Consider the following 57671-nt stretch of genomic DNA (forward strand, 5'->3'; position numbering starts at 1 on the left):
GTGGCTGGTTCGTCGACGCCGTCGACGGAGACCCCTCGTCGGTGCTGGGGATCGGATTGCCCACCGTGCGAAGGTTGTTGGGCGACGTCGGAGTCGACGTCACCACCCTGTGGACGTGACGTGATCTGAGCGTTCCCGGCACCGCCGGTAAGAATCTCGTCCGAACACGATGTGCACGAGTGCAATTCGCCCGGCCGCGGTGACATATCTCACAGCAGCGGGCCCGATCGTCGGTGTGGATCAACTCCGTGCGGACGTGCGGCCCTCCCCGTCCCACCCGAACCCCGCCGTTGTTTCCTCCCCGGAGATGTTGCCGCATCCCGACTCTCGCCGTGTCACACCGGCCCGGACCCTGGTGCGGGCCGCACCCTCGATCGGAGAGGTCCAGACCGGCAAGGCATCGTCGACGGTTCGTCGCGACCGCGATCGACACCCGATCGCCGTCCGACAAGCCGATACCATGGCTGCTGAACCGTCGATGACGACCTGGTTCGCCACGCTGCGCCACGATCTGCGCACCACACCGACCGCGACCGCCGGGAGCCGCATGTGAAGGTCACCGCTGTCGATCTCGTCGATGTGTCGGGAACGCTCACCGAATTGACTCCCCGGTGGAACGGCGAACCACGCGTCACCGACCTCCCGGTGTCCTTCAATCAGGCAAATCATCTTCGCGCACACCATGACCGCCACTCGGCGTCCGGGTGGTTGGCGGGTGCGGTCGACCTCGGCGTCCGTGTCGCCGACCCGATGCGCGCAGCCTGCGCGGTGACCCGGCTGATCGCCGAGCAGCAGGTGCTGCGCACCCGATTCCGGGCGGTACCGTCCCCACGCCAGGACGTCTTCGACCCGCGGCAGGTCTCCGTGCGGCCGCACCTGATCGGCGACGTCGACCGCGGTCGGTTGGCGTCCTGGCTCGACAGCCGTTGCGTGGCCGGACCGGTCCCCGGGATCGCATTCGGACTCTTGGATGACTCGCTGGTGTGCGGCTTCGACCACGCCCACGCGGATGCGCTCACCATCGACCTCGTGCTGCGACGCCTCTCGGCGCTCTACGCCGATCCCGATGCGTTGCCCCGGCCGGGGAGAGATGTCGCCGCACGTTTTCACGCCGAGAGCCGACGGTCGACGCCGTCGGACGCCGACCTGCTGGCAGGCTGGCAGGAGTTCTTCGCCGCCACCGGCGGCCGGGTCCCGACCTTTCCCCTGCCGCTCGGGCCGGTCGCGCCGCGGACACCGGCTCGCACCCGGGTGGAGACGATCGTCGACGCCGAGCACGCCGAGCGCCTCGGCCGCCGTCCGTTCGCGACGATCCTCGCGACGCTCGCCGCCACCATCACCGAACTGGGTGGCCCGGATGAGCTGGCCGCCCTGATACCCGTCCACACCCGGGGGCGTCGCGACGCCGACGGCTGGCATGACACCGCCGGCTGGTTCGTCACCAACGCACCGGTGCGTGTCCGCGCCGCCGACATCGGGGGCGCCCGAGCCGCGCTGCGCCGCGCGGTGGACCTCGCCGACGTACCGCTGGACGAGGTCATCCGGACATGCGCGCCGACCCTGCCTGCCGGCGACATGTTCATGATCTCGTATCTGGACTACCGCAAACTCGGACCGCGACTGCCCGGCGCACACCACATCTCCGGCTGCCTCACGGCTGACGACGTCGCATTCTGGTTCTCCCGCACCGACGACGGGATCGACCTGCGGACCCGCCACCCGGCAACAGAGACCGCCGACGCACTCCTCGAACGGGTCGTCTCGACCCTGGCGCGTAGGCTTCGGCTCGTCACCGCCCGCGACAACCGGCCATACCGCGCACCGCACGACCCTGCGACTCGGTAGGCTCGCTATCGACACACAGCGGCTAGTCCATCGGGTGACCGATCGATTCGTCACCACTTCTGGAAGGGAACGCAGTTGAGCGTTGAGACCGATCCGAATCCGGCGTTCGCCGACTTTGCGCACCCGGAGCGTCTCGTCAGCACGCAGTGGCTGTCGGCGCATCTCGGCGCCAAGGGACTGAAGATCATCGAGTCCGACGAGGACGTCCTGCTGTTCGACATCGGCCACATCCCCACCGCGCAGAAGGTCGACTGGCACCTCCATCTCAACGACCCGGTGACCCGCGATTACATCGACGGCGAGCAGTTCGCCGAGCTGATGCGCAGCAAGGGCATCGAACGCGACGACACCATCGTCATCTACGGCGACAAGAGCAACTGGTGGGCGGCCTACGCCCTGTGGGTCTTCACCCTCTTCGGGCACGAGGACGTGCGGCTCCTCGACGGCGGCCGGGATGCGTGGATGTCCGAGGACCGCGACACCTCCTTCGACGTCCCCGAATATCCTCGTTCGGACTACCCGGTGGTGCAACGCGATGACACCCGGATCCGCGCCTTCGCCGCCGAGGTGCTCGGTGCGCTCGGCACCGAGCCGCTCGTCGATGTCCGGTCCCCGCAGGAGTACACCGGCGAGCGCACCCACATGCCGGACTACCCGGAAGAGGGCGCACTGCGCGGCGGGCACATCCCGACCGCGGTCTCCATCCCCTGGGCCAAGGCGGCCGCACCCGACAGCCGCTTCCGCAGCAAGCCCGAACTCGAGGAGATCTACGCCGACCTCGACCCGGCGACCCCGACGATCGCCTACTGCCGCATCGGGGAACGCTCGAGTCACACCTGGTTCGTGCTGACCCATCTCCTGGGCTACGAGAACGTCCGCAACTACGACGGCTCGTGGACCGAATGGGGCAATGCCGTTCGGGTTCCGATCGCGATCGGGCCCGAGCCCGGGCCCGCGCCGGCATCGAAATGACGCTGCCCGCAGCGCTCGCCGAGATCGTCGAGGACTTCGGCGCTCTCGGCGACTCGGACAAGGTCACCTTGCTCCTGGAGTTCTCCCGCGAGTTGCCGGAGCTGCCCGCCCACCTCGCCGAGGATGCGATGGAGCCGGTGCCCGAATGTCAGTCGCCGGTGTTCCTGTCCGTCGACGCGAGCGACGCCGGTGCCGTGCGGCTCTACTTCACCGCACCACCCGAGGCACCCACCACCCGCGGTTTCGCCTCGATCCTGCATCAGGGGCTCGATGGTGCCTCGGCGGCCGACATCCTCGCGGTGCCTGCCGACTTCTACCACGATCTCGGCCTGGACTCGGCGGTCAGTCCGCTGCGTCTGCGTGGCATGGCCGGCATGCTGGCACGCATCAAGACCCAGGTGGTCGCCCAGAGCGGCCACGTGTGACCGCCCACGACTGATGAAGTTCATCCAGATCCGCGACGAGCCGATCGAGCCGGGCGGTCTCGTCGAGTGGACCCCGTATGTGCCCGGCGGGCTGGGCACGTGGACTCGAGATTCGCGTCTGACCTCGCACAATCATGAGCAGCACCTGCGTGCGGCCTTCGAGTACCGGGTGCGGACCCGCCGCGAGGGCGGTCGCGAGTCGTGGCTGGGGTTGTCCATAGAGTTCGACGAACCACTGTCCATCCCGGCGATCCGCAAGACCCTCACCCGGTGGATCGACCGCCACGAGGTACTGCGGAGTCATGTGATCATCCGCGGTGACGGGCTGCAGCGGCTGAGCACGGCGCCCGGCTCGGTCAAGCTCAAGATGGGCCGGATCGGTTGGTACAACCAATCGGGCCCGCTGGTCGAACAGATCGCCGGCGCGTTCGACCGCGCGACCGCGCCGCTGCACTGGCCGGCATACATGTTCGCGACCGTGGGTCGCGAGGATTCGTTCACGCTCCTCTTCGCCGCCGACCACTCGCTGGTGGACGGCTACTCGCTGATCATGGCGCAGCACGAACTCGTGACCCTGTATCGGGCCGCACGGACCCTGACCGAGCCCGATCTGCCCGAGGTGGGCAGTTACGTCGACTTCAGCGCCGAGGAACGTCGCCAGGCCGACCAGACCGGCGCCGACCATCCGGCAGTCCGTACCTGGGCCGACTTCCTCCGGGCCGGGCACGGCGGCATGCCCGCCTTCGGCATCGATCGGGCCGACCCCGCCATCGAGCAGGCCGATCTCGATGCCCCGGCCCCCGACCCCAGCGACGAGTCCGCCGTCGCACAGCAATCGCTGTACGGGTTGGTCCTCGACAACGACGCCGCCAACCGGTTCACGGCCGTCTGCTCGCAGGCGGGCGGCACGGTGACCGCCGGGGTACTCGCGGCGTTCGCGCTGGTCTACCACCGGCGGACCGGCGATCCCGAGTTCCGGTGCGTCCTGCCGCGGCACACCCGCGACGACACCCGATGGCTCACCGCGCTGGGCTGGTTCGTGGCCGTCGCACCGTTCACCCTCGACGTCTCCGATTCACCGACCTTCGACCAGGCCGTGGTCCGCGCCACCGCCGAACTCAAGAGGTCCCGACAGGGAGCGGGTCTGCCGTTCCTCCGGGTCGCCGAACTGCTCGGGCACGGTGGTGAGCCGTTGTTCGTGATCTCGTTCATCGACACCCGCTACGCTCCCGGTGCCGCGGAGGCGGACGCGGGTCGCGCGAAGGTGCTGCGCAGCCACAGCTACGCACCCCACGAGGTGTACATCTGGATCAATCGCACCCCCGGCGGAATGCGTGTCTCCGCGCGCTTTCCACCCGAAGGCCCCGAAACGGACAACCCGGCCGACGATGTGAACCACGCCACTGGCGCCCATCAGTTCCCGGCCCCGATCGCCCGGGATCCTGGCCCCGCGCAGTCCTACCTGCACGATTTCACCCACTTCGTTCGAGAAGTCGGCGACACCAGCACATTTCGTACCCACGAGTAACCTGATGGGGTCCACCGAGCAATCGATCGGTGAGCTACTGTGTTTTCCGGAACGCGTGATGCTTAAACTCAAGTGTCGTGCCTCACTCGAGCGGGCAGACCGAAGGCCGCCGGGTGAACCCCAGACGCGTGATGTAAGTCATAACAGCCAGTGCCGCTCCACCGAGCGTCACGACGCCCAGGAGAACAAGTGCCAAGTCCCTCTGCGAACAGCATTTCCAAGGTCCTCATCGCCAACCGCGGCGAGATCGCGGTGCGTGTCATCCGGGCCGCTCGTGACGCCGGCCTCGCCAGCGTCGCCGTCTATGCCGAACCCGACGCCGACGCGCTGTTCGTCAAGCTCGCCGACGAAGCGTTCGCACTCGGTGGACAGACCTCCGCAGAGTCCTACCTGGTGTTCGACAAGATCCTCGACGCCGCGGCCAAGTCCGGTGCCGACGCGATCCACCCGGGCTATGGCTTCCTGTCCGAGAACGGCGACTTCGCCCAGGCCGTCATCGACGCGGGCCTGATCTGGATCGGACCGTCACCGCAGTCGATCCGCGACCTCGGCGACAAGGTCACCGCCCGACACATCGCACTCAAGGCCGACGCCCCGATGGCACCCGGCACCAAGGACCCGGTCAAGGACGCCGACGAGGTCGTCGCCTTCGCCGAGGAACACGGCGTGCCCGTCGCGATCAAGGCCGCGTTCGGCGGCGGCGGCCGCGGCATGAAGGTCGCCTACACCATCGATGAGATCCCCCACCTGTTCGAGTCGGCGACCCGCGAAGCCGTCTCCGCGTTCGGTCGTGGTGAGTGCTTCGTCGAGCGCTACCTCGACAAGGCCCGTCACGTGGAGGCCCAGGTGCTCGCGGACCAGCACGGCAACGTGATCGTCGCCGGCACCCGCGACTGCTCGCTGCAGCGCCGCTTCCAGAAGCTCGTCGAGGAGGCCCCGGCGCCGTTCCTGACCGACGAGCAGCGCACCAAGATCCACGAGTCCGCGAAGGCGATCTGCCGCGAGGCCGGTTACTACGGCGCAGGCACGGTCGAGTTCCTCGTGGGCAGCGACGGCCTCGTGTCGTTCCTCGAGGTCAACACCCGCCTGCAGGTGGAGCACCCGGTCACCGAGGAGACCTCGGGCATCGACCTGGTGCGTCAGCAGTTCCGCATCGCCAACGGCGAGAAGCTGGAGATCTCCGAGGATCCCACCCCGCGTGGTCACTCGTTCGAGTTCCGCATCAACGGCGAGGACGCCGGGCGCAACTTCCTGCCCGCCCCCGGTCCGGTCACCGTGTACAAGGAGCCGACCGGCCCCGGTGTGCGCGTCGACTCCGGTGTGGTCGCCGGTGACGTCATCGGCGGACAGTTCGACTCCATGCTGGCCAAGCTGATCGTCACCGGTGAGACCCGTGAGCAGGCACTCGAGCGCTCACGTCGCGCGCTGGCCGAGTTCGAGGTCGAGGGACTCGCCACCGTCATCCCGTTCCACCGCCACATCGTGGAGAACCCGGCCTTCCACGGCCACAAGGACGAGAATGGTGTCGAGAAGTTCGACATCTACACCAAGTGGATCGAGACCGACTGGGACAACCCGATCGAGCCCTACACCGGTGGCGAACCGATCGAGGAAGACGACTCGCTGCCGCGTCAGAACGTCATCGTCGAGGTCGGCGGCCGGCGCGTCGAGGTCTCCCTGCCCGGCGACCTCTCGCTCGGCGGCGGTGGTGGCGGCGCCAACGGTGTCGTGCGCAAGAAGCCCAAGGCACGCGCCCGCAAGAAGGGCGGCAACACCGCCGTCTCCGGTGACGCCGTGGCGGCCCCGATGCAGGGCACCGTCGTCAAGGTCGCCGTTGAGGAGGGCCAGGAGGTCTCCGCCGGGGATCTGGTGGTGGTGCTCGAGGCGATGAAGATGGAGAACCCGGTCACCGCCCACAAGGACGGCGTGGTCACCGGACTCGCCGTCGAGGCCGGTGCCGCGGTCACCCAGGGCACCATGCTCCTCGAGCTGAAGTAGGACTTGCAGCCAGTCGAGATCAACGCCGGAGCGTGGTATCTGCGCGCGTTGCGCGCTGACGACCGCATCTCCGACGTCCCCGCGCTGAACGACCTCGGTGTCCCCGATCCCGTCGGGTACACCGAGGTCGTTGCGCGTGGATGGGATGACGAGACCTTGTTCGTGTGGGCCGTCTGCATTCCGACGACCGGCGAACTCGTCGCCGTCATCGGCGTCACACCGACCGGCGAATCCGGTCGGTTGTGGGGACGCGCGCGCAGCGGCCATGCCGACGCGCTCGACGCCGCCGTGGGTCCGGTGACCCGCTTCGCGGCGGGCGCCTTGAACCTACCGACCGGCGACACCCTCGTCGACGACATCGGCGGCGCCTGAACGGTCGGTGGGAGCGGATTCGGGATCACCCGGAGCCGCCTCGAGGAAATCCCGGCTGCGGATCAGCGCGGCCGCCACGATGCCCCCGACCACTGCGACGATCGCCGCGATCAGCAGGATCTGGTCGAGGGCGTCCACGTAGCCGAATGCTGCTGTGCGAGCGACGTCGGCCCGCAACGGTCCCGGCACGCTGCCCAGCACTCCGGCCAGATTGCCGTCCGCGACCGCTTCGCCGATCTCGTGGGCGCGCCCAGCGAGCGCACCCCCCGACAACGCCGTCGCCACCCCGTCGGTGAGATGAGCGGCGAGCAGGCTGCCGAGCAGCGCCACACCGGTCGCGATACCGATCTGGCGGAACGTGGAGTTGATTCCCGACGCCATACCGGCGCGCGCCTGCTCCACCACGCCGACCGCGGTGGACGCCAGCGGCGGATTGATCAGGCCGGTGCCGACTCCGGCGACGACGAATCCCGGCGCGAGCTGGGTCCAGCTGCCCGTGGGATCGGTGCCGCGCATCAGCCAGAGACCCACGGCGACGAAGATGAATCCGGGTCCGATCAGCCATCGGATCGGCACGACGTCGGACAGCCGACCCGCGACCGCCGCGGCGACGAACACCACTGCCGAGAACGGCAGGAAGCGAATCCCGGCCTCGAGAGCGGAGAAGCCCATGATGTTCTGCAGGTAGATGACGATGTAGGTCAGCACCGAGAACATCGACGCCGAGATCGCCCACGCCGCGACGAGGCCACCGTTGAAGGTGGGCACACGGAGCAGCGACCCGTCGAACATCGGTTGCGCGACAACACGTTCGACGACGATGAACACGATCAGCAAGACCACCGATCCCACCAGCGAGCCGGCGACCGTCACCGACGTCCAGCCATCGGCATGGCTGCGGATCAGACCGAACACGAGCAACGCCAGGGCACCGCTGAAGGTCACACAGCCCAGCCAGTCGATCCGTCGGTGGCCGGGGGCCCGCGATTCGTCGACACCCACGAACGTGACCACGAGCGCCGCGAGGCCCACCGGGATGTTCACGAAGAAGATCCAATGCCACGACAACGCACTCGTCAGTACACCGCCCAGGACGGGACCGACGGCCACCGACACACCGGTCACCGCGCCGAAGACACCGAACGCGATGCCACGCTCGCGCGGGGCGAATGCCTGGGCGATCAGGGCCAGCGACGTGGCGAACATGATCGCGCCGCCGATTCCCTGTACGGCACGGGCACCGATGAGGAACCCGATCGACGGCGCGAGTCCGCAGGCGAGCGAACCTACCGTGAAAACCACGATCCCCCAGGCGAACACACGCTTTCGGCCGACGATGTCGGCGACGGTGCCCGAGGTCAGCAGCAGGGCGGCGAGGGTGAGCGCGTAGGCGTCGATCACCCACTGCAGTCCCGCCAGCGACGACCCCAGATCCCGCTGGATGTCCGGTAGTGCGACGTTCACGATCGTCACGTCGAGCAGCAACATGAACACCCCGGTACACACGGCGGCGAGGGTCAACCATTTCCGAGACATCTGCGACCTCCGATGGGAGTATTTATTGAGCTGTAACTCAATTAATGCTGACACATATTGAGTCGATACTCAATAACAATCTCGAGGTGCGTAGAGTGTCCGACGTGATGAGACGAGGACGGCCACCCAAGACCGGGCGCGACGAGATCGTCACGGCCACCCTCGCCGTCCTGCGCGAGCGCGGGATCGCCCGGGTGACGACGCGCGAGATCGCCACCCGCCTTGGCATCTCCGAGGGCAGCATCTTCTACCACTTCGGGGACCGCAAAGGCCTGGTGGGCGCCGTGTTCGCCGAATCGTTGCGGCCACTGTGGGAATTCGGTCCGACCATGCCCGAAGCCCCGCGGGATGCCGTGGAGCTACACAAGGTCCTCGATCAGTTCACCGCGCGTCTCGATGAGTTCCTCGAAGCCGGACTCGACGTACTGATGGCCGCCCAGGCCGACAACGAACTCCGGTCCGAGTTGGGCGCGGTCATCCTCGAGAACGACTACGGACCCCAGCGTGGGGTCACCGCGATCAGCGAGTACCTGCAGTCCGCGCAGCGGGCCGAGGTGACCCGCGGCGACGTCGACACCGACATCGCGGCCCATCTCCTCATCGCGTCGGTCTTCATGCGCCACGCGCAGCCGATGCTCCTCGGCCACTCGCGCGGTCTCCCCTCTCGCGCACAGGTCCTCGACACGCTCGTCGCGGACCTGACCCGCTGAGCACCTCAGTCCGGTGTGTCGTGGTCGACCCCGGTCGCGAGATCCCCGCACTCGACGAGTCGCAGCACGTCGCGGTGGGCGGTCAGGTAGTGACTCGCACCGATGTCACCGGCCAACGTCGCGATCAGACCGGCGAGATGATCGGCCCCGATGTAGACCGGATGGCCGGGACGTCCGTCGAACACCGCCCGGACCAATGCAGCACGCTCTCGCCCGGCGACGGCGAGTACCCGGGACGCCACAAGCGGACCGACGTCCGGTGTGTCAACAACGTGTAAAACCATCGCGGCCGCGCCGGCATCTGCGACCGCGGCCGCAGCCACCCGGACCGTCTCGGCGAGGCCCTGCCGCCATCCGGGAACGCGCAGAGCCGACGCACCCGCGGGTGGATCGACGACCCGGGCACCCATCGCCACGACCACCGAGTCGCAGCCCCCGCCGGCCAGTGCGACGACCGCGCGTCGCAACCATTCACCCTCGTAGGCAACGATTTTGGGCATGCCGAACCGGAGTCCGGCACCGGCGGCCAGCACCACGCCGACCACATCGCCCGACCCGATCGACACGGTTGACTCGCTACTCATGACAACCGCCGATACTAGTGCGGCGCAACCCCTTCTGTCCGTTTTACGCCAGCGAAATATACGATCGGGCGATCAGCGGGAATCGCCGTGCAGGTCCAAGATGATCAGGTCAGCGGTGAGACGGTAGAGGTGAACGAGATGGCAACGGATTCTCCAGCCCCCAGCGACACAGCCAAGCGGAAGAAGAGGGTCCACCCGGTCGATCAGGTTCCACCCGCCGGCAAGCTCGTCACCCTGGGCGCGCAGCATGTCGTCGCGTTCTACGCGGGCGCGGTGCTGGTGCCGCTGCTGATCGCGCGGGCGATCGACCTCGACTCCGAAGCGCTCACGATGCTCATCACCGCTGATCTCTTCACCTGCGGTATCGCCTCGCTGCTGCAGTCGGTGGGTGTGTGGAAGATCGGCGTCCGCCTGCCGCTGCTCCAGGGCATCACGTTCGCGACGTTGGCGCCGGTGATCCAGATCGCCAACAATCACGGCGGTGGCCGGGTCGGACTCCAGACCGTCTACGGCGCGGTCATCGCCGCGGGCGTGTTCACCTTCCTCATCGCCCCGTTCTTCGCCAAACTGATCCGTTTCCTCCCACCGGTCGTCACCGGCACGTTGATCACCATCATCGGCATCTGCCTCATCCCGGTCGGAGCCGGCGACGCGGTCAGCGATCCGGCCACCCACCTCCACGATTCGGCCAACTGGCGGTGGGTGCTCTACGTGCTGGGCACCATCATCCTGATCGTGTTGATGCAGCGGTTCTTCCGCGGGTTCATGGCGACGATCGCCATCTTGCTCGGCCTCGTCGTGGGCACGTTCGTGGCGTGGCTACTCGGCGACACCAGCTTCTCGATCGTCGGCGAGGCGAACTGGGTGGGCTTCACCCCGCCGTTCGCGTTCGGCTGGCCGCGCTTCGACATCGTGGCGATCGTGTCGCTCATCGTCGTGCTCATGGTCGTCGCGGTCGAATCCACCGGCTCGGTGTTCGCCACCGGTGAGATCGTCGGCAAGCGCATCAAGAAGGACGACATCGCGGCGACGGTCCGCGCCGATGGACTCGCGACCGTGATCGGCGGCTCCTTCAACTCGTTCCCCTACACCGCATTCTCCGAGAACGTCGGACTCGTGCGCCTCACCGGCGTCAAGAGCCGTTGGGTCGTCGCCGCGGCAGGCGTCATCATGATTCTTCTCGGGCTGCTCCCGAAGGTCGCGAAGATCGTCGAATGCATTCCGGCACCGGTACTCGGCGGAGCTGCCCTCATCATGTTCGCCACCGTGGCGATCGTCGGCATCCAGACGTTGACATCGGTCGATTTCACCGACCATCGCAACCTGATCATCTCGGCGACCTCGCTCGCCGTCGCCCTCTACGTGCAGTTCTCGCAGTCGGCGGCCCCCACGACCGTGATCGAGAAGTCCGGTCAGCAGGTCGACGTCCCCGCCCTACCCGGGGTCGACGAGTCGATGCCGAACATATTCCTGCAGATCCCGTTCTCGACCGGCATCACCATGGGCGCCATCACCGCGATCCTGTTGAACCTCTTGTTCTTCCATGTGGGCGCCAGGGGCCCGGCCGTCGCCGGCGGGGGCGCCATCACCCTCGACGAGGTCAACACGATGACCAAGGAGCAGTTCCGTGACACCTTCGGCGGTGTGGTCCAGAACGTCGACTGGGTCCTGGACCGGGCGTGGGATCAGAAACCGTTCGAGGATGTGCACGATCTGCGCAGCGCGTTCCAGGAGGCCATGCTCACCGGCAGCGACGACGAACAACTGGCGTTGATCCGCGCCTTCCCGGACCTCGGCGCCGAGGACGAGGAGACCGGGCAGCTGATCGCCGTCGACCACAAGGGCCTGTCCCATCTGGAGGAGACCGAGCACGACAACGTGGTGAACCTGGCCGCGGCCTATCAAGAACACTTCGGTTTCCCGCTCGTCATCTGCGCGCGCGAGACCGAGCGCTACGACCGCGTCCTGCGCAGCGGCTGGGCACGCATGGACAACTCGGGGACGAGCGAGAAGTCGTTCGCGCTGATCGAGATCGCCAAGATCGCAAATTATCGCTTCGATGACCTCGTGGCGGATGCGAATCCGTTCACCTCGGCCCGATTCACCCGTCAACCGGAACTCTCTTAGGCTGGGTGCATGCGGCGAGTCGATTGGCGAGGTTTGTCCAGTTTCAACGAACTCTCGGAGCGCCAGGCACTTCATCAACTCTTCGAGTGCTGTAGTTCATCGATCTGGGCGTTACGGGTGGCGAAGGCTCGGCCGTTCTCCGACGACGAGGCGATGCTGGAGTACGCGGATCTGATCCTGGCCGAGCTCACGGACAAGGATCTCGACGAGGCGCTCGCCGGGCATCCACGGATCGGCGACCGGCCCGACAACCCGTCATCGGAGCGTGAGCAGTCCGGTGTCGCCGGTGCGGACACCGCGGTGCTGGATGAGTTGAAGAAACTCAACGCGGCCTACGAGGAGAAGTTCGGTCACGTCTATCTCGTGTTCGCCAACGGTCGCCCCGCCGACGAGTTGCTCGACATCCTCAAACAACGCATGCACAACGACACCGAGGCCGAACGCCGCGTGATGAGGATGGAGTTGGCGAAGATCAACCGCAGTAGGCTCAGGAGGATGCTGACGCCCGCCAGCATCTACCTCGACGAGGAGGCACAGGCGTGACCGGGTTGTCGACCCACGTGCTCGATGCCGTGACCGGTTCTCCGGCAACAGGTGTCGCGATTTCCCTCCAGGACGCCAGTGGCACCGAGTTGGCCAACGGGGTCACCGACGCCGACGGCCGTATCGGCAAGGTCAACACCGACCCGCTGGTGCCCGGGATCCATCATCTCGTGTTCGACACCGGCAGTTGGTTCGCCGATCACGCGGTCACCGCCTTCTATCCCGAGGTCGACGTCTGCTTCGAGGTCGACGATCCCGAGCGCCACTACCACGTTCCCCTGCTGCTCAGCCCCTACTCGTATTCGACGTACCGGGGTAGCTGACACGTTGGCACGACAACCTGCCGCGGCCCGGGTCAATGCACCGTCGCAGCATCGGCAGGGAGTACAGTCGAGGTGAGCCGATTATTCACAGCGTCCACGCATTCGCGCGGAGCCGGTCGGCGGTGGATTCTCCTCTCGATGGGCAGCATCCGCCCCATCACTTGCGAACGGATACCTGATGGCCAACGATTCCACGCTCTTCTCCCACAGCACTGACACCACGCACGCCGCCGTGCAGACGACATCGGCCACCGCGGATCTCGAGTTCTCCGATGTGCCAGATGAACCTCTGAACGCAGGGCGGGATTGACCAGCGGCGTCCCGGTGACAATCACCCTGGGCCCGACACGGCTGCAACTCGCACCCGATCTCACCCTTCCGGTGGCGGGCGCCTGGTTGCCCTACACGTCGCAGATCTCCCAGGAACTGCCGGCATTGCAGTCGGCGGCACGCAGCAGGCTCGGCACGATCTCACGTATCGACGTGAATTGGCGTAATTTTGCGCGGTATCCGGGCTTCGACTCCGAGAATTCGCCCGACGCACTGCCCCTGATGTCGATCACGGCGGACCGGGCGTCGGTCACCCTTCTGGTGATCCCGCCGCGAACCTCGTCCACCCTCGCCGCCGCGCTTCTGCGCCAGGCCGGCCAGTGCGCCGGGGTGCCGGGTTCCGAACACAGTCATCTCTATCTCGACGCCCAGCGGATCCTGCGTCGCGCGGCCCTCCAGCAACGCGCCACGATCGGCACGTGATCGGTGGACTGATCCGCCTGCGGAGGCCTCGGACCGTTCGGGCTGACACGATCGACGTTGCGGCCCAACAACAGCGGCCCAACAACAGCGGCCCAACAACAGCGGCCCAACAACAAACGCCGCCCAGGAGACCTGGGCGGCGTTTGAGAGGTGTCTGGTCTACTACAGTGCGGTCACTGTGGTGGCCTGCGGACCCTTGGGGCCCTGCTCGACCTCGAACTGGACACGCTGCTGCTCTTCGAGGCTGCGGTATCCGCCACCCTGAATTGCCGAGTAGTGAACGAAAACGTCACCATCGGTGCTGTCGTCGGGAGCGATGAAGCCGAAGCCCTTTTCGCTGTTGAACCACTTGACGGTTCCTTGAGCCATGATGCTGTGTACTTCTCTCTTTATGCACACGAGAGCCATGCGGCCCTCGCTTGTCAATCATCTCACACTTCACACCACTTCGGTTAACCGCCGGTCTCACTCCCGCCTGACGGCCGACGGCGCGACACCGTATCTGGCGCGGAAAGCTGCGGCGAAACGCCCGGTGTGCGTGAAGCCCCACGCCATCGCGGACTCGGTGACAGAGGCCGAACGGCCGCTCGCGAGATCGTCGTACACCGCGGCCAGCCGGATGTCGGTCAGGCATTCCCGCGGTGTCTTGCCCACATACTCGCGGAATCCCTCTTGCAGGCGCCGCACACTCACCCCGGCCAGCTCGGCCATGTCGGCCGCCGTCCACGCCCGTGCCGGGTCCGCCCGCATCGCGTCGAGCACCCGCGTCACGATCCGCGGGCGCGGCGTGAGGTGATCGGACGGGTCATCGGAGATCGCCGCCAGCAGGAATGCGTCCGTCAGGGATGCGGCAAGCTGCTGCGCGACAAGCGGATTGGACAGCAGCGGATCGTCGGCCGGCTGGTTCGCGATCGAGCGGACCAACCGGAACCAGCTCGCCCCCTCGGACGATCGCAGATCCAGCTGATCCGGGATGGACGCGTTCGGGTCACCGGCCACCCGGACCACCTCGTGTTGCAGGAAATCGCGGTCGATCTTCACCCCGACGATCGTGCAGGTACTCGACCACCGCGTGATGTCGGCCGGGGTGTCCGGCGGGTTGATCGTCGCCAGACCGTTGGTCGACACCACCGTATGCCCGCCGACAGTCGTCTCCAGCACGCCACCGAGCGGCACATTGATGCCGTAGGCCCCCGGATGATCGGAATGGACCGCGACCTCGGCACCCCACCCGATCCGCGCGATCCGCAACGGCCCGACGACGGTCACCGACACGTCGACGTCGGTTGCCGTGCTCCGCGCCTCGCACGGACTCAACTCATGGGGGAAATATGCGTCGGAAACCGCATGTGAAGCCGCATCCCAGTCGCGCTCCCCGGGTATTCGCAGCCGCTCCAACCTGCTCATACGTCACTCCTCACGACCTGGTCGCGCTTTCCGGATCGCCATCGCGCTCAGCGGATCGTCAGGCGGCCGCGGTCGTCCTATGTTCTACATCACATTCTGCCCCATCGAAAGGAGGAAGCACATGGAACGCAAGGCACTACAGAACGTGTTCGGCCAATTCGCGAGCGGCGTCACGGTCATCACCTGCGCGAACAGTGAGGGTGAACCGCATGGTGCGACGGTCACCGCATTCACCGCGGTGTCGCTCGAACCGAGACTCTGCCAGGTGACCCTGACACGCAAGTCGAAGGCCTGTGGATTCCTGTCGGACGCGCCGTTCGCGGTCAACATCATGGCGGCCGATCAACTCGATATCGCAATGCATTTCGCCGGACGGCCGGCCCAGCCGGGTCCCGTGTGGGCCGACGGTCCCACCGCCCCGATCCTCTGCGGCTCGGCGGCCACCCTGAGTTGCATGCCCTGGCGCAGTTACGACGGCGGGGACCACATCATCTTCATCGGTGAGATCGTCGATGCCCAGGCCAGCGGAAAGGACCCGCTTCTCTACTACCGCAGTACATTTCACGACCTCGGCGAACCGTCGGTCAATTCGCTGTGGACACTGTCCGCCGATGACCCGCATTCCGGATGGTTCGACTCCACAACGACTTTCACGCCGTTCCACCTCGCCACGTCCGAACAGGCTGTCTGACCGGCCACCCATTGCGCACCAATTGCGATCAATCGATCAGAAAGAGGTATCAATCATGACCACCATCGAACGCCCCGAGACCGATGCACCCCAGGTGAATCCGGCTGCGGAGAGCGAGGTCAACAGGACCCGCAACTTCGCCTCCCGCCCGATGACAGGTGACGAGTACATCGAGTCGTTGCGGGACGGTCGCGAGATATGGCTGCACGGTGAGCGTGTCAAGGACGTCACCACCCACCCTGCGTTCCGCAACCCCGTCCGGATGACCGCCCGCCTCTACGACTCGATGCACTCCGGCCCGCACAAGGACAAGGTCACCGCCCCGACCGACACCGGCAACGGCGGCGTGACCATGCCGTTCTTCAAGGCGCCGACGAGCTCGGACGACCTGCTCAAAGAGCGCGACGCGATCGCCGAATGGGCACGGATGACCTATGGCTGGATGGGCCGCTCCCCCGACTACAAGGCCAGCTTCCTCGGCACGCTGCACGCCAACAAGGATCTGTACGCACCGTTCGAGGCGAACGCCGAGCGCTGGTACCGGGAGTCACAGGAGAAGGTCCTCTACTGGAATCACGCCATCATCAACCCGCCGGTCGACCGGCAGCTGCCGCCCGACGAGGTCGGCGACGTCTTCATGAAGGTCGAGAAGGAGACCGACGCCGGCCTGATCGTCTCCGGCGCCAAGGTGGTCGCGACCGGCTCGGCGATCACCAACTACAACTTCATCGCCCACTACGGACTGCCGATCCGCAAGAAGGAGTTCGCGCTCATCTGCACGGTTCCGATGGACGCCCCCGGCATCAAGTTGATCTGCCGCACGTCCTACACCCAGCAGGCCGCGGTGATGGGCAGCCCGTACGACTACCCGCTCTCGAGCCGGATGGACGAGAACGACACCATCTTCGTCTTCGACAAGGTGCTCGTTCCCTGGGAGAACGTCTTCATGTACGGCGACGTCGACCGGATCAACGCGTTCTTCCCACAGTCCGGCTTCCTGCCCCGGTTCACCTTCCAGGGCTGCACACGTCTGGCCGTGAAGCTCGACTTCATCGCCGGGCTGCTGATGAAGGCGCTCGACTGCACCGGCGCCGGGGATTTCCGCGGCGTGCAGTCGCGCGTCGGTGAGGTCATCGGCTGGCGGAACCTCTTCTGGACGTTGTCCGATGCCATGGCCCGCAATCCCGAACCGTGGATCGGCGACACCGTCATCCCGAAGTTGGAGTACGGGCTGACCTACCGGATGTTCATGATGCAGGGATACCCGCGCGTCAAGGAGATCATCGAACAGGATGTCGCGTCGGGTCTGATCTACCTGCCGTCGAGTGCCGCCGACTTCAAGAGCCCTGACGTACGCCCGTACCTGGACAAGTATGTCCGCGGATCGAACGGCATCACCGCCGTGGAACGCGTGAAGGTGATGAAGGCCCTGTGGGACTCGGTCGGCTCCGAGTTCGGCGGACGCCACGAACTGTACGAGCGCAACTACTCGGGCAATCACGAGAACGTGAAGGCCGAGCTGCTGTTCGCCGCGCAGAACCGTGGCGGCGTGGACCAGATGAAGGGTCTCGCCGAGCAGTGCCTGGCGGAGTACGACCTCGATGGGTGGACCGTGCCCGACCTCATCGGCAACGACGACGTGAGCTACTTCGGCCCGGCGAGCTGATCCTCCCGACCCCCGGACGTGGGTCGTTCGGGTTCACGCGGGTCGTTCGGGTTCACGCGGACCGTCGACGGTTCGCGTGAACCGGAGCGACCCGCGTTGTCTGCCACAACCCGCATTGCCTGCCACGGCCCGCGTTGTCTGCCACGACCCGCGTTGCTCGTGCGACTACCGTCGATCGCATGCCCCACGACGGTGAGACACCGGCCGAGGTCGTGGCCGACGAGCTGGACACCCTGGTGACCAAGCAGGCCCGCGTGCTCGTGGGAATCACCGGACCACCGGGAGGGGGCAAGAGCACGTTCGCCCGGTCGGTGGTCGATCTCCTCGCCCGGCGACGCGGCGACGACGCCGTTGCGCTCGTCCCCATGGACGGCTTCCACCTGTCCGACCGCGTCCTGTCCGACCTCGGCCGCGCGGACCGCAAAGGAGCACCGGACACCTTCGACACGGACGGGTTCGTCGCGCTGGTCGAACGGATCGTGCGGGACGCCGATCGACCGGTCTACTGCCCCGATTTCGACCATTCCATGGGTGAGCCGATCGCCGCCCGGATCGTGGTCGGTCCCGCGGCGCGGGTCGTCGTCGTGGAGGGCAACTATCTCGCCCTGGACGGCCGGTGGTCACCGATCGCCGGACTGCTCGCGCGACTTTATTACGTCGACGCTCCCGCCGACCTCCGGCGCACCCGCCTGCTCGAGCGCCACGTGGCCGCCGGCAAGACCCTCACCGAGGCGCAGGCGTGGGTCGACACCGTCGACGAACCGAACGCCGAACTCATCGCCACGACGCGCGATCGCGCCGACCTCGTCGTCGACGGCACCGCTGCGAGCTGAGACACGCAGAACACCCGGACACCCCCGTTGCGGCGGGGTATCCGGGCGTTCTCCGTGTCGGCTCAGCCGATCTCGATGAGCAGGTCGCCCGGAGCGACCTGGGTGACCTGTCCGACGGCGACACGGGCAACCTTGCCGCCGAGCGGTGCGGTGATGGTGGCTTCCATCTTCATCGCCTCGATCGTGCCGATCGCGGCGCCGGCGGCCACCTCGTCCCCGACATCGACCGACAGTGAGACGACACCGGCGAACGGCGCACCGATGTGATGAGGATTGGACCGGTCGGCCCGCTCGGCGGCCTCCACCGCCGAGTCGACCGAGCGGTCGCGCACCGACACCGGCCGCAACTGGCCGTTGAGCACACACATCACCGTGCGCATTCCGCGGTCGTCGGGTTCACTGATGGCCTCGAGCCCGATGAGCAGATCGACACCCGGTTCGAGCACCACCCGGTGCTCCTCGCCGTAGCGCAGCCCGTAGAAGAACTGGTTCGCCGACAGCCGTGACGTGTCGCCGTAGGCCTCGAAGTGTTTCTCGTACTCGTCCGTGGGCCCGGGGAACAGCAACCGGTTCAGTGTCTGCTGACGCTGTACGCCGGGTGTGTCGAGGGCCTCGGACTCGGCATCGGTCAACGTCTCCGGCGGCGGCGCCTCACCGCGGCCCTGCAATGCCACGCTGCGCAGCGGTTCGGGCCAGCCACCGGCCGGGTCACCCAGCTCGCCGCGCAGGAATCCGATCACCGAGTCGGGGATGTCGTAGCCGGACGGGTTGGTCGCGAACTCCTCGGCGGTGATGCCACGCCCCACCAGGGCCAGGGCGAGATCGCCGACGACCTTGGAGGACGGGGTGACCTTGATCAGGCGGCCGAGCATGCGGTCGGCGGCCGCGTAGGCCTCCTCGACCGCCTCGAACCGGTTGCCCAACCCCAGTGCGATGGCCTGTTGCCGCAGGTTCGACAACTGCCCGCCGGGGATCTCGTGGGTGTAGACCCGTCCGGTCGGGGCCGGTAGCCCCGATTCGAACGGCGCGTACACCTTGCGCAGTGCCTCCCAGTACGGCTCGAGATCACACACCGCGGCCAGATCCAGGCCGGTGTCGCGCTCAGTGTGCGCGGCCGCCGCGACGATCGCCGACAGAGCCGGCTGACTCGTGGTACCCGCCAGGGCCGCACTGGCCCCGTCCACGGCGCTCGCGCCGGCTTCCCATGCCGCCAGATAGGTGGCCAGCTGGCCGCCCGGGGTGTCGTGGGTGTGCACGTGTACCGGCAGATCGAACTCGCGACGCAGCGCCGACACCAGTTTCGTGGCCGCCGGGGCCCGCAGCAGACCGGCCATGTCCTTGATCGCCAGTACGTGCGCACCGGCGTCGACGATCTGCTCGGCCAGGCGCAGGTAGTAATCCAGCGTGTAGAGGTCCTCGGCCGGATTGGCCAGATCACCGGTGTAGGACATGGCGACCTCGGCCACGGCGGTACCGGTCTCGCGCACGGCATCGATGGCCGGGCGCATCTGCTCGATGTTGTTCAGGGCATCGAAGATCCGGAAGATGTCGATGCCCACCTCGGTGGCCTCGGCCACGAACGCGGTGGTCACCTTCGTCGGATACGGGGTGTAGCCGACCGTGTTCGCCCCGCGCAGCAGCATCTGCAGACAGATGTTGGGGATCGCCTCGCGCAACTGCGCCAACCGATCCCACGGATCCTCCTTGAGGAACCGCAACGCGACATCGTAGGTGGCCCCACCCCAGCATTCGACCGACAACAGCTGCGGGGTCAACGCCGCCACATACGGGGCGACCATCAACAACCCCGACGTACGCAACCGGGTGGCCAGCAACGACTGGTGCGCATCACGGAAGGTGGTGTCGGTGACGCCGAGCCGCTTGGAGTCACGCAGATCCGCCGCGAACCCTTCCGGCCCCAACGCCAGCAGCCGCTGGCGCGACCCGTCCGGCGGAGCAGACAGGGTTGCCTTGTCCAGAGTGGGCAGCTTGTCGCGCGGGTACACCGTCGTCGGACGTTCGCCGTGCGGCTTGTTGACGGTCACATCGGCCAGAAACGACAAGATCTTGGTGCCACGATCCGCCGAGGACCGCGACGTCAGCAGCCACGGCCGGTCCTCGATGAACGACGTCGTCACCCGACCCGCCCGGAAATCCGGATCGTCGAGCACCGCCTGCAGGAACGGGATGTTGGTGGCCACACCACGAATCCGGAACTCGGCCACCGCGCGGCGGGCGCGACGCGCCGCCGTCGCGAAATCGCGTCCCCGACAGGTCAGTTTGACCAGCATCGAATCGAAATGCCCACTGACCTCGGCACCCAACACCGCGCCGCCGTCCAGACGCACCCCGGCACCACCCGGGCTGCGGTAGGCGGTGATCCGCCCGACATCCGGGCGGAAATCATTGGCCGGGTCCTCGGTGGTGATGCGGCACTGCATCGCCGCACCCCGGATCTGCAGCTTCTCCTGGCTCAATCCCAGATCATCCAGCGACTCGCCCGAAGCGATCCGCAGCTGCGAGCCGACCAGATCCACATCGGTGATCTCCTCGGTCACCGTGTGCTCCACCTGAATCCGCGGATTCATCTCGATGAACACATACGGCTTGGACCCGTTGGGCCCGCTCCCGGCGGCCGACCCAGTGGCCCCGCTCGCTGCGCTCCCGGCGGCCGACCCAGTGGCCCCGCTCGCTGCGCTCCCGGCGGCCGACCCAGTGGCCCCGCTCGCTGCGCTCCCGGCGGCCGCCTGCTCATCGAGCAAGAACTCGACGGTGCCGGCGCACGTGTAACCGATGTGGCGGGCGAACGCCACCGCATCGGCACAGATCTGCTCGCGCAACTCCTCCGACAGATTCGGTGCCGGCGCCAGCTCGATCACCTTCTGGTGACGACGCTGCACGCTGCAGTCCCGCTCGAACAGGTGGATCACATTGCCATGCGTGTCGGCCAGGATCTGCACCTCGATATGGCGGGGGTTGACCACCGCCTGCTCCAAGAACACCGTCGGATCACCGAACGCGGCATCCGCCTCGCGCGATGCCGCGGCGATCGCATCGGCCAGCTCATCGATCTGCTCGACCCGACGCATACCCCGGCCGCCACCACCGGCGACCGCCTTCACGAACAGCGGGAACTGCATCGACTGTGCCGCCGCCAGCAGTTCGTCCACATCCGCCGACGGCTCCGACGACGCCAGCACCGGAAGCCCCGCCGCCTTCGCCGCCGCGATCGCCGTGGCCTTGTTCCCGGTCAGCTCCAACACATCCGCCGACGGCCCCACAAAGGTGATACCCGCCTGCGCACATGCCGCGGCCAGCCCCTGATTCTCCGACAAGAACCCATACCCCGGATAGATCGCATCTGCACCGCACCGCTTGGCCGCAGCCACCACCTCATCCACCGACAGATACGCCCGCACCGGATGCCCAGGTACACCGATCTGATACGACTCATCGGCCTTGAGCCGATGCACCGAGTTGCGGTCCTCGTACGGGAAGATCGCAACCGTTCTCGCTCCGAGTTCATAAGCTGCGCGGAAAGCTCGGATCGCGATCTCTCCGCGATTGGCCACCAGGACTTTCTCGAACACGTGACTCTCTCTCGTCAGTGCGCCGGACTACGCCCACCACGGTGGTGGCGAGCGCACACATCTGCCGCATGGATTACTCGCTGGGGTGGACTCAGATTACTTGTCCCATGTTCGCGGCGACACAGCGGCCGAGATAATCGAACGAGATCACTCGTCGGGGCGCTTGCCTCACAAGAATGCCGTTGACCTGTGCGTTTCCGGAAACAACACCGACCGAACGCTCGGGCTTGAGTCGTTCGCCGCGGCCGCGAGTCCCGACCTGAGCCGGCGGCTGTTCGTGTTCTGGCGTCAGGGCTCGACCCGCCCTCGTGGCACCCGATGTCATAACCGGTGCACCGACGTGCTCGGCGACTCGATAGCGTAGCGATCGGAGGTGGATGAGTCGTGAGTGCGATGAGCCGGGCGGTTGATGCCGAGACCGGGCCATCGGCGAACGGAGACGGTCACCCCCGCCTCGCGGTCGCCATCCTGTGCGGCGCCGGAATCGTCGTCGCGCTGATGCAGACGATCATCGTCCCGCTGATCCCGCAACTCCCCGTGCTGCTGAATGCCCCACCCGACAACACGTCGTGGGCGCTCACGATCACGCTCCTGGTCGGGGCGGTGGTCACCCCGATCGGTGGGCGGCTCGGCGACATGTACGGCAAGCGCCTGATGCTGGTGACGAGCATGGCCTGCGTCGCGACGGGATCGGTGGTGTGTGCGCTGTCCGGGTCACTCCCGCCGTTCCTCGTCGGGCGGGCTCTCCAAGGCCTCGGCTTCGGGACCATCGCCCTCGGCATCAGCGTGATGCGCGACATCGTGCCGCCCCGACACCTCGGCTCGTCGGTCGGCACGATGAGCGCCTCCCTCGGCGTCGGCGGGGCACTCGGGCTGCCGTTCGCGGCTGCGATCGCCCAGCACGTCAGCTGGCATGCCCTGTTCTGGGCGTGTGCCGCCGCTGCCCTGCTGGGCGGCCTGGGCATTGCGCTGACCGTGCCCGAGAGCCGATCACGCGCCGGGGGCCGGTTCGACCTGCTCGGTGCGGGCGGACTGGCGAGCATGCTGGTGCTCCTGCTGCTGCCGCTGTCGAAGGGGTCGACCTGGGGCTGGGCCGACCCACTCACGCTCGGGATGTTCGGCGCCTTCGTGGTGGTCGCCATCGTGTGGTGGATCGTCGAGCGTCGATCGGCGAACCCTCTGATCGACCTCGCCGTCGCGGTCGAACGTCCGGTGTTGTTGACCAACATCGCATCGGTGGCGACCGGTTTCGCCTTCTACTCGATGCAGCTGATCCCCATTCAGTTGTTGATGGCACCGACGGCCAGCCCGAACGGCCTGGGCCTGCAGATGCTGAACGCCAGTCTGGTGCTCGCGCCCAGCGGTGTGCTGATGTTCGTCTTCTCCCATGTGAGCGCTCGGCTCACCGCCGCATTCGGGCCGCGGGTGTCGCTCGCCACCGGCGGCGTCGTGATGGCGTTCGGATACATCGTGTTCGTTGTCGCACTCGTCGGTTCCTGGCAGTTGGCCTGGTGGATGATGCTCATCGTCGCCTGCCTCATCGGTGCCGGCCTCGGCATCGCCTACTCGGCGATGCCTGCGCTCATCATGCGTGCCGTGCGGGTGGAGCAGACCGGCGAGGCCAACGGGGTGAACGCCCTGATGCGAGTGGTCGGGACGTCGACATCGGCGGCCGTGGTCGGCATGATCCTGACGCTGTCGATGGTCACCGTGACCGACCCCGACGGGATGACCGTGTCCGTCCCGGCGGAAGCAGGCTATCTGTGGGCGTCGGCGATCTCCCTGGGTGCCTGCGCGGTCGCGGCACTGCTCGCGCTGGCCATCCCCCGCACGACCGCGTTCCACATCGACGAGGCCTGAGCGGTCCGACGCGAAAGAAACCCGGCCGTAACGCGATCGTCGTAGCGTGTCGCGAGTGTCCACCAGCAACGACGAGTCGACCCGCCCACTTCGTGACCGGCGCCCCATGACGCTGATCGAGAACGCGTATGTGATCACCGTCGACGACCGGCGACGCGAACTCCCGGTCGCGTCGGTCCTGATCGACGATACCCGGATCGTCGCGGTCGGCGACATCCCCGACGATCTGCCGGACGACGTGGTCCGCATCGACGGGACCGGCTGCGCCCTCACCCCCGGGCTGGTCAACACGCACCATCATCTGTACCAGTGGGTCACCCGCGGCCTCGCCGCGGACCACACGCTGTTTCAGTGGCTCACCACGCTGTACCCGATCTGGGCCGGCATCGACGAGACGGCGGTGCGCACCGCCGCTCTCGGCGGACTCGCCCAACTGGCCCTGTCCGGGTGCACCACCACCACCGACCACCACTACGTCTTCCCGGCCGAAGGCGGCGATCTGCTCGGCGCCGAGATCGATGCGGCCCGGACCATCGGGCTTCGCTTCCATCCCACCCGCGGCTCGATGGACCTCTCGGAGAAGGACGGCGGTCTTCCCCCGGACTCCGTGGTGCAGAGCATCGATGACATCCTGACCGCCAGCACGGACGCGGTGGCCCGCTGGCACGATCCGTCGCCGGACTCGATGCTGCGCATCGCGTTGGCACCCTGCTCGCCGTTCTCCGTCACGACCGAACTGCTACGCGAATCCGCTGCGTTGGCCCGCGAACTCGACGTCCGGCTGCACACCCATCTGGCCGAGTCGATCGACGAGAACACGTACTGTGACGCGCATTTCGGGTGTACACCGCTGGAGTACATGGAGTCGGTCGGCTGGGTCGGCGCCGACGTCTGGTTCGCGCACGGGATCGAGTTCGACGACGCCGAGATCGGCAGGCTGGCCGCGACCTCGACCGGGGTTGCCCACTGTCCGACGTCGAATGCCCGTCTCGGCAACCGCATCTGCCGGACTCGGGATCTCGTCGATGCCGGTGTACCCGTGGGGCTCGGCGTCGACGGCGCCGCATCCAGCGAATCGTGCCGCCTTCTCGAGGAAGCACACCAGGCCGTTCTCATGGCCCGCGCCCGGGGCGGTCCGACGGCGCTGACCACTCGCACCGCCATCGAGCTCGCGACCATCGGCGGTGCACGAGTGCTCGGGCGCGACGCCGACACCGGGTCGATCGAGGTCGGCAAGCTGGCCGACCTCGTTCTGTGGGACCTGTCGTCGATCGCCCACAGCGGGATCGACGACCCCGTCGCGGCGCTGGTCCTCGGTGCGATCCCGCCGATCGCCGGAACATGGGTGAACGGGCGGCCCATCATCTCCGACGGCGAGATGCTCACCGTCGACACCGATCTCGTCGCGGCCGACGTCGCGCGGGAGCATCGTCGGCTGATCGACAAGGCGGGCTGATGGACCTCAACACCATCTCCTCCTACCGTCATGCCCGCTCTCGCGACGATCTCCGGTTGGCGTCGGGTGAGCGCATCGTCGCGGGCGGCACGTGGTTCTTCTCCGAACCACAGGTCGACGCGACCGGCGTCGTCGACCTCACCACGATGGGCTGGCCGGCGATCGAGGAACTCACCGACGACGGCCTGCGCATCGCCGCCACGTGTCGGATCGCCGAGCTCGCCGGATTGCCGGCGCGACCGGCATGGCACGCCCACCCCTTGTTCGCCGCCTGCGCCAACGCCCTGCTCGCGTCGTTCAAGATCTGGAATGTCGCCACCGTCGGCGGCAACATCTGCCGGTCCTTCGCGGCGGCGTCGATGGTCTCGCTGACCGCAGGCCTCGACGCCGAGGCCGTGATCTGGTGCCCCGACGGCACCGACCGCCGCATCGCCGTGGCGGACCTCGTCACCGGCAACGGAACCAATTCGCTTGCCGCGGGCGAGATTCTGCGGGCCATCGACATCCCCGGCGGCGCGATGCGCGCACAGACCGCGTTCCGCAAGATCGCACTCGCCGAACTCGGCCGTTCCGGCGCCGTCGTGACCGGCCGCCGGAACGAGGACGGGACAACGGTATTCGGTATCACCGCAGCGACCCTGCGCCCGCAGTTGCTCCGCTATCCCGAGATGCCGCACCGCGATGACCTGAGGCGGGCCGTGGCATCGGCCGACGGGTACTACACCGATCCCCTCGGCTCCGCCGACTGGCGGGCGGCGGTGAGCGCCGTTCTCGCCGAGGAGATCCGCGCCGAACTCACCGCGGATGGCGAGGTCCCACAATGAAGTTGACCGTGAACGGTACCGACCACGAGGTGTCGCCTCGACCCGGCCAATGCCTGCGCACCCTCCTGCGTGAGGCGGCGCATTTCGAGGTGAAGAAGGGCTGCGACGCCGGGGACTGCGGTGCATGCTCGGTCCTCGTCGACGACACGCCGGTCCATTCGTGCATCTACCCTGCACAACGCATCGAGGGCCGGGCGGTGACCACCGTCGCAGGCCTCGGGACCCCCGATGATCTACATCCGATGCAGCAGGCCTTCGTCGACAACTTCGGTTTCCAATGCGGCTTCTGCACGGCCGGGATGATCGTCACCGCCTCGACGCTCGAGAACACCGACCTCGACGACCTACCGCGGAAGATGAAGGGAAACCTGTGCCGCTGCACGGGTTACCGTGCGATCCGCGACGCCATCGCCGACGGCGTCGCCGCCTCGACTCCCGCCGAGGGCACTCTCGAGTTCGCCGACGGAACCCGAAATCCCGTCGAGAGCACCCGAAACCGCGTCGAGAGCACCGTCGGCACGTCCGCCAATCCGCCCGCGGCCCGTCGCGTCGTCACCGGCAGCGAGCCGTACACCTTCGACGTCACAGTGCCCGGGATGACGTACCTGCGTGTTCTCGGGTCGCCGCATGCCCATGCCCGGATCGTCTCGATCGACACATCTGCGGCAGAGCAGGTCGACGGTGTCGAGCTCGTCCTCACCCACGAGAACGTCCCGGGCCGCAGGTTCTCCACGGCGCGCCATGAGCATCGGGAGGACGATCCGGACGACACGCGGATGCTCGACGACGTCGTTCGCTTTGTGGGACAACGGGTGGCGGCGGTGGTTGCCGACACTGCCGCGGCTGCCGAGGAGGCCTGCCGACTGATCGAGGTCACCTATGAGGTGCTGCCGGCGGTCTTCGATCCGGACGAGGCCCGCCGTCCCGGGGCACCCGTGATCCATCCGGATCGTGGTCCACTCGACCGCGTCAACCATCCCGACCGGAATGTCATTGCCGACTTCCACAAAGGATTCGGCGGCGACGTTGCGGCGGCGCTGCGAGACTCGTCGACGACGGTCTCCGGGACATGGTCCACCGGGCGCGTGTCCCATGCTCAATTGGAAACCCACGGCAGCATCGGCTGGCTCGACGACGACGGCCGCCTCGTCATCCGTACCAGCACGCAGGTGCCGTTCCTCGTGCGCGACGAACTCGCCCACATCCTCGACCTCGACCGGGAGCGCATCCGGGTGTTCAGCGCCCGGGTCGGCGGCGGCTTCGGCGGCAAACAGGAGCTCCTCACCGAGGACCTCGTGGCCCTCGCCGTCCTGCGTACCGGCAAGCCCTGCGGCTACGAGATGTCCCGCACCGACGAGATGACGCGCACCACCTACCGCCACCCGTTCCGGGTGACGGTCGACCTCGGTGCCGACGATCACGGTCGGCTGACCGCACTGAAGATCGACGTCCTCTCCGACACCGGCGCCTACGGCAATCATGCGATCGGCGTGATGTTCCATGCCTGCGCCGAGTCGATCTCGGTCTACAACTGTCCGGTCAAATGGGTGGACGCCGAGGTGGTGTACACGAACAACCCGCCATCGGGCGCCTTCCGCGGCTATGGACTCGGACAGGTCATCTTCGCCGTCGAGAGTGCGTTGGACGAACTCGCGGTCACTCTCGGCATCGATCCGTTCGAACTGCGCCGACGCAACGCCGTCGGCGACGGTGATCCGTTGCTGATCGCGCACGCAGAACCCGAGCCCGACCTCGTCTACGGCAGTTACGGCCTCGACCAGTGCCTGGACCTGGCACAGGCGGCTCTCGCCCGCGGCAACGGCGTCGAGCCGCCGAGCGGTCGGCAGTGGCGTGTCGGAGAGGGCATGGCCCTGGCCGCCATCGCGACGATGGCGCCCCGAGGACACATCGCGCGGGTGCGGGTCGGCGTCGACGCAGCGGGCGTCTATCACCTGGGGATCGGTACCAGCGAGTTCGGCAACGGCACCACCACGGTGCACGCGCAGATCGCCGCCACCGTCCTGAACACCACGCTCGATCGCGTCCGCCTGCACCACGGGGACACCGATGCCGCCGAGTACGACACCGGCGCGTTCGCGTCCGCGGGAACAACCGTGGCCGGGAAGGCAGCCCATGCGGCGTGCATCTCGCTGCGTGAAAAGCTGATCGGGGCCGCTGCCACGATCGCGGACGCGGAGCCCGACAGAGTCATCCTCGGCACCAACGGCGCACTGGTCGGCGACCGACTGATCTCGTTCGCACAGATCATCGAGGCCGTCGGTACCGACTCCCGTGACGGTCGGCGTGCGGTCGCCGACGGCGTGGAGAACGGTGACCTCCGCTCGATCGCCTTCAACGTGCAGGCCTTCCGGGTCGCGGTCGACGTCGACACCGGCTCGGTGGTCATCCTGCAGTCGATCCAGGCCGCGGACGCCGGCACGGTCATGAATCCGCAGCAGTGCATCGGCCAGGTGGAAGGCGGTGTGGCACAGGCGATCGGATCGTCACTGTATGAGGAGATCATGCTCGACGAGGGTGTTCCGATCACCAACGTGTTCCGCACCTACCGGGTCCCACAGATGGCGGACATCCCGACCACCGAGGTCTATTTCGCCGAGACGTCCGACGACCTGGGGCCGTACGGGGCGAAGTCGATGAGCGAATCGCCGTACAACCCGGTCGCCCCGGCCCTGGCCAACGCGATCCGCCGGGCCGTCGGGGTACGTCCCTACGAACAGCCGATGTCGCGTGACCGGGTGTGGCGGATGATCAGAGATGCCTGAACCCGAATTTCGGTTATCCGAACTTTTGTTTTCGCACGTGTTGAAAACTGATCTGGTCTGTGTCAGATTGGGCGAGTGACACTGGTCGGCACGCGTAACGGCAACGACACCACGCGCAGGCGGTTGTCCCGGAACCGCAGAAACCTCCTGCGCAACATGGCGCTGCTCGGACCCGCGTTCGTGGCCGCGATCGCCTATGTCGATCCCGGCAATGTCGCCGCCAACATCACGGCCGGAGCGCGATACGGATTCCTGCTGGTGTGGGTCCTCGTGCTGGCGAATGTCATCGCGATGCTGATCCAATACCAGTCGGCCAAGCTCGGCATCGTCACCGGCAAGAGCCTGCCCGCCCTGTTGGGCGACCGGCTGACCACACGCTCACGTCTCGCGTTCTGGGTCCAGGCCGAGGTGGTCGCCATCGCCACCGATCTGGCCGAGGTCCTCGGCGGCGCGATCGCCCTCCAACTGCTCTTCGATCTGCCGCTGGTGCTGGGTGGCGTGATCGTCGGTGCGGTGTCGCTCGTGCTGCTGATGCTGCAGAATCCACGGCAGGAGCGCATCTTCGAGCGCGTGATCCTCGGATTGTTGGCGATCATCGTGATCGGGTTCCTCGCCGGTCTGGTCGTCGAACCGCCCGCTCCGGGCGCGGTTCTCGGCGGCCTCGTGCCTCGACTGGACGGCTCCGAGACCGTGCTGCTTGCCGCCGGCATGCTCGGCGCGACCGTCATGCCCCACGCCATCTACGTGCACTCGGCGATGGTCATCGACCGGCACGGGGTCAGCCGGACCGCCGCGCGCAAACGGCACCTGGTCCGGATCACCCGCTGGGACGTGGTGATCGCGCTGGTCATCGCGGGCGCCGTCAACATCGCGCTGCTCCTTCTCGCGGCGCAGAACCTCCGGGGCAAGGAGGGCACCGACTCCATCGAGGGCGCCTACGACGCCGTCGCGAACGCGCTCGGACCGACGATGGCGACCGCCTTCGCCGTCGGGCTGCTGGCCAGCGGACTCGCATCGACCTCGGTGGGGTCATCGGCAGGTGCCGCGATCATGGGCGGGCTGCTGCACAAACGCATCCCGCTGCTCCTCCGGCGGGTGGTCACGGTCATTCCGGCGCTGGTGGTGCTTGCGATGGGCGTCGACCCGACCTGGGCGCTGGTGATCAGTCAGGTGGTGCTGAGCTTCGGCATCCCGTTCGCGGTGATCCCGCTCGGACGCTTCACCGCCAACCGCGAACTGATGGGCGAGTTCGCCGACGGTCGAGCGCTGCGCGTCGGTGCCGGCATCGCAGCGATCCTGATCGTGATCCTCAACCTCACGCTCATCGGCCTGGTGATCACCGGGGCCTGAATCACCCCCGCACGTGAATCACCCTCGCAACAGCCCCTTGGCGACGTGGGTCACCTGGATCTCGTTGCTGCCGGCGTAGATCATCAGCGATTTCGCGTCGCGCGCGAGCTGTTCGACCCGATATTCGGCCATGTACCCGTTGCCGCCGAACAGCTGCACCGCCTCCATCGCCACGTCGGTGGCCGCGCGCGACGAGTACAGCTTCATCGCCGATGCCTCGGGCAGCGACAGCGGCTTGCCCGCCTTGGTCCGTTCGATCGCGCTGAACAGCATGTTCTGGACGTTGATCCGGGCGACCTCCATCTCGGCCAGCTTGAGCTGGATGAGCTGGAACTGCCCGATGTCCTGTCCCCACAGTTTTCGGTTCTTGGCGTAGTCGATGGACAGCCGCTGGGCCTCATTGATGATGCCCAGCGACAGCGCCGCGATACCGACCCGCTCGGCGGTGAAGCCCGCCTTGGCACCCTCGCCACCGCGCGTGTCCGCACCGGTGTCCTCGGTCTCGCCGAGGAGCCGGTCCCTGCCGAGCCGCACGTTGTCGAAGAACAGCTCACCGGTAGGCGAACTCATCATGCCCATCTTCTTGAACGGCTTGCCCTGCGTCAGGCCTGGCATCCCCTTGTCGAGGACGAAAGAGAGCACCTTGCGGTCACGCATCGGGGTGTCGCTGCCATCGTCGAGCTTGGCGAACACGACGATCGTGTCGGCGTACGGACCATTGGTGATGAACGTCTTCTGACCGTTGAGGAGATAGTCGTCGCCGTCCCGGCGGACCGTGGTCTTCATGCCGCCCAGCGCATCCGAGCCCGAGTCGGGTTCGGTGATCGCCCAGGCACCGATCTTCTCCATGGTGACCAGTTCGGGCAGCCACCGCTTCTTCTGGGCCAGCGTCCCCTTGCCGCGGATGGTCGAGGCGGTCAACCCCATGCTGACACCCATCGAACCGACGAGGCCGAGGCAGACCCCCGCCAGCTCGATGTTGACGATCATGAACATCGAACTGGACATGTTCCCGCCGCCACCGCCCGAGCTCTTCTCGCCGGTGGCCTCGGCCTCCAATTCCTTCTCGAGCGCTTCGGCGGCCATCGCGTCGACCCCGAACGTCGACAGCAGCTTACGGGTGATGTCATAGGGCGGCAGCTGACCGGTCTCGAGTTCGTCGATGTTGGGCCGGATCTCTTTGTCGATGAACGCGCGCAAGGCATCTCGCACCATCAGATCTTCTTCGGACCACTCGAACATCGCACACTCCCCGGAGTCAGAACATGTTTCAGTTTGCTTGGTGAACACTGTGTCAGGAGTCACTGCGGATGTAAAGACACATACCGGCACACTCGTGCCATTGAGGTCTGAGCCGCCGCCGAAAACCGCCCGTGGTGGGCCGGAACTCGGCGCATCGCCGACAGCGTGCCGCTGCCGGGCGGTTTTCGGCGGGCGATTGCCGAAGGCTGGGTGGTCCGGGCAGGCTCCGGGGCAGCGCGTTCCGGGGCCGCGCGTTTCCGGGGCAGGGGTCCGGGGCAGGGGTCAGCTGGGCAGTGGGTACAGGGTGGCAGGGCGGACCTGTGTGGCAAAGAACTGCGCGGCGTCGGGAGCGAGCAGTGCCTGTGCGACGGGCATCGTCACGACGCAGACGTCGGGCGCTGCGGCGGCGTCGGCTCGCCAGCGGTGGATCCGTGCGACGAAATCCGCGACCGTCTCACCGCCGTGCGGGCACGCCTGTGGGTCGTGCAACCACAGCCTCAGGTCGTCGGGGTGGAGCTGCTCGGGAGAGCATCCCGACCAGCTGCCGACGTCCAGACCGCGCAGGCGTTCGTCGAGATCGTAGGCGATATCGAGGACCTCGCACGTCTCGCGCACGACCGACTCGGGTCCCGCGATGGCCGCCGAAGAGTCGACGGCTGCACGCAGCTTCCCGACATCACGCCGGCCCCGCTCGTCCAGAGATGGATCACCACCGAACCGCAACGACCTGTTGGGGCCGCTGCGGCCGGCGGTGATGACGAGCATGCTCAGGCGCCGAGCCGCTCACTGCTCTCTTGTTCGGCGGCGCGACCACTCGTCTCGGTGCGCATGAAGCGCCCGAGGATCAGGGCGAACACGACCGTCAGCACCGTCCAGAGGATCACCTGGTTCGCGATGGAGTACACCCGGAAATCGCCGATCACATCGCCCGGGAATCCTGGGAAGACGATCTGTTCCCCGCTCATCACCGCCGTCGGGACCTCATGGAACTGCGGCAGCAGGGCGATGGCGATGGCGACCGCCACGAGATAGGCAACCGCGGCCAGGACTCCCGCGACGAGCCCACCGAGCCGCGGGCGTAGCCAGAGTGCTGCCACCACGGCTGCGATCGCGAAGCCGACCGACAGGATCGTGATCGTCAGGAACGCACCGCTGCGCGCTCCGATGGTGTCGGCGTCACCCACCGCCGGCGGGTTCGCCGGGTAGGCGAAGAACGGCACCGCGAACACCGCGACGAAGCCGATCGCGCCGAGTGCCCCCGCGACGGCTCGCGGGTCGGTCGCCGGATATCGACGACCCAGGTAGGCCCACAGGACGGTGAATGCGACGGCGAAGAACGCGCCCATGCAGATCGCGAACACGACGGTGCCGACGCCGGCGCCGATGTTCTCCTGCACCGATCGGGAGAACACCTCGCCATGCTCGTGGGCACCGTGGTCATGGCCACCGGCGAGCATCTGTTCGGCGTTCGATCGCCCTTCTTCGTAGTCGATCGCCTTTGCGACCTGCGGCTCGATGAACAGCCGCGCGAAAATGTACGCGGCGATGCCGGCGATCAGGCCGGAGAGCAGGCCTGCGCCGATGAATTTCTTCTCCATGTGCGGTTGTCTCCCTGCGTGTCGATCAGTGGCAGGGGAAACCGAGGAAGTGCCGCGCGTCGTGCACGAATTCGTGCACGTGGGTGTCGGACCCGAACACCGAGACGGCACCCTGGTCGTACCCGAGGAAGTAATAGGCAAGTGCGGCGAGCAGCACGGTGAGGCTCAGCCACACGGCTGCGCTCGCGACCGAGAGATTCGGAACGGCCAGCGTGCGGGCTCTGCTGGTCGCCGTCGCTTGGGTGGAAACGGTCATCGTCTGTCGGGTCCTTCCCGGGATCTCGCGTCCCGTATGCGGCTGAAATGAACTCCCACCAGGGCGGCATTCTGGCTCTCGGCACCCACCTGGTCGGTGACGCACGATCACAGCGGCGCGACCGCTCCGGATTCTCGCCGGATTCCCCGCGCACTGGTGTGCGTTGACTGTACCCGAGCATGTCGGTGGCGTAGGGGATGATGGATTTTGTGCCCCGGAAGGCCTCTGTACTCGACCGCTTCACCGCCCCCACCCGGCGGTGGTTCAGTGGCGCCTTCGAGGAGCCGACCGCCGCCCAGATCGGCGCATGGACCTCGATCGCCGACGGGGACAACACGTTGGTCATCGCGCCCACCGGGTCGGGCAAGACCCTCTCGGCATTTCTTTGGGCTCTCGACCGGCTGGCCACCGACACCGATCGCCGCCACGGCACCCGGGTCCTCTACATCTCCCCGCTCAAGGCCCTCGCGGTCGACGTCGAGCGCAACCTGCGGGCGCCGCTCACGGGCATCACCAGAGCCGCGCAGGAGCTGAACCTGCCGGAGCCGAACATCACCGTCGGCGTCCGGTCCGGAGACACGGCACCCGCGCAGCGGCGCTCGCTCGTCAAAACCCCGCCGGACATCCTGATCACCACCCCGGAGTCGCTGTATCTGATGCTGACGTCGGCGGCACGCGAGACGTTGACCGACGTGGACGTGGTGATCGTCGACGAGGTGCACGCAGTCGCCGCCACCAAACGCGGCACGCATCTCGCGTTGACCCTCGAGCGGCTCGACGAATTGCTCGAGAAGCCCGCGCAGCGCATCGGTCTGTCCGCGACCGTCAGACCCCCGGAGGTCGTCGCCGGCTTCCTCAGCGGGGCCGCGCCGTGCCGGGTGGTCAAGCCGACGGCGACCAAGACATTCGACCTCCGGGTCGACGTACCGGTCGAGGACATGGCCAACATCCCGCCATCCGATTCGGCCGCGGCCGACGATCTCGACGACGCGTTCTCCCCCATCGCCGGGTCGTTGTGGCCCTACGTCGAGTCGTCGATCGTCGATTTGATCGAGAAGAACCGCGCGACGATCGTGTTCGCCAATTCACGGCGACTCGCGGAGCGACTGACCGCGCGCCTCAACGAGATCCATGCCGAACGCACCTCCGGGGCACCGGCCCCGGTCACCCGCAACCCTACGGTCGCCGGGGGCGCACCGGCCTTCGTGATGGCCAGCGGGGCCAGTTCGGGTGCCGAACCCACACTCGCCCGCGCCCACCACGGGTCGGTCAGCAAGGAGCAGCGGGCACAGATCGAGGACGACCTGAAATCCGGTCGACTGGCATGCGTGGTGGCGACCAGCTCACTGGAACTCGGTATCGACATGGGAGCAGTCGATCTCGTCATCCAGGTGGAGGCGCCGCCGTCGGTGGCGAACGGGCTGCAGCGGATCGGGCGCGCCGGCCATCAGGTCGGCGAGATATCCCAGGGCGTGCTCTTCCCCAAGCACCGCACCGACCTCATCCACTGCACGGTGACCGTGGAGCGGATGCTCGATGGTGCGATCGAGGAACTGCGGGTGCCGCAGAACCCGCTCGACATCCTCGCGCAGCAGACGATCGCCGCAGCGGCGATCGACGAGCTCGACGTCGACCAGTGGTTCGACGTCGTGCGTCGTGCGGCGCCGTACCGCGAACTGGGCCGGCAGGTGTTCGAGGCCACCCTCGACCTCATCTCGGGACGGTTCCCGTCCGACGAGTTCGCCGAGCTGCGTCCGCGCGTCACCTGGGACCGGGACAGCGGGACGTTGGTCGGACGCCGGGGTGCACAACGACTCGCCGTCACCTCCGGTGGATCGATCCCCGATCGGGGGCTCTTCGGTGTGTTCATGGTCGGCGAGAAGTCCACCCGCGTGGGCGAACTCGACGAAGAGATGGTCTACGAGTCGCGGGTCGGCGATGTCTTCGCACTCGGCGCAACCAGTTGGCGTATCGAGGACATCACCCACGACCGGGTTCTGGTCTCCCCCGCCTACGGCCAGCCCGGTCGACTGCCGTTCTGGATCGGCGACACCGTCGGGCGACCCGCCGAGCTGGGTGCGGCCATCGGGAAGTTCACCGGCGCGGTCGCCGACCCGGAGATCCTGGCCGGACATGCCGAACGACTCGGACTCACCGATTTCGCGCAACAGAACCTGTCCGCGCTCATCGCCGAGCAGCGCGAGGCCACCGGTCATCTTCCCACCGACCGCACCCTCGTCGTCGAACGGTTCCGCGACGAGTTGGGCGACTGGCGACTCATCCTGCACTCCCCCTACGGCTTACGTGTGCACGCGCCGTGGGCCAGCGCCATTTCCGCCCGGTTGCAGGAGACACTGGGCATCGAGGGCGCGACCACCGCATCCGACGACGGCATCATCGTCCGGCTCCCGGACACCGACGACGAGCCTCCCGGCGCCGCGGTGTTCGTGATCGAGCCGGACACGATCGAGCAGATGGTCACCGACGCGCTCGCCGACTCGGCGATGTTCGCGTCGCGCTTCCGTGAATGTGCCGCCCGCGCCCTGTTGTTGCCGCGCCGGGACCCGGGTCGTCGTGCACCGCTCTGGCAACAGCGGCAGCGCAGTGCCCAGCTGCTGTCGGTGGCCTCCAAATTCCCCGACTTCCCGATCGTCCTGGAAGCGGTGCGGGAGTGCCTCCAGGATGTTTATGATCTGCCGGCTCTCATCGACCTGCTCACCCGGATCCGACAGCGCCGCATCCGGATCGTGGAGACCGAGACGGCGAGTCCCTCCCCCTTCGCCGCATCCATGCTGTTCGGTTACGTGGGTGCGTTCATGTACGCCGACGACGCCCCACTCGCCGAACGCCGGGCGGCGGCCCTGTCCCTGGACACCAGCCTGCTGGCCCAGTTGTTGGGCCGGGTCGATCTCCGTGAGTTGCTCGACCCGGCGGTCATCGCCGACGTCACAGCCCGTCTGCAGCGACTCGCTCCCGAGCGGCAGGCCCGCGACGCCGAGGACATCGTCGATCTGCTGCGATGGTTGGGCGCGCTGAGTACCGATGAGGTGATCGATCGGTATCGCGGTGACGGACCGGCACTGGCACTTCTGACCGAGTTGCATCGCAGCGGACAGATCATCTCGATCAACCACGGCGGACGAGCACTCTGGGCCTCGGTGGACGACACCGCCCGCCTGCGCGACGCACTGGGCGTGCCCGCGCCACTGGGCATCCCGGCCGCCTATCTCGAGCCCGTCCCCGATCCGGTCGGCGACCTCGTCGGCCGATATGCACGTACGCACGGACCGTTCACCGTTGCCGAGGCGGCCGAATCGGTGGGCATGGCGGTCGGCGTGGTCCGTGACACGCTGATCCGTCTGGCGTCCGACCGGAGGGTCGTGGAGGGCGATTTCCTGCCCGATGCCGACTCCGGGGACCGCCGCGGTGTGACGCAATGGTGTCACGCCGATGTCCTCGGCCAGATCCGGCGTGGTTCGCTGGCCGCCAGTCGCGCCGAGGTCGCCCCGGTGGGCACCGATGTGCTGGCCCGTTTCGTGACCTCATGGCAGCACGCCGCCGCCGACGACATGGTGAGTGGTGTGGACGGTGTGGCCACGGTCATCGACCAGCTCGCCGGCTATCCGTTGCCGGCGTCCGCCTGGGAATCACTGATCCTGCCTGCACGGATCACCGATTACACGCCCACCATGCTCGACGAGCTGCTGAGCTCCGGCGAGGTGATCTGGTCCGGGCACGGTCGCATCGGCGGGTCGGACGGCTGGATCGCCTTCCACCCGGCGGATATCGCGCCTCTCACGCTGCCCGCACCCGACGAGATCGACACCACCGCAGTGCACTCGCGGGTGCACGAGACCCTGGCGCCGGGCGGCGCCCTGCGCTTCACCCAGTTGTCGGACGCGGTCGAGATCGAGGTCACTGCGGCCGACCTCGAATCCGCGGTCTGGGACCTCGTCTGGGCCGGACAGGTCAGCAACGACTCGTTCGCGCCGGTCCGCGCCCTACTCGCCCCACGACGTGCCACGTCGACGACGAGATCCGCACCGGCACACCGATCCCGCGGCCGTGCACCGCGGCTTCGGGCACAACGACTGTCCACCCGCTATCTGGCCGAACACGGCGCAGGCCGACCGGTCGCCCCCACCGCGGGTGGCAGGTGGTTCCACCTGGACCGCGCCGAGGCCGAACCCACCGTGACCACCCAGATCCTCTGCGAGCAGTTGCTCGCCCGCTATGGCGTGATCACCCGCGGAAGTGTCGCAGCCGAGGACGTCGTCGGCGGGTTCGCTCGGATCTACAAGGCCCTCAACGTGTTCGAAGACAACGGACACGTACGACGCGGCTATTACGTCGACAGCCTGGGCGGTGCCCAGTTCGCGTCCACGTCGACGGTCGACGATCTGCGCCGTCACGCGCTCGTCGATCGTCGGTCGAAGGATTCGGCAATCGTGCTCGCCGCAACCGATCCGGCCAACCCCTACGGTGCGGCCCTGGAATGGCCGGCCGCACTCGCGGCCGACGGCGGTCACCGGCCGGGGCGCAAGCCCGGCGCACTGGTGGTACTGGTCGACGGGGTGCTGGTCGTCTTCGTCGAGCGCGGCGGCAAGACTGTCCTCACCTTCACCGACACCCCAGCGCAGCTGGAAGCCGCCGCCGGAGCGTTGGCGTCACTGGTCCGCAGCGGTCGGGTATCCAGGCTGATGATCGACCAGGTGGACTCGCAACCATCGCTGGCGTCCGACTTCGGGCGGACTCTCGTCGGCGCCGGCTTCGCGACGACACCGCGGGGAATCCGGCTCCGCTACGGACAGCATGCCTGAAGGCGACACCGTCTTCGCGACCGCGGCCCGGCTGCGGGCAGCACTCGCGGGACGCGAGTTGGAGCACTCCCAGTTCCGCGTGCCCTCACTGGCGACCGTCGACCTCGCCGGTCGTCGGGTGACGTCGGTGCGCTCGCGTGGGAAACATCTCCTCATCGACGTCGGCGGGCCCGACGACCAACACCCCGACGTCGGCACGCTGAGTGTCCACTCACACCTGAAGATGGAGGGCGCCTGGCATGTCCATCGGTTGGGGACACGGTGGCGGCGGCCGGGATTCCAGGCGCGGGTGGTGCTCCGGACCGCCGAGCACGAGGCGGTCGGATTCGAGCTCGGCATCCTGGAACTGCTGGCGGATCCCGACGCCGCGCTCGCCTATCTGGGTCCTGACCTGCTCGGCGAGGGCTGGACACCGGGCGAGGCGGTCCGTCGGATCGAGGCGTGTCCGGACGAACAGATCGGGATGGCCCTGCTCGACCAGCGGTTGATGGCCGGCGTCGGCAACGTGTACCGCAGCGAGATCTGTTTTCTTCGTGGTGTTCTGCCGACACGACCGGTGTCCGACGTCGATGTCGTGGGGATCGTCGAGCTCAGCCGGCGTCTGCTGTGGGCCAACCGGAACCGCTCCGCACGGACGACGACCGGCGCGACGGCTCCGAACGCGCGGATGTGGGTCTACGGTCGGCGCGGGCAATGGTGCCGCAGATGTAATACGCCGGTCGAGCGAGGGACTCTCGGCTCGACCGGCGAAGATCGCGTGATCTACTTCTGTCCGCGGTGTCAGACATGACGCAGGTCGCGATGGCAGGCCCCGGGGCGACGCGATACCCGCCCCCGATTAGCGTGACGTGACGGCCGCTAGACCGGGTACCGTTCCGGCTCTGGACCGAACAGAAACCGCCGACCGCTGATCTCGGAAACCGAGATCTCCACGTAGTTGTACTTCATCGTGGGAATCCACGGACGCAAGGGCAACTCGTCGGCAGCTGCGATGTCATGCATCGAGACAAGAACGCGTGCAACACCTTTCGCGACAACACTCCACCCGCTCTCGTCGGTGTGGTCATCGGCCTCGAACGCGACGTTTCCGTTGACCGCGATCTCGGCGAGTTTGGTGCCCTCGCCCGTGCGGATGACGATCCGTCCCTCACCGGCGTGGAAGTTCACCGGGAATATGTCAGGGAAACCATTGACACTCAGCGCTATTCGTCCGAGCTCAGTAGTTCCGAGAAGTTCCCAGGCCTCGTCGCTGGTGAGGTCTTGCACCCTGTTGTCGACCATGATCTGTCCTTCTGCCATAACTGATTCTCCCGCCACCGCACCAGCCCCACCAGTGCCAAAGGTCCCGAACTCGGTGTGGATGCGTCACCACCCGTTCCCCGCAACCTCGCCAGGAACGACCGAAGCGTTACCACCCGAACCTCCGAGCCTGCGAGGATGCGTCACCAACCGAAACCTCCGAGCCTGCGAGGATGCGTCACCACCAGCTCCCTGAGGAGCCTCCGAGCTTGCGAGGATGCGTCACGAAGGGCCCTTCGTGACGCTCGCAAGCTCGCTCCTCAGGGACCGGGTGGTGACGCCAGGCTCGCTCCTCAGGGACCGGGTGGTGACGCCAGGCTCGCTCCTCAGGGACCGGGTGGTGACGCCAGGCTCGCTCCTCAGGGACTGGGGGGGTGACGCTCGCAAACTCGCTCCTCAGGGACCGATGACAAACTCCGCACACCGGCCAACAGCAACCACCCGACCCACCAGCCGCCCCGGAAAGACCCAAAACACGCCCACCACCCGCTCCCTGAGGAGCCTCCGAGCCTGCGAGGATGCGTCACGAAGGGCCCTTCGTGACGCTCGCAAGCTCGCTCCTCAGGGACCGGGTGGTGACGCCAAGCTCGCTCCTCAGGGACCGGGTGGTGACGCCAAGCTCGCTCCTCAGGGACCGGGTGGTGACGCCAAGCTCGCTCCTCAGGGACCGGGTGGTGACGCCAAGCTCGCTCCTCAGGGACCGGGGGGTGACGCTCGCAAGCTCGCTCCTCAGGGACCGGGTGATGACGCTCGCAAACTCGCTCCTCAGGGACCGTGTCTCAAGAACCGAGGCAACCTCACCCGACCCCTGAACAGCATCACTCCGGTACCGGCACGGGCTCCAGGATCTCCGGTCGCGCCTCCGGCGCGGCGGCGCGCAGCGCGTCGGCGGAGTCATCGTCGGGTTGTTGCTGTGAGGCGATCTCGGCCTCGACGCGAGCCACATAGGTGGCCACCTCGAAGGCCGTCTGCTCAGGCGTCCAACCCAGGATCGGGGCAAGCAGATCGGCGACCTCCTGTGCGCAATCCACGCCGCGATGGGGATACTCGATGGCGATCCGGGTCCGGCGGGCGAGGACATCCTCGAGGTGCAGCGCCGCCTCGTCGATCGCCGCATACAAGACCTCGACGCGGAGGTACTGCGGGGCCGCGGCGAGTGGCCGCAGCAGCGAAGGGTCGTTGTCGGCGTAGTAGAGGACGTCGTCGATCAGCGAACCGTAACGATTGAGCAGTCGTCGAATCCGGTACGGATGCAAGCCGAATCGGCGTCCGAGATGTTCACACTGGTTGATCAGTGCGAAGTATCCGTCGGCACCGAGCAGGGGCACGCGCTCGGTGATCGACGAAGCCACGCGGGTCGGGATGAAATCGGTGCAGGCGTCCACCGCGTCGGCGGCCATCACCCGGTAGGTGGTGTACTTCCCGCCGGCAATAGACACCAGCCCGGGCGCGACGGTGGCGACGGCGTGCTCGCGCGACAGTTTCGACGTCTCGTCATCCTCGCCCGCGAGCAGGGGCCGCAGTCCGGCGTAAACGCCTTCGATGTCATTGTGGGTCAGCTTGGTGACCAGTACCTCGTTGACCCGCTCGAGGATGTAGTCGATGTCGGCACGGGTGGCCGCCGGGTGCGCGAGGTCGAGATTCCAGTCGGTGTCGGTGGTGCCGATGATCCAGTGTGTCTCCCACGGGATCACGAACAGCACCGAGTTCGTGGTGCGCAGGATGATCGCGGTCTCACTGACGATGCGGTCCCGCGGCACCACGATGTGGACACCCTTGGAGGCGCGAACCTTGAAGTGTCCGCGCTGCTTCGACAGCGCCTGTACCTCGTCGGTCCAGACCCCGGCCGCGTTGATCACGCAGTGGGCGCGAATCTCGGCGGTTTCACCGTTCTCCGTGTCGCGAACACGCACGCCCAGAACGCGGTCCGCCTCCCGGAGGAAGCCGATCACCTGCGTGGAAGTGCGGATCACCGCACCATAGTTCGCGGCGGTGCGGGCAACAGTGAGGCTGTGTCGCGCGTCGTCGACGACGGTGTCGTAGTAGCGGATTCCACCGATCAGCGAGTTGCGCTTCAGCGCCGGTGCCACCCGGAGAGCCCCGGATCGGGTCACATGCTTCTGTCCCGGAACCGATTTCGCTCCGCCCATCTGGTCGTACAGGAAGATGCCGGCCGCCACGTACGGACGCTCCCACACGCGTCGGGTGAGCGGGTACAGGAAGGGCAACGGTTTGACCAGATGCGGCGCCAGCAGGCGCAACGAGAGTTCTCGTTCTCGGAGAGCCTCCCGCACCAGGCCGAACTCGAGCTGCTCGAGATAGCGAAGCCCACCGTGGAACATCTTCGACGATCGGCTCGACGTGCCGGACGCGATGTCGCGGGCCTCGACCAACGCGACACGCAGGCCGCGGGTCGCGGCATCCAGCGCGGCACCAACTCCCACCACCCCGCCGCCGATGACCACGACGTCGAACTGTTCACTGCCCAGCCGCCGCCACGCCTCGGCACGGTAGAGCGGACCCATATCCGCTGGTCGATCCGGGTTGAACTCGGTGTTCATGGTTGCCGAGCCTAATTGATCTCACGCGATGCCACCGCGTGCGACACTGGCCGCGTGGGTAGTGCAAGCACATATGTCGCGGCCATCGACCAGGGCACCACCTCCACGCGGGCGATGATCTTCGATCGCGGCGGACGGGTGGTCAGCAGTGAACAGATCGAACACCGGCAGATATTTCCCCAGGCAGGATGGGTGGAACACGATGCGGCCGAGATCTGGCGCAACACCCGGCGGGTGACCGCGGCTGCCCTCGCCTCGGCCGATCTGAGCCACGATGACATCGCGGCCTGCGGCCTCACCAACCAACGTGAGACAACTCTCATCTGGGACCGGGAGACCGGCGTGCCCATTCACAACGCCGTCGTCTGGCAGGACACCCGAACCAACGATCTGTGCACCGATCTCGCCGGGGACGTCGGCGCCGATCGCTACCGGGACCGCACCGGACTGCCGCTGTCGACGTACTTCGCCGGACCCAAGATCCGCTGGCTCCTCGACCACGTCGACGGCGCCCGGCAACGCGCGGAAGCCGGTGAACTCTGTTTCGGCACAATGGATTCGTGGATGGTCTGGAACATGACCGGCGGCCCCGACGGTGGACGTCATCTCACGGACGTCACCAACGCGTCGCGCACGATGCTGATGGACCTGCGCACCCTGGCCTGGGACGCGCAGATCTGCGCGGAGATGGGCGTCCCGATGGCAATGCTGCCCGAGATCCGCAGTTCGTCGGAGGTCTACGGTCCGTTGCGCGAACACGGGTCACTGCCGGGGGTGCCGCTGGCGGGCATTCTCGGCGATCAGCAGGCGGCGACGTTCGGGCAGGCCTGTCTGCGCCCCGGCGAAGCCAAGAACACCTACGGGACGGGCAACTTCCTGCTGCTGAACACGGGTACCGAACCGGTGTTCAGCGAGCACGGCCTGCTGACCACCGTGTGCTATCGCATCGGCGATCAACCGGCCCGCTACGCGCTCGAGGGATCGATCGCCGTCACCGGTTCGCTGGTGCACTGGCTGCGCGACAACCTCGGCCTGTTCGCCCACACGGCGGAGATCGAGTCGTTGGCCGCGACCGTCGACGACAACGGCGGCGCCTATTTCGTCCCAGCATTCTCCGGGCTGTTCGCGCCGCGGTGGCGCCCCGACGCCCGCGGCGTCATCGTGGGCCTGACCCGATTCGTCAACAAGGGCCACCTCGCACGAGCCGCTCTGGAGGCCAGTGCCTTTCAGACACGTGAGGTGATCGAGGCGATGCAGGCGGACTCCGGAGTCGAGTTGTCCACCCTGAAGGTCGACGGCGGGATGGTCGTCAACGACCTCCTGATGCAGTTCCAGGCCGACATCCTCGACGTCCCCGTTGTTCGGCCGGTCGTCAGTGAGACGACGGCACTGGGCGCCGCCTACGCCGCCGGCCTGGCGGTCGGATACTGGGAGTCCGAGGACGAGATCCGCGAGAACTGGGCCGAGGACAAGCGCTGGGACCCGCGGATGGATTCCACGACCCGAGAGCGCCTCTACGCCGACTGGAACCGGGCCGTCGAGCACAGCCTCGACCTCGCCTGACCCTCCGCCCGGACGGGAGTCAGTCCAGGTCGTCGTGACGCACCAGCTGACGCGCCGCCTCGGTCACCGAGCCCGACAGTGAGGGATACACCGAGAACGTCTGCGCGAGATCGGACACCGTCAGCTTGTTCTGCACCGCCAGCGCGATCGGCAGGATGAGTTCCGAGGCGGTCGGCGCGACCACCACACCGCCGATGACCACGCCGGTCGCCGGGCGGCAGAAGATCTTCACGAACCCACGACGCAGGCCGCTCATCTTGGCCCGCGGATTCGTGGCCAGGGGCAGCATGACGGTGCGTGCCGGGTACTCACCGTTGTCGATGGCCTTCTGGGACACCCCGACAGTGGCGATCTCCGGACGGGTGAAGATTGCGGACGCAACGGTTTTCAGCTTGATCGGGCTCACCCCCTCACCGAGAGAGTGGTACATGGCGATGCGGCCCTGCATCGCCGCGACCGACGCCAGCGGCAGCAGGCCACTGCAGTCGCCGGCCGCGTAGATACCCGGCACCGACGTCCGCGAGACCCGGTCGACGGTGATGTAGCCGGCCCGGTCGACCTCGACGCCCGCCCGGTCGAGTCCCAGATCGGCGGTGTTGGGGACGGAGCCCACTGTCATCAGCACATGCGACCCGGTCACGGTGCGGCCATCGGTCAGATGCGCCGTCACCGAATCCCCCTGCCGCTCAACCTTGTCGGCCCGCGCGTGCTTGATGAGTTCGACGCCCCGCTCGGCCAGTGCGTCCTCGAGCACCAAGGCGGCGTCCTCGTCCTCACCCGGCAGCACCCGGTCGCGGCTCGACACCAATGTCACCCGGACGCCCAGTTCGGTGTAGGCGTGGACGAACTCGGCGCCCGTCACGCCGGAACCGATGACGACGAGATGCTCGGGGAGTTCTTCGAGGTCGTAGAGCTGCCGCCAGGTGAGGATGCGTTCGCCATCCGGCTGCGCGTCGGGCAGCACGCGGGGAGAGGCACCTGTGGCGATCAGCACGACATCGCCCTCGTAGCGTTGCGTCGATCCGTCGTCGAGATGCGCGATCACGCCGTGCGTGGACACACCGATCTGCCTGGCATCGAGTTCGGCGCGGCCGGAGACAAGCTTCACACCCTCGCTGATCAGTCGCGAGCGGATGTCGGCGGACTGGGCGAAGGCGAGATCGCGAACGCGCTGGTGGATCTGCGGCAGTGTGACCAACGCGGCGTCGGTGCTCAGGTTGATGCCCAGGTCGACGGCCTTGCGGACCTCGGTGCGGATGCCGGTCGACGCGATGAACGTCTTCGACGGCACACAGTCCCAGAGCACACACGCCCCGCCGACGCCGTCGGAGTCGACAATCGTGATGTCCGCGCCGTAGGCAGCCGCGGCCAACGCCGCCTCGTAACCCGCGGGCCCTCCGCCGATGATCACGATCTTGGTCACTTGTGAGTCCTCTCGTCATCCTCGGCCGAACTCGGTCATTCGGCCGTTTTCTTGCTCCGGGCAGCGGGCAGGTCGCCCTCCAACCTAGTCCCCGGGCCGTTTGTCCGACGCGCGGACGGGGCGGGCCCAGCTTTCGCGCCGCGCGCCGACCATCTAGGCTTTCGCCCGTGCCGATATATGCCGCCTACGGTTCCAACATGCATCCCGAGCAGATGGCCGAGCGTGCACCGCACTCCCCCATGTCGGGCACCGGCTGGTTGCACGGCTGGCGGCTGACGTTCGGTGGCGGCGACATCGGCTGGGAGGGTTCGCTCGCGACGGTCACCGAGGACCGCGACAACCCGGATGCCAAGGTCTTCGTGGTGCTCTACGACGTGACTCCCGAGGACGAGGAGAACCTGGACCGCTGGGAGGGTTCCGAACTCGGCATCCACGTGAAGATCCGGGCACGGGTCGACACCGCCGATGGCGCGGTGCTCGCCTGGCTGTACGTCCTCGACGCCTACGAAGGCGGTCTGCCGTCGGCGCGCTACCTCGGGGTGATGGCCGAGGCGGCCGAGATCGCCGGTGCGCCCTCGGAGTACGTCCAGGACCTCCGCCTGCGCGAATCACGCAATGTGGGTCCGGGTCCGGGGCCGGTCGAACCCTGATCGCGGCCCCGGCTCAGCCGCCCGCCAGGGCGATCCCCGCCAGGGTCCGTACTCCGACCTCGAGCGCACGTTCGTCGAGGTCGAAATTCGGTTGATGCAGGTCGACGTGTGGTGCGATACCGTCCCAGACCCCGAGTCGACCCATCGCGCCCGGCACATGCTCGAGGTACCACGAGAAGTCCTCGCCGCCCGGCGACTGCGGGGTCTCCGCGACCGCATTCGGCCCGATCTCGGCGACGGCCGCGGTCATCGTGGCGATCGCCAGCTCGTCGTTGACCACCGGCGGGACACCCCGGAAGTACGACAGGTCGTACCGGACCCCGAGCGGGGCGAGCAGCTCGCCGATCACGCTGCGGACCAGGGGTTCGAGTTCGGCCCAGGTTCCGTGGTCGCCGGTCCGGACCGTTCCGCGCAGTCGTCCCTCCTGCGGAATCGCGTTGGGCGCGCTGCCCGCGTGGGCGGCCCCCCACACCATGACCGTTCCCGACCGCGGATCCAGGCGCCGCGAGAGGATTCCGGGCAGACCGGTGATGACCGAGCCCATCGCATAGACAAGGTCGCCGGTCAGATGCGGGCGCGACGTGTGCCCACCCGCCGAGTGCAACTGCAGGTCGATGTGATCGGCGGCCGACGTCAACGGACCGGCGCGCAGCCCGACCGAGCCCACCGGGAGCTTCGGGTCACAGTGCAGCGCGAAGATCCGGCCGACACCGCCCATCACACCGGCCGCCACCGCGTCGAGGGCTCCGCCGGGCATCACCTCCTCGGCGGGCTGGAAGATCAGCCGCACACCGATCGGCAGCTGCTCGACCGACGCCAGCAGTTTGGCGACCCCGATGAGGATCGCGGTGTGCGCGTCGTGGCCGCAGGAGTGGGAGACGCCCTCGACGGTCGAGCTGAACGCGAGGCCGGTGTGTTCGGTTACCGGTAGCGCGTCCATGTCCGCTCGCAGAGCGATCCTCGGCTGTTCGTCGGGACCGAGATCACACACCACACCGGTCCCGAGCGGCAGCCGGCGCGGCTGCAGGCCTGCCGCGATCAGTTCCGCCATCACCAATTCCGTGGTGTTGATCTCCTGACGCGACAATTCCGGGTGCGCGTGGATCTGACGGCGCCACCGCACCACATCCGATCCGTGCGCCGCCCACCACTCGTCGATGACGCCACGCGGCGCCAGGGGCTGGACTCCGGGTTCGCTCACCGCCATCGGAGTGCCCTCACAGGACCGTCGGCGGCGTCGGGGTGGCCAGGTCGACCATCAGCGGCTGCCGCAGCCCACGTTTGATCTGGCCGAGGTTGGGGCCCGCCAGCGGAGCACGCTCGGCCGCCACTGCACGGGCCCGGTCGAGCAGAGACGCGGCGTCGACGGCCTCGTCGACGATCCCGGCCGCCACCGCATCGTCGGCGCCGTACCGCTTCGAGGTCAGCATCGCCTCGGTCGCCGTGACGTCGGTGAGCCGGGTGCGGAGCAACGTGCTCATCCCCCGGGTGAACGGCATCCCGAGCGCTGCCTCCGGCAACGACCAGAATCCACGCTCGGTGCGCATCACCCGATGGTCTGCGCACAGGGCGAGCATCGCGCCCGCACCGAAGGCGTGTCCGTTGATCGCCGCCACCGTCGGCACCGGCAGGGTGAGCAGCTTCACATACAGCGCGTGCACCCGATCGAGATACCGCGGCAGCCCACTGGCATTGCCCGCGATGTAGTCGGTGTCGAGGCCATTGGTGAAGAACTTGCCGGTCGCGGTGATGACCAGTGGCGTGGTCGGTTCCGCTGCGACACGGTCGAGGATCTCGTCGACCTCGGCGATCCATTCGAGCCGGAACCGGTTGTCCGGATTGGCCTCATCGAGCTCGGCACCCTCGGTGCCCAGGTAGAGCTCGGTGACATCGCCTACAGAACGGAGAAATGGCATGTAGCGACCTTATCGCCGGGCATTAGGGTTGGGCCCATGGACCCCACCGCCGACGCCGACGCCGCCGCCATCGCCGCCGCTGCGACCATCTCCGCCGAGACCGATTGCGCCGCCCACGACGTCGCGGTGGTCCTCGGGTCCGGCTGGGCGCCGGCCGCCGCCGCGTTCGGCACCCCGATCGCCAGTGTGCCGATGGCCGCCATTCCCGGCTTTCTCCCTCCGCAGGCGGCGGGCCACGGCGGCGTCGCGCATTCGGTCCACATCGGCGATCGGCGGGTGCTGATCCTGCTCGGGCGGATCCACGCCTACGAAGGACACCATCTGGCCCGGGTGGTCCATCCGGTCCGCACCGCCGCCGCGGCCGGGGCCCACACGATCGTCCTGACCAACGCGGCCGGCGGGCTGCGCGACGACATGGCGGTCGGGCAGCCGATACTGATCTCCGATCATCTCAATCTCACCGCGCGCTCGCCGCTGGTCGGGGCGCAGTTCGTGGACCTCGTCGACGCCTACTCCCCCCGATTGCGCGACATCGCGCGACGCACCGACCCGTCATTGGCCGAGGGCGTGTACGCAGGTCTGCCCGGACCGCACTACGAGACACCCGCCGAGATCCGCATGCTGCGCACCCTCGGGGCCGACCTCGTCGGCATGTCGACGGTCCACGAGACGATCGCGGCTCGCGCGGCCGGACTCGACGTCCTGGGCATCTCGCTGGTCACGAACCTCGCCGCCGGGATCACCGGCGAACCGCTCAGCCACACCGAGGTACTCGACGTCGGGCGCGCCTCGGCGACCCGGATGGGTGAGTTGCTCGCGTCCATCATCGCCGAGCTCTGACCTCTCCGAGCCCCGACGACATGACCACAGATCCCACGGCGTGGATCGCGGCCGACCCCGATCCGCATACCCGGTCCGAACTCTCCGGGCTCGACCCCACCCGACTCGCCGAACGATTCGCCGACACCCTGCATTTCGGGACCGCGGGCCTGCGCGGCCGGGTGCGCGGCGGTCCGAACGGCATGAACGTCGCGGTCGTCACCCGCGCCACCGCCGGCCTCGGACGTTGGCTCGCCGACCATGGATTCCGCGGTGGCACAGTCGTCGTCGGCCGTGACGCCCGGCACGGCTCCGCTCAGTTCGCGGCGGCTACGGCCGAAGTCCTCGCGGCACAGGGGTTCGACGTCGTCAGGCTGCCCGGCGCGACGCCGACCCCGATGATCGCCTTCGCGTGCCGTGACCTCGGCGCCGTCGCCGCGGTGGCGGTCACGGCCTCGCACAACCCGCCGGCCGACAACGGCTACAAGGTGTATCTCACCGGCGGTGCGCAGCTCGTGCCGCCCGCCGACCGCGAGATCGAGCGCCTGATCGCGGCGGCTCCCCCCGCGAACACCATTCCGCGAACAGGCGTGGTGCCCGGGGGGCGCGCTTCCGACAACACCGGCCGGTACCTCGACCGGTTGTCCGAGCGGTTCGGGCGGGTGCCGTCGTCGTCGGTCCGGATCGCGTTGACCCCGATGCACGGGGTGGGTGGCGCACCGGCCGTCGCCGCCCTGCGCGGCGCCGGCTTCGACGACATCCACGTCGTCGAGGAACAGTTCGTCCCCGACCCCGACTTTCCCACGGTGCCCTTTCCCAACCCCGAGGAGCCCGGCGCGGCCGACCGGTTGCTCGCGCTGGCCGACCGTGTCGCCGCCGACGTCGCGATCGCCCTGGACCCCGACGCCGACCGATGCGCCATCGGTACCCGGGTGCACGGCGTGTGGCGCATGCTCACCGGAGACGAGACCGGAGCGCTGCTCGGGAAGTTCCTGCTGGCGTCGACCCACATCGAGAACCCCGTCGTCGCGAGCACAATCGTCTCCGGATCGCTGCTGGGCTGCGTGGCCGCCGCGGCCGGTGCGGTCCACGTGCGGACCCTGACCGGCTTCAAATGGCTGGTCCGCGCGGGTGAGCCGCTGGTGTACGCGTACGAAGAGGCCATCGGCCACTGCGTCGACCCGTCCGCCGTTCGGGACAAGGACGGGATCAGCGCCGCCGTCGTGGCGGCGGCGCTGACCCACCGGTGCCGGGCGGGCGGCACCGATCTGTCGGCAGCGCTCGACGATCTCGCACTCGAACACGGGGTCCACGTCACCACCGCGCACTCGGTGCGCGTCACCGACCTCGGCCGGATCAGCCGGATCATGGATGAGTTGCGATCCTCTCCACCCCGGTCGATCGCCGGCATCTCGGTGGACACAGAGGATTTCGCCGTCCGCACCGACAGTCTGCGCACCGACGGGGTGCAACTGTCCGGCCGCTCGGCGGACGGCATGATCGACCTGCGGGTGATGGCACGTCCGTCGGGCACCGAGCCGAAGCTCAAGTACTACGTGGAGGTAGTGGCGCCGCCGGGGCGGCTCGACATCGCCGCGACCACCGGCGATCTGCACGAGCTGGCGCAGCGGGTGATCGACGAACTGCCGCACTGACTACGGTGGTCCGCGTGCACACGGTTTCCCACGCGATCCTGGCGGCATCGAACATCGACGTCATCCGCGGTGGACGTCCGCTGCTCCGCGACGTCAGCCTGCGGGTCGAGCCGGGCCAGCACTGGGCCCTGCTCGGCCCGAACGGCGCCGGGAAGTCCACGCTGATGACGATCCTCGGTGCTCGCGGCCACCCCACCAACGGGACCGTCGACGTGCTCGGTAAACGCCTCGGACGGGTCGACATGCGTGAGTTGCGCACGCACATCGGACATGTCGATCCCCGCTGGCGCATCGACCTCCCGCTCACCGCCCATGAGGTCGTGTTGACGGGCCTGACGAACACCCCCGAACTCGACCGTCGCCACGTTTACACGGCCGACGAGCATCGACATGCGGACGAACTGCTCGATCTGCTCGGGATGACCGCCCGTCGGGATTCGGTGTGGCCGGTGATGAGTCAGGGCGAACGGGGTCGGACCCTGATCGCGCGGGCGTTGATGCCACGACCCGCACTGTTGCTGCTCGACGAGCCGGCGACCGGGCTCGATCTCGCCGCTCGCGAGAAACTGCTGACCGGTATCGACCAGCTACGGTCCGATGTCCCCGACCTGGCCAGCGTCTTGGTCACCCATCACCTCGAGGATCTCCCGGCCAGCACCAGCCACGCGATGTTGCTGCGCGACGGTGAGACGATCGCGTCCGGACTGGTCGACGACACACTCACCTCGACCAGCATCAGCACCTGCTTCGAACATGATGTGGTGGTCCGCCGTGCCGCAGGCCGCTGGGCGGCGGTCGCCGCCTGAGGGTCGAGGACACCCGTTGCGTTCGACAGCCCGAATCGGTCAGCGCGGTCCGAACTGACGGTCACCGGCGTCGCCGAGGCCCGGGACGATGTAGGAGACATCGTTGAGGCCCTCGTCGACCGCCGCGACGACCAGCCGGACCGGGTGGCCCGAGGACCGCAACGCCTCGACCCCCTCGGGCGCGGCGACGACGCACACCGCGGTGATGTCGGTGGCGTGACGGGCGACGAGCAACTCGATGGTGTGCAGCATCGAGCCGCCGGTCGCGAGCATCGGGTCCAGCACGAAGACCGGCAGGTGTGACAGATCGTCGGGCAGCGACTCCAGGTAGGGCACCGGCTTCGCCGTCGTCTCGTCGCGGGCGACGCCGACGAATCCCACATGTGCCTCCGGCACCATCGCATGCGCCTGTTCCACCATGCCGAGGCCGGCCCGCAACACCGGAACCAGCAGCGGCGGCGTCGCCAGCCGCGAACCGTCGAATCCGGTCAGTGGTGTCTCGATCGCGACCGTCTCGGTCGGTGCCTTCGCCAGTGCCTCGTAGACCAGCATCTGCGTCAGATCCGAGAGTGCGGCGCGAAATGCGGCGTTGTCGGTGGTCTTGTCGCGCATCGTGGTCAGGCGAGCGGCAGCCAACGGGTGATCGACGATCTGTACCTGCATGCCAATAGATTAAGTGGAACCGGACTGCGGAGCGTGACGTCAGAGATACATGACCGAGGTAACCGCCCACTCTCCCGCACTCATCGCGTACGCGCGCGGCCAGCAAGCAGCTGCCGACGACGTCGGTGCGCACGCCACGCGCCATCGCGGCACGATCGGCGAACTCCTCACGACCTTCGGGGTCATCGGTGCCGACTTCCTCGCCGCCACCGCATATGTCCTCGATGAACGGGCGGACGGTCTGGATGCCCTCGCCGCCCGACACGCCGGACAGAACCAACGAACCCGGGCCGCGGCGAACCGATACGGTCAGGCCGACGATGCGGGCGCGGCAGAACTGACGTCGGCGGCAACCGACCTGAGGCTGCGACTGTGATGCTGACGGTCGAGGTCCTCATCGGACCACTGCGCATCATGCTCACGGCACTCGGTACCGGGGTTCTGCCACCCGAGAACCCAGCCGATCGGTTGCGCAGCGCCGCACCCGAACTCGAACGAATCCGGCAACGGTCCGCGACCGGGACCAACCAGGTGGCGCAGTCCTGGCGCGGGTCCGGCGCCGACGGCGCGATCGGCAACGCAGCGCGCACTCACCGCGCGATCGCGACCATCACCGACGACAGTGTCGCGATCGCGGCGCTGATCGAAGGGGCAGGGGCGAAGGTCAAGGTCGCGGCAGACCAGCTCACCACCCTGATCAACTCGTTCGAGCGTGCTGCCGCCGCACTCGGGCCGACGCTGTTCACCCCTCAGGGAGTGGCGATGATCCTGCCGGTGGCGCTCGAGCACGTGCAGCGGGGACTACAGATCGTCGCGCGCACCCAGTCCGACCTCCGGGCGGATACCGACAGGATGATGGCCCTCAACCGCCATCGGGCACCGGCGACCGTCGACGACCAGGCCGCCATCAACGGCCCGGGTGGAGTCGCGGTCCGCCTGCCGGACGGTTCGCTCGCCTACGCCCCGGACGAACGGGCCGCGACGGCTGTCCGTGCCGCGCTGAGTCAGCGCGGCGTCCCGTACGTATGGGGTGGGACCACCCCGGAGGGCTTCGACTGCAGTGGTCTCACGCAGTGGGCCTACCGCCAGGCCGGGGTGGAGTTGCCCCGCCTGGCCCAGGACCAGGATGCCGCGGGCATCCCGGTCGAACAGGCCGACCTCGCGCCCGGTGACCTGGCCGTCTGGGACGGACACGTCGCGATGTACGCGGGCAACGGGCAACTGATCGAGGCCGGCGACCCGGTGCAGGTCTCGCCGCTGCGCACCACCAACGCCGGGCAGGGTTTCCAGGGCTTCTTCCGGCCACGCTGATCTCGGCCGATGATCTCCGCGAGCGGCGCGGACCTCGAACTCCCGTCGTTCACCAAGAGGTCGCGGGGCCGCTACCGGAGTTCACAGGTCGGATCAGTACGCTGTGTCCTCATGGCCGGAGACATCGTCCCCATCGAGCTCGGACTCACCGACGGAAACAGCTTCACCCTCTGGGCACCCCGGTGGCGTGAAGGTGACGACGAATGGGAGGCCTTCCTCGGCCTCGACGAAGATCTCTACGTCTTCCCCGGGGTCGCCGAGCTCGCCGCGTTCATCCGCAACGACGACGACAACGACCTTGTCGATCATCCGGCGTGGGCGACGGTCGCCGGGCTGCAGGCCGATGAACTGGTTCCCGACGACAAGCACACCTACGACCTGATCGGTGTGCCCGAGCTGGCCGCCGAGGATCCCACACCCGAGGTCATCGCCGAGCTCGAGGATGCACTCGAGATCGTGCGCATCCTGGGCGAGGTCTGCGAGCTCATCGTCATCACCAAGTTCTTCAACGGCAACCCCATCCTGGGCGCCGTCACCACCGGCACCCGCAACTTCGTCGGCCGCGAGGGTGTGGACCTCTGGGTCCGGATCGGCCGCCTCATCGCCAAGCACTGGGACGATGTGATCGATGCGATCGACGACGTCATCAGCACCCCGGCCGTGGATGCCGCCGCGGTCGCCGCAGCCGAGGCCGAGCTCGAGGCAGCCGCTTCGGCCGAGGACGAGGACGAGCCCATCGACGACGATCTCGACCTCGTCGAGGGCAACGCCGACGCCGAAGAGGAGGACGAGGACGACGATGCCTCGGATGAGGACTCTGCGGGTGACGAACTCGACGAGGACTCCGATGAGATCGACGACGACGATTTCTGGGCCGGAGTCGGCATCGACCCGATCCGGATCGTCACCGGCACCGGCGAATACCTCTCTCTGCGCTGCTATCTCGGCGACGACCCGGTCTTCCTGGGCGCCGACGGCAAGATCTTCGTGTTCACCTCGGCGCGGTCATTGAGCAGATTCCTGGCCGACGCCACCGACCACGATCTGGTCGACGTGTCGACATTCGACGATGTCCGTACCGCCGCCACCGACGGCTCACTCGAGTTCGACGTCATCGACGACAACGTCTACGTTCTCCCCGGCCTCGCCGATGACATCGCGGACGGTCCGCGGCGGATGGACCGTGACCAGCTCGACCTGGCGGTCGAACTCCTCACCGATGCCGCCGACTACGCTGACGACGACTCCGTCAGCGAGGCACTCGGGTCGACGACCCCGCTCGGCTGGTTCGTCGACTACGCGATCAACCCGGATCCCAAGCGGATGGCTCCGAGCCCCCCTTTCGACAACGAGTCGGAAGCCTGGCGCGCGCTCATCCACGACTTCGAGAACCGGCTGGTCAAGAAGTCCTGAGCGGGTTGCGTCCCGGGCGAAGCGTCACGAGGGGTGGCCCTTCGTGACGCTCGCAAGCTCGCTCCTCAGGGAGCGGATGGTGACGCTCGGAAGCTCGCTCCTCAGGGAGCGGGCGGTGAGGCTCGCTCCCCAAGAGCAGGTGGTGACACTCGCTCCCCAAGAGCAGGTGGTGACACTCGCTCCCCGAGAGCAGGTGGTGAAGTCCACACGCTCGCCCCTACGAAGCAGGTGACGTCCGCACGGGCGCAGGTTGCGACACTCACCCCAGCAACACCGCATACCCGGGTTTGATCACGTCGTCGATCAGTGCCAGCCGCTCGTCGAAGTGGATGAACGCCGACTTCATCGCGTTGACCGTGAAGCGTTCGAAATCCGCCCAGCCATAACCGAACTGCTGGGAGAGTCGATAGAACTCCTTACTCATGGTGGTGTCGCTCATGAGCCGGTTGTCGGTGTTGACCGTCACCCGAAACCTAAGTCGCGCAAGCACATTGAACGGATGGTCGGCCATCGAGGCCACCGCACCGGTCTGCACGTTGGAACTGGGGCACAGTTCGAGCGGAATGCGGTTGTCCCGCACAAGACTCGCTATCTGGCCGAGCTCGGCACCCTCGAAGAGCTCCGCGGTCAGATCCGCCCCCTCGGGCAGCACGATGTCGTCGATCACCCGAACACCGTGGCCCAATCGGTCGGTGCCGCAGAAGGCCAGCGCCTCGTGGATCGACGGCAACCCGAACGCCTCGCCCGCGTGAATGGTGAAATGCGCATTGTTGGCCCGCATGAACTCGAAAGCATCGAGATGCCGCGTCGGCGGATGGCCGGCCTCCGCGCCGGCGATGTCGAAGCCCACCACGCCGTTGTCGCGGAAACGCACCGCCAGCTCGGCGATCTCGCGTGAGCGTGCGGCGTGGCGCATCGCCGTCACCAGACAGCGCACCATGATCGGCCGGCCCTGGGCCGCGGCCTGCGTCTCGCCTTCGGCAAAACCCGCCAATACGGCCTCGACCACCTCATCGAGCGTCATCCCCAGCTCCAGGTGCTGCTCGGGTGCGTACCGGATCTCGGCGTACACCACCCCGTCTGCAGCCAGGTCCTCGACACATTCGCGTGCCACCCGAGCGAGCGCCGATGGCGTCTGCATCACCGCGACGGTGTGCGCGAACGTCTCCAGGTAGCGCTCGAGGGTGCCACTGTCGGCCGCATCGCGAAACCAGTGCGCGAGATCCTCTGCGTTGTTGGCGGGCAACTCGGTGTATCCCACCTCGTTGGCGAGTTCGAGCACCGTGCTCGGCCGCAATCCACCATCGAGATGATCGTGGAGCAGCACCTTCGGAGCGAGCGAGATGTTCGGGAGGTCCAGCGGCCGTCCGGGGCCGGGTTCAGCGTGGCCACCGGCCGGGGAATGGGCTTCGACGGTCGTCATGCACCGACGGTAACGCGGTCGAGGACCAGAGGCGTCCGCTTCACCGGCGCATCACCGATCGCGACCGCCCCGGCCAGCGCGGCGCGGGCCCCGCTGAAGCGTTCGGGAGTGCCGGTGTGCAGCGTGAACAGCGGCGCACCGGCGTTCACATGGTCGCCCGGCTTGGCGTGCAACGCGACACCGGCCTCGGCCTGCACCGACTCGCCCGGCACAGCGCGTCCGGCGCCCAGCCGCCACGCCGCCAGGCCGACCGCCATCGCATCGAGGCGCTCGACGACACCGGTCTGGGCGGCCGCGATCGTCTCGGTGTGGCGTGCCCGAGGGAGCGGCGCGTCGGGATCGCCGCCCTGCGCGGAGATCATCGCGCGCCAGGCATCCATGGCCTTCCCGTTGGCCAGGTTCACCGCGGGGTCGGCATCGTGGAGGCCGCCTGCTTCGAGCATCTCTCGGGCCAGCGCGAGGGTCAGTTCGACGACATCGTCGGGGCCCCCACCGGCCAGCACCTCCACCGACTCGGCCACCTCCAGCGCATTGCCTGCGGTGAGCCCGAGCGGGGTGCTCATGTCGGTGAGCAGGGCCCGTGTGCGCACTCCGGCCGCCTCCCCCAGCCAGACCATGGTCTCGGCGAGCTCGCGACCCTCCGCCTCGGACTTGAGGAAGGCACCCGACCCGAACTTGACGTCCAGGACCAGTGCGCCGGTTCCCTCGGCGATCTTCTTGCTCATGATCGAACTCGCGACCAGCGGGATCGACTCCACCGTGCCGGTGACATCGCGCAGCGCATACAGCTTGCGGTCGGCCGGGGCCAGATCGCCGCCTGCGGCACACACCACCGCTCCGACGCGTTCGAGCTGGGCCACCATGTCGGCGCCCGACACGTCGGCTCGCCAGCCCGGGATCGATTCGAGCTTGTCCAGGGTGCCGCCGGTGTGTCCGAGGCCACGCCCGGACAGCTGCGGTACCGCCAGCCCATGAGAAGCGACCAGCGGAGCCAGCGGCAGGGTGATCTTGTCGCCGACGCCCCCGGTCGAATGCTTGTCGACGGTGGTCATCGGTCGTCCGTCACGGCGAAGGCCGGAGAAATCCATCCGACCGCCGCTGGCGATCATCGCCTGCGTCCAACGCGCCGTCTCACGACGATTCATCCCGCGGAGGAAGATCGCCATCAGCAGCGCCGACATCTGCTCGTCGGCCACCCTCTCGGCACGGGAATCGACATGCGTGTACCGATCGATGACCCACGCGATCTGCGCATCGGACAGTTCCCCACCGTCGCGTTTGGTGGCGATCACCGAAATCGTGTCGATCACCGCGTCGTCGTCGAGGTCGGATGCGCTCATCGGGCGGCCTCCAGGTCATCGGGGCCGAATGCGTCGGGCAGGAGCACGCCCAGCGTCGTCGGACCCTGTGGATGGTCCACCGCGAGTCCGGCTCCCCCGTGTTCGAGCAGCACCTGCCGACACCTGCCACACGGCATCAGGACTTCTCCCCGGGCGTCACACACCGAGACCGCGACCAGTCGCCGACCACCGGTACCGATCAGGTGGGCGACCAGTGCGACCTCGGCGCAGATGCCGAGCCCGTATGAGACATTTTCCACATTGCAACCGAGGACCACACGCCCATCGTCGACGAGTCCGGCCGCCCCCACACCGAACCCGGAGTAGGGAGCATAGGCTCGGCCGACGATCGACTTTGCGTTGTCCCGCAACAGATCCCAGTCAATTTCGGCAGCCAAGACGAGCTCCTCACTCTTCGGTACGGGCGAACAAGATGCGACCCCGACAGCCCTCCAAGAATTGGTAAGGCAAACCTAAGTCCAGATGGGTTGTCGCCCAAATCTGTTCGGGTAATTTATGCCCGGGCTCAGCATAGGTTTAAAGTCTCTTGCATGGGTCCACGGCCGAGCCTGATAATGCCGACTCGGCACATCCATCGACGCTGTTGGAGGCCAATTTCCCGATGAGCACCCCGACCGAGGTAGCACCAGAGCCGGTGCGCAAGCGCTCCCTTTATCGAGGCGACCCAGGAATGTGGTCATGGGTGTTGCATCGCATCACCGGTGTCACCATCTTCT

General features: G+C 67.5%; 51 protein-coding genes and 1 riboswitch (2 of these 52 running past the window's edge). Of the genes, 33 read left to right on the top strand and 18 right to left on the bottom strand.

Going from position 1 to position 57671, the window contains the following annotated elements:
* From AC4AMJ_RS14665 to AC4AMJ_RS14700, 8 genes are all read left to right on the top strand, one after another.
* A protein-coding gene (locus tag AC4AMJ_RS14665) for a Maf family protein (RefSeq protein WP_489912980.1) crosses the window boundary here: on the top strand, positions 1 to 119 show its final stretch. Its footprint begins 517 nt before the window's first position; only the last 119 of its 636 coding nucleotides appear in the window; its start codon lies off the left edge, out of view; its stop codon occupies positions 117 to 119.
* Positions 120 to 307: 188 nt separating this feature from the next.
* Positions 308 to 553: a hypothetical protein gene (locus AC4AMJ_RS14670; RefSeq protein ID WP_489912982.1), complete on the top strand. Its 246-nt coding sequence runs from the start codon at positions 308 to 310 to the stop codon at positions 551 to 553.
* The gene (locus tag AC4AMJ_RS14675) at positions 550 to 1845 is read left to right on the top strand and encodes a condensation domain-containing protein (protein WP_489912983.1); all 1296 of its coding nucleotides are present in this window, start codon (positions 550 to 552) and stop codon (positions 1843 to 1845) included. The genes AC4AMJ_RS14670 and AC4AMJ_RS14675 overlap by 4 nt, the downstream gene beginning before the upstream one ends.
* A 75-nt stretch (positions 1846 to 1920) precedes the next feature.
* On the top strand, positions 1921 to 2817 hold the full coding sequence (locus AC4AMJ_RS14680; protein ID WP_489900450.1) for a sulfurtransferase: 897 nt from the start codon (positions 1921 to 1923) through the stop codon (positions 2815 to 2817).
* Positions 2814 to 3242, top strand: coding sequence for a SufE family protein (locus tag AC4AMJ_RS14685; RefSeq protein WP_489900448.1), 429 nt, complete (start codon positions 2814 to 2816; stop codon positions 3240 to 3242). Before AC4AMJ_RS14680 ends, AC4AMJ_RS14685 begins: the two co-directional genes overlap by 4 nt.
* A gap of 13 nt (positions 3243 to 3255) precedes the next feature.
* Entirely contained in the window at positions 3256 to 4770 is a 1515-nt protein-coding gene (locus tag AC4AMJ_RS14690) for a condensation domain-containing protein (RefSeq protein WP_489900447.1), read from the top strand.
* Positions 4771 to 4959: 189 nt separating this feature from the next.
* Complete coding sequence (locus AC4AMJ_RS14695; protein WP_489912984.1) at positions 4960 to 6768, top strand: acetyl/propionyl/methylcrotonyl-CoA carboxylase subunit alpha; 1809 nt, start codon at positions 4960 to 4962, stop codon at positions 6766 to 6768.
* 3 nt (positions 6769 to 6771) lie between these two features.
* Positions 6772 to 7140 (top strand): hypothetical protein, encoded by a 369-nt coding sequence (locus tag AC4AMJ_RS14700; protein ID WP_489912985.1) that lies wholly within the window; start codon positions 6772 to 6774, stop codon positions 7138 to 7140.
* Here the strand turns inward: AC4AMJ_RS14700 and AC4AMJ_RS14705 are convergent.
* Positions 7096 to 8676: an MFS transporter gene (locus AC4AMJ_RS14705; RefSeq protein WP_489912986.1), complete on the bottom strand. Its 1581-nt coding sequence runs from the start codon at positions 8674 to 8676 to the stop codon at positions 7096 to 7098. The genes AC4AMJ_RS14700 and AC4AMJ_RS14705 overlap by 45 nt on opposite strands.
* Before the next feature lie 107 nt (positions 8677 to 8783).
* Here AC4AMJ_RS14705 and AC4AMJ_RS14710 point away from each other — a divergent pair, with 107 nt between their 5' ends.
* Positions 8784 to 9386, top strand: coding sequence for a TetR/AcrR family transcriptional regulator (locus tag AC4AMJ_RS14710; protein ID WP_489918437.1), 603 nt, complete (start codon positions 8784 to 8786; stop codon positions 9384 to 9386).
* Between the two features lie 5 nt (positions 9387 to 9391).
* On the opposite strand, the gene AC4AMJ_RS14715 is transcribed toward AC4AMJ_RS14710, so the two are convergent.
* A complete protein-coding gene (locus tag AC4AMJ_RS14715) occupies positions 9392 to 9970 on the bottom strand; it encodes a nucleotidyltransferase family protein (RefSeq protein WP_489912987.1) in 579 nt (192 codons plus the stop codon).
* A 138-nt stretch (positions 9971 to 10108) separates the two neighbouring features.
* Between AC4AMJ_RS14715 and uraD (AC4AMJ_RS14720) the strand changes: the two genes are divergently transcribed.
* The 5 genes from uraD (AC4AMJ_RS14720) to AC4AMJ_RS14740 all read left to right on the top strand — a co-directional run bounded on the left by uraD (AC4AMJ_RS14720) (position 10109) and on the right by AC4AMJ_RS14740 (position 13716).
* Positions 10109 to 12097, top strand: a complete 1989-nt coding sequence (gene uraD, locus AC4AMJ_RS14720; protein WP_489912988.1) for a 2-oxo-4-hydroxy-4-carboxy-5-ureidoimidazoline decarboxylase — start codon at positions 10109 to 10111, stop codon at positions 12095 to 12097.
* A gap of 9 nt (positions 12098 to 12106) precedes the next feature.
* Entirely contained in the window at positions 12107 to 12640 is a 534-nt protein-coding gene (gene uraD / locus AC4AMJ_RS14725; RefSeq protein ID WP_489900440.1) for a 2-oxo-4-hydroxy-4-carboxy-5-ureidoimidazoline decarboxylase, read from the top strand.
* The gene (gene uraH / locus AC4AMJ_RS14730) at positions 12637 to 12963 is read left to right on the top strand and encodes a hydroxyisourate hydrolase (protein ID WP_489900439.1); all 327 of its coding nucleotides are present in this window, start codon (positions 12637 to 12639) and stop codon (positions 12961 to 12963) included. The genes uraD (AC4AMJ_RS14725) and uraH overlap by 4 nt, the downstream gene beginning before the upstream one ends.
* 178 nt (positions 12964 to 13141) lie before the next feature.
* Positions 13142 to 13273: a hypothetical protein gene (locus tag AC4AMJ_RS14735; protein ID WP_489900438.1), complete on the top strand. Its 132-nt coding sequence runs from the start codon at positions 13142 to 13144 to the stop codon at positions 13271 to 13273.
* 14 nt (positions 13274 to 13287) lie between these two features.
* The gene (locus AC4AMJ_RS14740) at positions 13288 to 13716 is read left to right on the top strand and encodes a DUF5994 family protein (protein WP_489900437.1); all 429 of its coding nucleotides are present in this window, start codon (positions 13288 to 13290) and stop codon (positions 13714 to 13716) included.
* A 162-nt stretch (positions 13717 to 13878) separates the two neighbouring features.
* Here AC4AMJ_RS14740 and AC4AMJ_RS14745 read toward each other — a convergent pair whose 3' ends face one another.
* Both AC4AMJ_RS14745 and AC4AMJ_RS14750 read right to left on the bottom strand, forming a co-directional pair.
* Positions 13879 to 14085 (bottom strand): cold-shock protein, encoded by a 207-nt coding sequence (locus tag AC4AMJ_RS14745; RefSeq protein ID WP_489900436.1) that lies wholly within the window; start codon positions 14083 to 14085, stop codon positions 13879 to 13881.
* A 96-nt stretch (positions 14086 to 14181) separates the two neighbouring features.
* Complete coding sequence (locus AC4AMJ_RS14750; protein ID WP_489900435.1) at positions 14182 to 15123, bottom strand: AraC family transcriptional regulator; 942 nt, start codon at positions 15121 to 15123, stop codon at positions 14182 to 14184.
* Positions 15124 to 15244: 121 nt separating this feature from the next.
* Between AC4AMJ_RS14750 and AC4AMJ_RS14755 the strand changes: the two genes are divergently transcribed.
* The 3 genes from AC4AMJ_RS14755 (at position 15245) to AC4AMJ_RS14765 (ending at position 18313) form a co-directional block, all read left to right on the top strand.
* On the top strand, positions 15245 to 15814 hold the full coding sequence (locus tag AC4AMJ_RS14755) for a flavin reductase family protein (RefSeq protein WP_489900434.1): 570 nt from the start codon (positions 15245 to 15247) through the stop codon (positions 15812 to 15814).
* Positions 15815 to 15869: 55 nt separating this feature from the next.
* Positions 15870 to 17480 (top strand): 4-hydroxyphenylacetate 3-hydroxylase family protein, encoded by a 1611-nt coding sequence (locus AC4AMJ_RS14760; protein WP_489900433.1) that lies wholly within the window; start codon positions 15870 to 15872, stop codon positions 17478 to 17480.
* A gap of 179 nt (positions 17481 to 17659) precedes the next feature.
* On the top strand, positions 17660 to 18313 hold the full coding sequence (locus AC4AMJ_RS14765) for a nucleoside/nucleotide kinase family protein (protein WP_489912990.1): 654 nt from the start codon (positions 17660 to 17662) through the stop codon (positions 18311 to 18313).
* A gap of 62 nt (positions 18314 to 18375) precedes the next feature.
* Here the strand turns inward: AC4AMJ_RS14765 and AC4AMJ_RS14770 are convergent, their stop codons facing one another.
* Positions 18376 to 21903 carry a pyruvate carboxylase gene (locus AC4AMJ_RS14770; RefSeq protein WP_489912992.1) on the bottom strand — a complete coding sequence of 1176 codons (3528 nt, stop codon included), beginning with the start codon at positions 21901 to 21903 and terminating at the stop codon, positions 18376 to 18378.
* Between the two features lie 393 nt (positions 21904 to 22296).
* On the opposite strand from AC4AMJ_RS14770, the gene AC4AMJ_RS14775 reads away from it, so the two are divergent.
* The 5 genes from AC4AMJ_RS14775 to AC4AMJ_RS14795 all read left to right on the top strand — a co-directional run bounded on the left by AC4AMJ_RS14775 (position 22297) and on the right by AC4AMJ_RS14795 (position 30176).
* The gene (locus AC4AMJ_RS14775; protein ID WP_489900809.1) at positions 22297 to 23763 is read left to right on the top strand and encodes an MFS transporter; all 1467 of its coding nucleotides are present in this window, start codon (positions 22297 to 22299) and stop codon (positions 23761 to 23763) included.
* A 106-nt stretch (positions 23764 to 23869) separates the two neighbouring features.
* The gene (locus AC4AMJ_RS14780; protein ID WP_489918438.1) at positions 23870 to 25219 is read left to right on the top strand and encodes an 8-oxoguanine deaminase; all 1350 of its coding nucleotides are present in this window, start codon (positions 23870 to 23872) and stop codon (positions 25217 to 25219) included.
* The gene (locus AC4AMJ_RS14785) at positions 25219 to 26043 is read left to right on the top strand and encodes an FAD binding domain-containing protein (RefSeq protein ID WP_489912994.1); all 825 of its coding nucleotides are present in this window, start codon (positions 25219 to 25221) and stop codon (positions 26041 to 26043) included. Before AC4AMJ_RS14780 ends, AC4AMJ_RS14785 begins: the two co-directional genes overlap by 1 nt.
* Positions 26040 to 28826 (top strand): molybdopterin-dependent oxidoreductase, encoded by a 2787-nt coding sequence (locus AC4AMJ_RS14790; protein ID WP_489912996.1) that lies wholly within the window; start codon positions 26040 to 26042, stop codon positions 28824 to 28826. Before AC4AMJ_RS14785 ends, AC4AMJ_RS14790 begins: the two co-directional genes overlap by 4 nt.
* A gap of 75 nt (positions 28827 to 28901) precedes the next feature.
* Positions 28902 to 30176 (top strand): Nramp family divalent metal transporter, encoded by a 1275-nt coding sequence (locus AC4AMJ_RS14795; protein WP_489912998.1) that lies wholly within the window; start codon positions 28902 to 28904, stop codon positions 30174 to 30176.
* 18 nt (positions 30177 to 30194) lie between these two features.
* Here the strand turns inward: AC4AMJ_RS14795 and AC4AMJ_RS14800 are convergent, their stop codons facing one another.
* From AC4AMJ_RS14800 to AC4AMJ_RS14815, 4 genes are all read right to left on the bottom strand, one after another.
* On the bottom strand, positions 30195 to 31418 hold the full coding sequence (locus tag AC4AMJ_RS14800; protein ID WP_489913000.1) for an acyl-CoA dehydrogenase family protein: 1224 nt from the start codon (positions 31416 to 31418) through the stop codon (positions 30195 to 30197).
* Between the two features lie 282 nt (positions 31419 to 31700).
* Entirely contained in the window at positions 31701 to 32183 is a 483-nt protein-coding gene (locus tag AC4AMJ_RS14805; protein ID WP_489913002.1) for a histidine phosphatase family protein, read from the bottom strand.
* Positions 32184 to 32185: 2 nt separating this feature from the next.
* Complete coding sequence (locus AC4AMJ_RS14810; RefSeq protein WP_489913004.1) at positions 32186 to 33016, bottom strand: CbtA family protein; 831 nt, start codon at positions 33014 to 33016, stop codon at positions 32186 to 32188.
* Positions 33017 to 33041: 25 nt separating this feature from the next.
* Positions 33042 to 33272, bottom strand: a complete 231-nt coding sequence (locus tag AC4AMJ_RS14815) for a CbtB domain-containing protein (RefSeq protein ID WP_489913006.1) — start codon at positions 33270 to 33272, stop codon at positions 33042 to 33044.
* Positions 33273 to 33316: 44 nt separating this feature from the next.
* A riboswitch (cobalamin riboswitch) is annotated at positions 33317 to 33444 on the bottom strand.
* 37 nt (positions 33445 to 33481) lie between these two features.
* Between AC4AMJ_RS14815 and AC4AMJ_RS14820 the strand changes: the two genes are divergently transcribed.
* Together AC4AMJ_RS14820 and AC4AMJ_RS14825 are read left to right on the top strand one after the other, a co-directional pair.
* On the top strand, positions 33482 to 38092 hold the full coding sequence (locus tag AC4AMJ_RS14820) for an ATP-dependent helicase (RefSeq protein WP_489918439.1): 4611 nt from the start codon (positions 33482 to 33484) through the stop codon (positions 38090 to 38092).
* On the top strand, positions 38085 to 38882 hold the full coding sequence (locus AC4AMJ_RS14825) for a DNA-formamidopyrimidine glycosylase family protein (RefSeq protein ID WP_489913008.1): 798 nt from the start codon (positions 38085 to 38087) through the stop codon (positions 38880 to 38882). The genes AC4AMJ_RS14820 and AC4AMJ_RS14825 overlap by 8 nt, the downstream gene beginning before the upstream one ends.
* Before the next feature lie 68 nt (positions 38883 to 38950).
* On the opposite strand, the gene AC4AMJ_RS14830 is transcribed toward AC4AMJ_RS14825, so the two are convergent.
* Complete coding sequence (locus AC4AMJ_RS14830) at positions 38951 to 39373, bottom strand: pyridoxamine 5'-phosphate oxidase family protein (RefSeq protein ID WP_489900419.1); 423 nt, start codon at positions 39371 to 39373, stop codon at positions 38951 to 38953.
* An 836-nt stretch (positions 39374 to 40209) separates the two neighbouring features.
* Positions 40210 to 41952, bottom strand: a complete 1743-nt coding sequence (gene glpD / locus AC4AMJ_RS14835) for a glycerol-3-phosphate dehydrogenase (protein ID WP_489913010.1) — start codon at positions 41950 to 41952, stop codon at positions 40210 to 40212.
* Positions 41953 to 42006: 54 nt separating this feature from the next.
* Between glpD and glpK the strand changes: the two genes are divergently transcribed.
* Positions 42007 to 43515 (top strand): glycerol kinase GlpK, encoded by a 1509-nt coding sequence (gene glpK, locus AC4AMJ_RS14840; RefSeq protein ID WP_489900417.1) that lies wholly within the window; start codon positions 42007 to 42009, stop codon positions 43513 to 43515.
* 19 nt (positions 43516 to 43534) lie between these two features.
* On the opposite strand, the gene AC4AMJ_RS14845 is transcribed toward glpK, so the two are convergent.
* Positions 43535 to 44938: an NAD(P)H-quinone dehydrogenase gene (locus tag AC4AMJ_RS14845; RefSeq protein ID WP_489900416.1), complete on the bottom strand. Its 1404-nt coding sequence runs from the start codon at positions 44936 to 44938 to the stop codon at positions 43535 to 43537.
* A 167-nt stretch (positions 44939 to 45105) separates the two neighbouring features.
* Between AC4AMJ_RS14845 and AC4AMJ_RS14850 the strand changes: the two genes are divergently transcribed.
* Positions 45106 to 45588 carry a gamma-glutamylcyclotransferase family protein gene (locus AC4AMJ_RS14850; protein ID WP_489900415.1) on the top strand — a complete coding sequence of 161 codons (483 nt, stop codon included), beginning with the start codon at positions 45106 to 45108 and terminating at the stop codon, positions 45586 to 45588.
* A 13-nt stretch (positions 45589 to 45601) separates the two neighbouring features.
* Here AC4AMJ_RS14850 and AC4AMJ_RS14855 read toward each other — a convergent pair whose 3' ends face one another.
* Together AC4AMJ_RS14855 and AC4AMJ_RS14860 are read right to left on the bottom strand one after the other, a co-directional pair.
* On the bottom strand, positions 45602 to 46795 hold the full coding sequence (locus AC4AMJ_RS14855) for an amidohydrolase (RefSeq protein ID WP_489900414.1): 1194 nt from the start codon (positions 46793 to 46795) through the stop codon (positions 45602 to 45604).
* Positions 46796 to 46805: 10 nt separating this feature from the next.
* Positions 46806 to 47504 (bottom strand): enoyl-CoA hydratase/isomerase family protein, encoded by a 699-nt coding sequence (locus tag AC4AMJ_RS14860; protein WP_489900413.1) that lies wholly within the window; start codon positions 47502 to 47504, stop codon positions 46806 to 46808.
* Positions 47505 to 47540: 36 nt separating this feature from the next.
* Between AC4AMJ_RS14860 and AC4AMJ_RS14865 the strand changes: the two genes are divergently transcribed.
* The 3 genes from AC4AMJ_RS14865 to AC4AMJ_RS14875 are packed head-to-tail and all read left to right on the top strand — an operon-like array spanning position 47541 to position 50784.
* On the top strand, positions 47541 to 48344 hold the full coding sequence (locus AC4AMJ_RS14865) for a purine-nucleoside phosphorylase (protein WP_489900412.1): 804 nt from the start codon (positions 47541 to 47543) through the stop codon (positions 48342 to 48344).
* A 20-nt stretch (positions 48345 to 48364) separates the two neighbouring features.
* Positions 48365 to 49978, top strand: coding sequence for a phospho-sugar mutase (locus AC4AMJ_RS14870; RefSeq protein WP_489900411.1), 1614 nt, complete (start codon positions 48365 to 48367; stop codon positions 49976 to 49978).
* Between the two features lie 14 nt (positions 49979 to 49992).
* A complete protein-coding gene (locus tag AC4AMJ_RS14875) occupies positions 49993 to 50784 on the top strand; it encodes an ABC transporter ATP-binding protein (RefSeq protein WP_489900410.1) in 792 nt (263 codons plus the stop codon).
* A 39-nt stretch (positions 50785 to 50823) separates the two neighbouring features.
* Here AC4AMJ_RS14875 and upp read toward each other — a convergent pair whose 3' ends face one another.
* On the bottom strand, positions 50824 to 51447 hold the full coding sequence (upp, locus tag AC4AMJ_RS14880; protein WP_489900409.1) for a uracil phosphoribosyltransferase: 624 nt from the start codon (positions 51445 to 51447) through the stop codon (positions 50824 to 50826).
* 49 nt (positions 51448 to 51496) lie between these two features.
* Between upp and AC4AMJ_RS14885 the strand changes: the two genes are divergently transcribed.
* From AC4AMJ_RS14885 to AC4AMJ_RS14895, 3 genes are all read left to right on the top strand, one after another.
* Positions 51497 to 51823, top strand: coding sequence for a type VII secretion target (locus tag AC4AMJ_RS14885; RefSeq protein ID WP_489913013.1), 327 nt, complete (start codon positions 51497 to 51499; stop codon positions 51821 to 51823).
* On the top strand, positions 51823 to 52758 hold the full coding sequence (locus AC4AMJ_RS14890; RefSeq protein ID WP_489918440.1) for a C40 family peptidase: 936 nt from the start codon (positions 51823 to 51825) through the stop codon (positions 52756 to 52758). The genes AC4AMJ_RS14885 and AC4AMJ_RS14890 overlap by 1 nt, the downstream gene beginning before the upstream one ends.
* Before the next feature lie 111 nt (positions 52759 to 52869).
* The gene (locus AC4AMJ_RS14895; protein WP_489913015.1) at positions 52870 to 54171 is read left to right on the top strand and encodes a primosomal protein; all 1302 of its coding nucleotides are present in this window, start codon (positions 52870 to 52872) and stop codon (positions 54169 to 54171) included.
* Positions 54172 to 54430: 259 nt separating this feature from the next.
* On the opposite strand, the gene AC4AMJ_RS14900 is transcribed toward AC4AMJ_RS14895, so the two are convergent.
* Genes AC4AMJ_RS14900 through AC4AMJ_RS14910 form a run of 3 tightly spaced genes read right to left on the bottom strand, consistent with a single transcriptional unit; the run spans position 54431 to position 57332 of the window.
* On the bottom strand, positions 54431 to 55594 hold the full coding sequence (locus AC4AMJ_RS14900) for an adenosine deaminase (protein WP_489913017.1): 1164 nt from the start codon (positions 55592 to 55594) through the stop codon (positions 54431 to 54433).
* Positions 55591 to 56934, bottom strand: coding sequence for a thymidine phosphorylase (locus AC4AMJ_RS14905; RefSeq protein WP_489913019.1), 1344 nt, complete (start codon positions 56932 to 56934; stop codon positions 55591 to 55593). Before AC4AMJ_RS14905 ends, AC4AMJ_RS14900 begins: the two co-directional genes overlap by 4 nt.
* Positions 56931 to 57332, bottom strand: coding sequence for a cytidine deaminase (locus AC4AMJ_RS14910; RefSeq protein WP_489913021.1), 402 nt, complete (start codon positions 57330 to 57332; stop codon positions 56931 to 56933). The genes AC4AMJ_RS14905 and AC4AMJ_RS14910 overlap by 4 nt, the downstream gene beginning before the upstream one ends.
* Before the next feature lie 224 nt (positions 57333 to 57556).
* Here AC4AMJ_RS14910 and sdhC point away from each other — a divergent pair, with 224 nt between their 5' ends.
* On the top strand, positions 57557 to 57671 hold the beginning of the coding sequence (sdhC, locus tag AC4AMJ_RS14915) for a succinate dehydrogenase, cytochrome b556 subunit (RefSeq protein ID WP_489913023.1). Its footprint extends 293 nt past the window's final position; the window shows 115 of its 408 coding nt (coding positions 1-115); the start codon lies at positions 57557 to 57559; the stop codon falls past the right edge of the window.

Source organism: Gordonia sp. LMA484 (assembly GCF_058129505.1).

What these genes read in the sequence shown, in the direction of transcription:
- AC4AMJ_RS14710 (WP_489918437.1), top strand. Translation starts at nt 8,784, where the DNA reads ATGAGACGAGGACGGCCACCCAAGACCGGGCGCGACGAGATCGTCACG.
- AC4AMJ_RS14815 (WP_489913006.1), bottom strand. Translation starts at nt 33,272, where the DNA reads ATGACCGTTTCCACCCAAGCGACGGCGACCAGCAGAGCCCGCACGCTG.
- AC4AMJ_RS14670 (WP_489912982.1), top strand. Translation starts at nt 308, where the DNA reads ATGTTGCCGCATCCCGACTCTCGCCGTGTCACACCGGCCCGGACCCTG.
- uraD (WP_489900440.1), top strand. Translation starts at nt 12,107, where the DNA reads ATGCGGCGAGTCGATTGGCGAGGTTTGTCCAGTTTCAACGAACTCTCG.
- AC4AMJ_RS14780 (WP_489918438.1), top strand. Translation starts at nt 23,870, where the DNA reads ATGACGCTGATCGAGAACGCGTATGTGATCACCGTCGACGACCGGCGA.
- AC4AMJ_RS14830 (WP_489900419.1), bottom strand. Translation starts at nt 39,373, where the DNA reads ATGGTCGACAACAGGGTGCAAGACCTCACCAGCGACGAGGCCTGGGAA.
- AC4AMJ_RS14895 (WP_489913015.1), top strand. Translation starts at nt 52,870, where the DNA reads ATGGCCGGAGACATCGTCCCCATCGAGCTCGGACTCACCGACGGAAAC.
- AC4AMJ_RS14735 (WP_489900438.1), top strand. Translation starts at nt 13,142, where the DNA reads ATGGCCAACGATTCCACGCTCTTCTCCCACAGCACTGACACCACGCAC.
- AC4AMJ_RS14755 (WP_489900434.1), top strand. Translation starts at nt 15,245, where the DNA reads ATGGAACGCAAGGCACTACAGAACGTGTTCGGCCAATTCGCGAGCGGC.
- uraD (WP_489912988.1), top strand. Translation starts at nt 10,109, where the DNA reads ATGGCAACGGATTCTCCAGCCCCCAGCGACACAGCCAAGCGGAAGAAG.
- AC4AMJ_RS14810 (WP_489913004.1), bottom strand. Translation starts at nt 33,016, where the DNA reads ATGGAGAAGAAATTCATCGGCGCAGGCCTGCTCTCCGGCCTGATCGCC.
- AC4AMJ_RS14775 (WP_489900809.1), top strand. Translation starts at nt 22,297, where the DNA reads ATGAGCCGGGCGGTTGATGCCGAGACCGGGCCATCGGCGAACGGAGAC.
- AC4AMJ_RS14765 (WP_489912990.1), top strand. Translation starts at nt 17,660, where the DNA reads ATGCCCCACGACGGTGAGACACCGGCCGAGGTCGTGGCCGACGAGCTG.
- AC4AMJ_RS14825 (WP_489913008.1), top strand. Translation starts at nt 38,085, where the DNA reads ATGCCTGAAGGCGACACCGTCTTCGCGACCGCGGCCCGGCTGCGGGCA.
- AC4AMJ_RS14705 (WP_489912986.1), bottom strand. Translation starts at nt 8,676, where the DNA reads ATGTCTCGGAAATGGTTGACCCTCGCCGCCGTGTGTACCGGGGTGTTC.
- AC4AMJ_RS14790 (WP_489912996.1), top strand. Translation starts at nt 26,040, where the DNA reads ATGAAGTTGACCGTGAACGGTACCGACCACGAGGTGTCGCCTCGACCC.
- upp (WP_489900409.1), bottom strand. Translation starts at nt 51,447, where the DNA reads ATGCAGGTACAGATCGTCGATCACCCGTTGGCTGCCGCTCGCCTGACC.
- AC4AMJ_RS14805 (WP_489913002.1), bottom strand. Translation starts at nt 32,183, where the DNA reads ATGCTCGTCATCACCGCCGGCCGCAGCGGCCCCAACAGGTCGTTGCGG.
- AC4AMJ_RS14750 (WP_489900435.1), bottom strand. Translation starts at nt 15,123, where the DNA reads ATGAGCAGGTTGGAGCGGCTGCGAATACCCGGGGAGCGCGACTGGGAT.
- AC4AMJ_RS14785 (WP_489912994.1), top strand. Translation starts at nt 25,219, where the DNA reads ATGGACCTCAACACCATCTCCTCCTACCGTCATGCCCGCTCTCGCGAC.
- glpD (WP_489913010.1), bottom strand. Translation starts at nt 41,952, where the DNA reads ATGAACACCGAGTTCAACCCGGATCGACCAGCGGATATGGGTCCGCTC.
- AC4AMJ_RS14860 (WP_489900413.1), bottom strand. Translation starts at nt 47,504, where the DNA reads ATGCCATTTCTCCGTTCTGTAGGCGATGTCACCGAGCTCTACCTGGGC.
- AC4AMJ_RS14885 (WP_489913013.1), top strand. Translation starts at nt 51,497, where the DNA reads ATGACCGAGGTAACCGCCCACTCTCCCGCACTCATCGCGTACGCGCGC.
- AC4AMJ_RS14685 (WP_489900448.1), top strand. Translation starts at nt 2,814, where the DNA reads ATGACGCTGCCCGCAGCGCTCGCCGAGATCGTCGAGGACTTCGGCGCT.
- AC4AMJ_RS14690 (WP_489900447.1), top strand. Translation starts at nt 3,256, where the DNA reads ATGAAGTTCATCCAGATCCGCGACGAGCCGATCGAGCCGGGCGGTCTC.
- AC4AMJ_RS14900 (WP_489913017.1), bottom strand. Translation starts at nt 55,594, where the DNA reads ATGACGACCGTCGAAGCCCATTCCCCGGCCGGTGGCCACGCTGAACCC.
- AC4AMJ_RS14855 (WP_489900414.1), bottom strand. Translation starts at nt 46,795, where the DNA reads ATGGCGGTGAGCGAACCCGGAGTCCAGCCCCTGGCGCCGCGTGGCGTC.
- AC4AMJ_RS14715 (WP_489912987.1), bottom strand. Translation starts at nt 9,970, where the DNA reads ATGAGTAGCGAGTCAACCGTGTCGATCGGGTCGGGCGATGTGGTCGGC.
- AC4AMJ_RS14905 (WP_489913019.1), bottom strand. Translation starts at nt 56,934, where the DNA reads ATGAGCGCATCCGACCTCGACGACGACGCGGTGATCGACACGATTTCG.
- AC4AMJ_RS14865 (WP_489900412.1), top strand. Translation starts at nt 47,541, where the DNA reads ATGGACCCCACCGCCGACGCCGACGCCGCCGCCATCGCCGCCGCTGCG.
- AC4AMJ_RS14760 (WP_489900433.1), top strand. Translation starts at nt 15,870, where the DNA reads ATGACCACCATCGAACGCCCCGAGACCGATGCACCCCAGGTGAATCCG.
- AC4AMJ_RS14890 (WP_489918440.1), top strand. Translation starts at nt 51,823, where the DNA reads ATGCTGACGGTCGAGGTCCTCATCGGACCACTGCGCATCATGCTCACG.
- AC4AMJ_RS14745 (WP_489900436.1), bottom strand. Translation starts at nt 14,085, where the DNA reads ATGGCTCAAGGAACCGTCAAGTGGTTCAACAGCGAAAAGGGCTTCGGC.
- AC4AMJ_RS14870 (WP_489900411.1), top strand. Translation starts at nt 48,365, where the DNA reads ATGACCACAGATCCCACGGCGTGGATCGCGGCCGACCCCGATCCGCAT.
- AC4AMJ_RS14800 (WP_489913000.1), bottom strand. Translation starts at nt 31,418, where the DNA reads ATGTTCGAGTGGTCCGAAGAAGATCTGATGGTGCGAGATGCCTTGCGC.